Here is a 57,671-nt window from a genome sequence, read left to right on the forward strand (position 1 = left end):
TCAGATTGGTTACGATCCAGACGCTTCTGAGCGCCTCCTCAAGAGGGTCCGACCAAAAGTGACGGTGCCGATGGGAGTCAAGCTGCCCCCGTACTTTGACCCGGCGCATCATCAGGTCATGGGGACGGTGCTTGGTCGATGTGGTGTCGACTTTCTCAGTTTGATCAATTCGGTGGGGAATGGATTGGTGGTGGACCCGGAGCGAGAAACGGTGGTCATTAAGCCGAAAGGCGGATTTGGTGGGGTGGGTGGGCGAATGATTAAACCGGTGGCATTGGCCAATGTCCGAGCCTTCTTTAAGTTCTTTAAGGGGGACATGCCCATCATCGGTACCGGAGGAATTGTTGAGGGAATCGACGCATTCGAACATTTCTTGTGCGGCGCTTCGGCTGTTCAAATCGGTACAGTGTTAGTTGAGGAAGGGTTGGACGTCTTTGGCCGGCTTGAAGCAGAACTGAGCGTGGTCTTGAGAAGGAAAGGATACCAGTCGATTCAGGAATGCCGAGGACGGCTTAACGAACTCTGACGCTACTTACCGGTGAAATTGCGAGGCAACAGCTTCTGCTGGAGGGCTTGACGCAGAAGTTGTGCGACGTTTCGAACATCAAGCCGATGCATCAAATTGAACCGATGCACCTCAACCGTTCGGACACTGATCTTCAGGGACCCGGCAATTTCTCGATTGGTATGGCCGAGAGCGACGAGGCGCAGGATCTCACGTTGCCGAGGGGTAATGTGTGGTGTGGTCTTGGATCGGCGAACGGTCCGTTTCGATCGAGCTGGGGCGACACATTTGTGCTTAGTCATCGGGGCTCCTTCTCCATATTCGTTTGAAGTGTAGCAAATGATGGAAATTCTGTAAACGAAATGACCGATATGCGCAGAGATCCGATCCACTTCATCCCCTACAGGCTGTGCCAAATGCGTCCATTGCCGTAGGATCTGGTGTTCTCCAAGGCAATGCTCACATTTATCAAGGTTGTCGTCCTTATCCTCCTCTCCCATCTCCGACAGTGGCCGTTACGGACGCTGCTCACCATTGTCGGTGTCTCCTTAGGCGTGTCAGCCTCTGTCGCCGTACGAACCGCGAATATTGATGTGCTCCGTTCATTTGAACAGGCTGTGCTCACGGTGGCCGGTCCGACCACGTTGGAAGTCGCCGGGGATGACACGGGACTCGATGAGCAGGTTGTTACCTCTGTACGAATGGTTCCCGGTGTGATATCGGCATCCCCAGTGATTATCCAAACAGCCGTGCGGATGCATGACAATCAACCTGGCGAAGCCATCCAAGTCCTGGGGCTTGACGTGTTGGACGAACTCCAGAGGCGAGGCTTCCAGGTGGATCAGCCAGAGACAGAAGGCCAGCTCATGCGCATGGTCGATCCACAGGCCCTGTTCTTGGGCGCGGCATTGGCGAATGAGTGGCAGCTTATCGCCGGGGATGACATCGATCTCTTAGTCGGAACCGGGCGCCTTCAGTTCCGAGTTGTCGGGATCCTTCACGGGGAGTCAGATCGGAGTTCCTCCTGGGAACGGATGGCCCTCATGGACATTGCGGCCGCACAGATCGCATTTGGTCTGGTGGGAAAAGTTGATCGGCTTGATATTGTTACCGACACAAATCTGTCCATTGAAGACGTGGGAGAGCGGATAAAAATGGTCCTCCCTCCCCATGTGATTGTCGAGCGGCCTGCCAATCGGACCAGTCAAGTTGAACAAATGCTCGGTGCGTTCCGCATGAACTTGACCGTTTTGAGTTGGGTTGGCCTGTTGGTTGGGATGTTCCTGATATACAACACGATGGCATTTGCTGTCGCCCAGCGTAGACGTGAAATCGGTATCTATCGGGCGATCGGGATGAGTCAGTCTCGGATTGCCGTTCTCTTTCTGCTGGAGGCCGCACTCTATGGGTTCATGGGCGGAGTGTTCGGAAGCGCAGCAGGCATCGTGTTGGCTCACGAACTGATCATACTCCTGAGTCGGACCATTTCAGACCTCTATGTTCCGGTCGGAATCGGCGCGAGCAGTCTGCTCCGGACGGAGTTCGTAGGAGGGATTGTGATCGAAGGAATCCTGATTGGATGTGGAGTCTCCATGATCGGGGCCATCGGTCCCAGTTTGGATGCGAGCCGAACCACGCCGGTCAAGGCTCTCGCCCCAGGTGACTATGAGGCCAGCCAACAGCTACGTGTCGGAACTCTCGCCGTTATGGGTGTGGTGTTGCTCATGGGGGCTGGACTCCTGAGTTGGGCTGGGCCTATTGGAGGGGTTCCGCTTTTGGGGTACGCGGCAACATTGTGTCTATTGGCGGGATTGGCCTGTTTGGCTCCGATCTGTGTCTCCGGAGTGCACAGACGGCAATATACGGATCGGGAACCTGTCGTGTCGGGTGTGATGAGAGGGATTGCGGTGGAGCATGCCGCTCGCAATCCAGGACGGAATGGGGTCACCGTCTCTGCCTTCATGGTGGGACTCGCGATCATGATCGGGGTGCTCGTGATGGTGCGGAGTTTTCGCCATACCGTGGAAGTTTGGGTCACGGACACGGTGCTGGCTGATCTTGTCGTTGCTCCCTCGATGTGGTTGCGCGGAACGGAAATAGGAACTGTCGGCCGGAGCTTACCTGCATCGTGGCTGGGCATCTTGGCCTCCGATCCCGATGTTGCCGCAGTCGATAGTTATCGTGATGTGCGTATAGAGGTGAACGGCCAGCGCGTCGCGGTCGTTTCACGCGATCTCCGGTTGCATGCGCAATGGAGCCGGTATCTGGTGCGAAGCGGTGATTCGTCCGAGTCGCTCAATCGTGCCGCTGAGATCGGTGGGCTACTCGTGTCGGAGGTGTTGGCGAACAGATTGGGAGTTGAAGAAGGCTCGATGCTCGAAGTCATCACGCCGAGTGGTGTTCGACGATTTCCAATCGTGGCCGTGTTTTATGACTATTCGACTGACGGTGGGAAACTGCTTATGGACCGGGCCCTGTACCAATCACTTTGGCACGATGACCTCGTCACGGTATTTCCAGTGTATCTGCGGGATGGAACGAATCTCGATGCCGTGAGGGCGCGAATGACCACACGGTTGAGTACCTCCGCCAATGGCAGTCTTCCACCGCTAGTCATCAGTAATATCGAACTACGGAAAGAGATTCTTGAGATCTTTGATCGGACATTCCTATTGACGTATGTCCTGGAGGCCATCGCGGTTGTGATCGCTATGCTCGGGATCGTGAATACGCTGATCACCTCCGTTCTCGAACGGCGCCGGGAGTTTTCGACGTTGCGTGCCATTGGTGGCAGCTCGACACAAATTCATCAGCTGGTGCTATGGGAGGCAGCGTACCTCGGTGCGGTTGGCATTGTCTTGGGACTGATCGGAGGTGGCTTGCTCTCGCTCTTATTGATTAAGGTCATCAATCGACAATCATTTGGCTGGACGATCCAGATGATTATTCCTATCGGATCGCTGATCCAGGCGGTCTCGTTGGCAGGAGTGGCCACGTTTGTGGCGGGGTATTTCCCAGCGAGGTGGGCAGCCCGACAACCGATCGTGGAGGGATTGCGGGAGGAGTAAGGGATGTGGGTTAATCGGCCTTTGCGCCTCGTCCGTACTTGTCCAAAAGGATTTGAAGGTCATCGGGAATTGTCATCGACTTGAACGGGGGAACACGGGAGCCACCGGTATTGCCTACCGGCACCCAAATCTGTGAGAACAGCAGCGATCCAAGGATCCTCGGAATCTGACCACTAATCTCAACGACGTCTCGGCATTTCCATCCAACTTTCAGCATCCACCAGTGGGCTCGCGCATGGGCGATCGGGAAGGATTGCCCAAGGATATGAGCACGCTCAAGGTGCGTAAATGCAGGCCTCAGATGGCCGGCCTCGTACAGCTCAGCGGCTGCGGTCATCTCTCGCTGGTAGGCCTGTCGGAGTTGGGGGTGCATCATGGTCCGGGAAGGAACGGCTCTCTACAGCATGCGTCAGCAGTAAACAACTAGGCGCTTGGGGATCGTACCTATGCGCACTAGTCACGATAAGACAATGAATAGAACACGGGGCAACCGAGGGTTGGGTTGGTGGCGGTGGGCCGGATTGAACGGCCGACCCGCGGCTTATGAGTCCGCTGCTCTGCCAACTGAGCTACACCGCCACGTAAGACTGAGAAAGATTCGATAATAGCCGAACAGGAAGATCTATGTCTACTGATTGTGTAGGGAAACGATTCGCAATGTGTGGACGAAGGCACTCGAAACCCAGTATGGTTCTCTCGTTGATTTTTGAGAGAGTTATATGACGAGCGAACGCAATCAGGCGGTGGTCATCACGGGAGCGTCGACGGGCATCGGAGCGGCCTGTGCGCTGCATCTTGATCGATTGGGTTTCAGCGTGTTTGCCGGCGTGCGAAGGCTAGAGGACGGGCTGGCCCTTCAAAAAATTGGCTCAGATCGCTTGGTGCCGATTGCGCTCGATGTCACAGATCCTTCGACCATCCACAGCGCTCATGCATTAGTGTCAAAAGCTACGGGGAGCAAGGGATTATCTGGCTTGATCAATAACGCTGGGATTGCGGTGGTCGCTCCCTTAGAAGCTGTTCCCATTCCAGACCTCAGACAACAGCTCGAAGTCAACGTCATCGGACAGGTTGCGGTCACGCAAAGGTTTCTTCCGCTCATACGACAGGCTCGGGGGCGAATCATCAATATGGGGTCTATTGCTGGTCTCTCGACGATGCCGCTCATGGGACCATATTCCGCATCGAAATATGCGCTGGAAGCGATCACGGATGCGCTCCGCTTGGAAGTTCAGCAATGGGGTATCCATGTGTCGATCATCGAACCGGGTGCGATTACGACGCCGATCTGGGACAAGACCACGAGTGATGCCAACCGCCGAGAGGCGTCACTCTCTCATGAAATGCGGATACTCTATGATCCGGTGGTCGCTGAAGTGAGACGGGTGGTCAAGGAGGCCGCCCAGAGGGCGATCCCCGCCGAAGTGGTTGCGAAGGTCGTGGAAGAGGCGCTGACCGCACGCTCGCCTAAAACGCGGTATCTGGTTGGTAAGGATGCCAAGTTGCGTGCGCTTATGGCCTACCTGCTCCCCGATCGCGTGTCAGACAAACTGTTGAGCTGGATTCTTCAACTGCCTCGCTGAGGGGAAGACCACGTGGTGGAGCTGGATCACGTACGCGCCGAACGGCACCGCGGCCGTGGTCAGCCGACGAGATCTGGATTCATGCGGGTCAACGGCCTGACAGAGAGGGCCTTGATCTCGTTATAGACGATTTTGCGACCTACCTGGCGGAGACGGCTGAAGACACCTTCAACGATCACCTGATCGCCTTCATGGACCTCCACCTGCCCCAGACTTACGACCTTCAGGGTGCCGGCGGGATCTTGGAGCAAAAACCCATAGGCCGGCTGTCCTTGACGATTCGTGGCTAGCTGCACGTTCATCACTTTCCCGGTGACCATGACATCCAGGTGATCATACTGCTCGGGATGTGCCAAGAGTTCGGCGATTTCGATGAGACCCCCAGCGAATACCGGCGTGGCCGCACCGATGGTAATCGCGATGAGCAGGATGTATGAGAAAAAACAACCGCGAATCGTGGCTACCAACATACGATTGACCTGAGAGAGGGGGGTGACCTTCATCGAAGGCAATTATACCGAATGACTTTAGATTGGCAAGGAAGAATATTTACCACTTGTCAGAGAATCTTCCGCTGACGTCTTCTCCGATAAAGTTATGTAGAATCTGGCGTTGCAAGTCCGTGAGCTCTCCGTGCCCCGCGTCTCGCTCTCGTAAAGCTGGTTCAGATTCTTTAGAAGTCGGTCGTGATCGGGCAAGTAAAAGTTCGTCCAATGCGTCAGGACTGCGATCAACGTCCTTTTGTATGGCGATCAACCGCTGCAGTCCGAACAGCGTCCTGGTGATTTCAGTATGCATCGCATTTGAACTGGCCCCAAAGACGAGCGAGTTCCAAAGCTTCGTCTCGATTGCTTCCGATATGCCGAGGACTGCATACGCCGTGAGTTTTTCGAGTAACGCGGTCTCAGTTCCTTCAAGCCCGTCATACGTCGGAATCGAGCGCTCAATGGGACGCTGGGAAAGTACCTGCATTGTTTCTTTCCAAAGATCCTGAGACGGGACTAGATTCCCGCCCGTGTGAAGGGCTGACCCGGAACGTTTGGCTTGGATGGCCAGGAGGTACTGGGCCAGGAACTTTACCTTGCGGGCGGCAAGCGTGCTGGCTGGAATTCCCCAAATATGACCGATTTCATGATCCTGCAGCGTGGTGAAATCCGACGATTGACGTTCCCGTTCCGCGAGAGTCAGGCGTTTTTTAAACCGCTCAGCAAAACGAAGCTGTGTTTGCATGTCAACCACAAGGCGATGGTTCTGATACTCATCGGGAGTGATCTCATCCTTGTTCCAGGCTTCTTCCAACAGGCGGAGTGTGGTCGATGGAACGGCTGAACGAGCCTGTGTCTTCAACGTATGAAGAGTCTCTGCCGACACTCCCCGGGCGAGCAACAGCGTCTCCGCCCGAACAGCCAAGGCATCGGCCATCTGCACGAGATGTTCAAGCGCAACACATTGCAGCCAGGTCCTCTCCCGGCGAAGTCGAGCTCGTCGGCTGTACTCGTTCCGTCGATCGATCATTGCCGTGATCGAATCCTGTGTCATCGTGGTGACGGGCTTTTTCCCAGAGACACAACGAGGGTCAGGACGATCGGCGACCATGAAGAGAATTTCGTCGTGCGTCACATCCAGGTATTGGAGCAACAGAAGTCGAAGGATAATACGGCCCTGGATCGGCAAGCCGGCAATGGTCTCTTCGATCAGGTCTGCGGTCAGCGTCGGCGAAATCAATGTGGTTGTCATGGTGCGTCAATTACTGCTTCATGTGAGGAGGAGGCAAAACCATATCACGGTTAGGCCGTACCTGTCTGTGGCTGTCGCTCAAGCTGAAGGGCCACGTATTCACGAATATCCTGAATCGTTCCGGTAATAAACATTTCTCGGGGAATTTCTACCCGTACGAGTTGTGATGGGTCGATACCGCGATCCTGTGCGTACGCCTCATCGACATACAGGCTTACAGAGCCGTCCGGAAAACGTCGTGCATACAGAGCAGTCGAATCACTCATGACGATTGAATTGTATCGATATCGTAGTGGCTAGAGGTATCACAGGGCTTGTGAGGCTGTCAAAGAGGTCCCTAGTCGAGATACTCAACGGATGGCTTTCATCCGCCCATCGTGATCTGGAACGAACTGAGATCACCGGATGGCGGAGGAACCTGCTTGATCGATTCTGTACATAAAGGAGAACGGCTTCCGGTCGCGTGACCGGAAGCCGTTCTCTAGTACCGACGTTCCCGTAACCAGAAAGCGGCTAGTGGCAACCTTCACCACCTAATGCATCGGCTTAGCCGCCTAATGTATCGAGAGTTTCCTTGAGGCTCTTGCGAATACAGGTGAAAATCGGCGTATCACGCAGTGTATAGCGTGAACCTTCGGTTTCGCGCAGCGCCATCACCAAGTCCAGAAAATCTTCCGGCTTGTCGCTTTCAAACGCCACCACCCACTCTTGATCGTCGAGTCCGAATGAGTAGGTCGTATTCAACTTCACCGAGGGGAACCGATGGCCTACTTCAATGTGTTCGTCCATCATGCCCTGCCGAGCCGCCTTGGTCAGCAAAAACCACTCGCGTGTCTTCAAGAATGGATACACAAAGATGTACTTGCTCTTCCCTGGGACGACGGTTAACCGTTTGCCTTCTTGGCCTGCATGCGAGTGATGATCCACGTACACGGATCGCTTGGTAATTGCCAGATACGAGTAGGGAGTCGTGAGATACTGCCCAAGGCCGGAGGCTAGGATCTTGGCGCCCATGTCCTGGAAGAGGTCCAGGTCGTAGCTGATTCGCCAGAGCATGAAGTCGCAGTCTCCACGGATCCCGACGGTTGAATAGGGAACGACCAACACTTGGCCATTAAAATCTTCAACGGCTCGTAAAAATTCCTGTTTGCCCTGTGTGCGTACGTCCTCGGGGAGGCGGCGCCACGCCGGGTCCACTTTGTAAAATATAAAGTTCACGTATTGCCGCCGCGGCGCTTGTGCGGCAGGGGGTGTTTCAGGAGTCGACATTCAAAGCTCCTTTAGTAGAAATGGACAATAAACTCTTCTTCTTTTTTTTGTTTCGTTTAGCATTTCCTCTTCTGTCTTGTCAACCTGACGGCGAGGCAGGGACGTGTTCGTTGACAGTGGAATGATGGTTCTGTTAGTCGCAATCGTATGCGATCTATCGGGCATTGGGCTATAGGATGTACCTCGGCGTTCCTGGTCAGCATCGGAGATCCCTCGGCAGCGATCGAGGTATATCCCTCATCCAAGCAGATCCAGGCCGCACTTGATCGGGGAACACACGCGGCAGCGCAGCATCAGCCGCCTGAGCAGTGGTATGCGCGCTTCGGAGGCAAGGAGGAGCTTGATGTCGGCGGGTTCCTGGTCACGAAACTCGGTGGTGTATCCGTGTTGGCAACCCACATGGCGCTACGAGGACTTGAGCCGAGCGCGGCCGACATTGCGCAGGTGGTTGACGTTACGACCATGCTGGTCAGTGCCGTGATCTTCGGGGACAGTTCTGCCTTTGCCATGGAGAGTTACATCGTGCTGGATCAAGGGGGAAGAGTCATTAAGCCTGTCACCGTACGTGTTGATGGACAAGCCACTCGAACGACAGCCTGGCCGGAGTCACCACGATTCACGGCCAAGGTTGTGGCGGCATTCCAGTATGCTGACTTTGATCCGAATGCGCACACGACCATTACGGTGTTTCCCGCGACCGGTGGAGAGATCCGCTTCGCGGTCAATTTTAAGGAAGTTGAATAGGTGCGATAGTTGGACATGCGAAGCTCTGTCGCCATCCACAGCCAGATTGCGGAAACTATTGCGATCGGCTCAGAACTTCTGGTCGGTGGACGGACCGACACCAACTCGCTATTCATTACTGAAGCACTTGGCGCAATAGGGATCGAGGTGAGGTTTAAATCCATTGTCGGAGACGATCAATCGGATATCGCTCAAGTGGTGAAGACGGCCTGTAGGCGTGCTCGAATCGTCATCCTGACCGGAGGGCTGGGACCCACAGTGGACGATTGCACCAGGGAGGCCGTTGCGGCCATCACCGGGTTTCGACTCGCTCGCCGTAAAGAAGCGCTTGAGGGAATGAAGATACGGTTAGCTCAATGGGGGCGGATACCGAATACAAGGCAATTGCGACAGGCCTTGATTCCGTCTGGAGCCACCGTGTTGCCCAACCCGGTTGGCTCAGCACCAGGCTTTGCCTTGGTATGGCGTGGGACACACATCATCGCGTTACCCGGTGTCCCGACTGAGATGCGTGCCATGGTCCAGCAGTCAGTTATTCCATATATGATCGCTCACCTCGAACGTACGCCCAGTCAATGTCGCCAACCACTGACCAGAATTGTGTTTCATACATGGGGCCTGCCGGAATCCGATGTAGACGCCAAGTTAAAAGGACTAATTCCAAAAAGGACTTCCGTTGCATTAGGGCTTCTCGCATCCCCGATCGGCGTGCTCGTGTCGCTGACCACGAGGGGCGAGAGTCGCCTGAAGGAAGGGGCTCTTTTGTCACTGGCCGAAGAGGTTCGTGGTCGACTGGGCGAGCGGGTCTATGCCGAAGGGCACGACACGATGGAGCAGGTAGTCGGCCGACTGTTGCGTCAACAGCGTCGGACGGTCGCTGTCGCCGAGTCGTGCACGGGGGGGCTCATTGGACAGCGATTGACACAGGTGCCCGGATCGTCGGCATACGTCGATCGCGTAGCCGTGTGTTACAGCAACCGGGCAAAAATCGAGATGCTCGGTGTTGCAGAAACGCTGTTGAATGAACATGGTGCGGTCAGCCGAGATGTCGCGGCGGCGATGGCCAAAGGCATGCGCGAACGCGCGGGCGTATCGGTGGCCTTGAGCGTGACAGGTATCGCCGGGCCAGGCGGTGCTACAGAGACCAAACCGATCGGGTTAGTCTATATCGGACTCGACGGTGGTAGTGACGATGTTATGACAAAAGAATGTCGATTCCACGGCGATCGGTCCGTCATTCAACAGCGTGCAGCGCAGGCCGCCCTCGATATACTTCGTCGATGGTTGGTCAGCAAAGGAACAACATGATTCGAACGTTCATTGCCGTCGAGGTAAGCAACGAGGTCAGAGCCGGGATCGTTCAGGTCCAGGAGGATCTCAAACAGCGGCTTGCAGGGCATCTTCCTACAGATATCCGTATGGCATGGGGGCAACCGAATTCGTTTCATCTCACGCTCAGGTTTCTTGGCAATACCGACAAGCAACTCCTCGATCCCATGCGCGAGGCCATGGCGATCGTACGCCGGTCTCACCCGACTATTCAGATCCCGCTCGATCGCCTTCAGGCGTTCCCGAATCTTCAAAAACCGCGGGTGCTCTGGGTGGGGCCGTCCGAACAGTGGGGTAAGGGGGACACGGCGCGCCAGCTGGCGGCCTTACATCAGGCGATCGAAGCCTGTTGCCACTCGTTGGGGTTTGCGCCGGACGACAAACTATTTAATCCTCATCTGACACTCGCGAGGATCAAAGCAGGTGAACGAGAAGTGGGACAGTGGTTGGCTCAAAGCGGGGTCTGTGAACGACCGCTCTCTCTCGGGGAGGTTCGGATTGGGCCGCTCGTGCTGGTGAAAAGCAGCCTGCGTCCGACCGGACCGGTGTATACGAAACTCTGGGAAGTGGAGTAGGCGGGGTGTGGGTAGCTTCGCGTCAGGGTTGGAGGAGTGGGATCAACGCCTCGTGGCCTTGTTTCTGAGCCAGATCCACTGGTCGTTCTCCGGATGACATCCTCGCGTTCTTATCCCCTCTGGCATTCAGCAACAAGGTGATAATGTCTTGATCGCCACGATAGGCGGCCACGTGCAGGAGCGTCACACCGCCAATGGATGGTTGGGCATTGACATCCACTCCATGGTCTAGGAGGATAGCGACGATATCCTTGTGCCCTTGTTGCACGGCGCTGAAGAGGGGCGTGATGCCATCCTGACTCACGGGATTGACAACGGCTCCTTTTCCCAAGAGCAAGAGCACGGTATCTCGATGGCCATGTTTCGCGGCCATGTGGAGCGGTGTCAGCCTGCGGTCGTTCGCGGCTTCCACACTCACACCCTGCGCAAGAAACGTGTCCACTCGAAGGAGATTTCCTTCCGCCGCCGCCATTCTCAGTTTCTCTTCAAGCGCAGTCGCGCAACTGGTTAAGAAAATGAGCGCAAGCGTACAGACTGCAAGGCTCAGACGGGGCCAGACCTGCGTCATTTCAACTCTCCTCGTTCTACGAGCATGGTGGTTGGAGATTACCGATCGAGTGCGTTCCGATGTTTTGTCTCTACCGTTCCATGCCACTGCATCGCAGTAGTTGATCAATAGTCTCAAGACGGCGATCAGGTTGGACTTCGTTGGGACGAATCAATGTCTACATCGCCAATGTCGGATAGTCACTATAGCCATCAGATCCGCCGCCATACAGTCGATCAAAATTTACCTCGTTGAGTAGGCCCTGCTTCGCAAAACGTTCGACGAGGTCCGGGTTGGCGATGTAGGGACGTCCGTAGACGATCGCATCGGCCGCTCCGCTGGCGACTGTGGATTCGCCGCTCTCGCGGGTGTAGCTCCCGTTGGTCATCAGGGTACCTTGGAAATGTCGGCGAGCGGTTGCCAAGATGGCTTGCTCTTCCGGCAGCGCATGATTCTCATGCCGGATTTCGAGAAAGGCGATCTTACGGTGACTCATTTCCTGTGCGACGTACGTCACTAGCGCGTCCGGTTGACTGTCGACCATATCGTTAAACGGGACCAGTGGTGATATCCGTACGGCCACACGCCCGGCGCCCCAGACGTTGATTGCTGCGTCCGTTACCTGTAGGAGAAACCGCGCACGGTTGGGGATAGAACCTCCATAGGAGTCCGTTCGGGCGTTCACACCGTCGCGCAAAAAGTTATCAATCAAGTAGCCGTGTGCACCATGGACCTGGACCCCGTCAAACCCTGACTGTTTGGCATTCTGCGCGGCGAGCCGGAACATCTCCACATACCGTGGGATCTCTGCTGTACGGAGCGCACGCGGGACTTCATACGGCTTGGTGCCTTGTGGAGTATTGGTCGTTTCATGACGGATTGGTTTAGCGCTACTGGAGACGGGCTGCTCGCCATTGTTTAGCAATGAGTGTGCGGCACGGCCAGGATGCCAGATCTGCATAAAGATCCGGCCACCCTTGTCATGCACCGCGTCCGTCACGCGTTTCCAACCGGCCACGTGCGCCGGGCTGTAAATCCCGCCTTCACCCATGAACGCGCAGGCATGGGCATCGACCATTGTGCATTCCGTCATGATGAGTCCACTCGACGCACGCTGGGAATAGTAGTCGACCATCATGTCGTTGGGAATGTGTGTCGAGCCAGCGCGCACGCGGGTCAGCGGGGCCATGACGATGCGGTTTGGTAAGAGGATCTCTCCGGCTTGGAGTGGGGTGAATAATGTGGGCATTGATATTCCTTTGAGTCAAAGGTGAATCGTGGTGAGAGAACGTATACGTGAGAGAATTATTCGAGAAAGCTAACGGTAGGCGAATACGTCCATCTGAATCGACTTAATCGGTTTAGCTTCTCCATGCACCATTCGGCGAACGCGCTCCGTGGTATCTCGGCTGAACACCGCCTCGCCGCAATGGAGACACACCGTTGCGGGGATCTGCTCAACTTGCACCGGCCTGCCATCGATGTCAAAAACCTCGCTGATGCGTTCCTCACAGCTTTCGGTTTTCCCGCACACATGACACCGGAACATCGCTACCTCCGTCTAGTGTAATCATACCACCCTGCAGGGTCTGGCTGATAGATCGTGATGATCTTCAGCAGATCGGAGTCCGCGCGAGAGACCTGAATGTGTATTGGCCGATCTGCTGCAGTGAACCCTAACAAGAGGCTACTGGGTGCGTACTTGTCCTCGGGATAGTCTTCAATAATCGAGGCCTCTGCTCCGGCCTGCCGGATTTCTGCGTCACTGATATTCCGTTCGACCGCACGTTTGAACGCATGATGGCTGAACTCGAATTCACCAGCGGAGAGTTGTCTGCGAACATCGTCCAGTGTTTTCATCGTGCGTGCTGCGACTATAGCGAAAGCCGTTCTTGAGCACAACACGGCGACAGACGGGGGGGCCGTCAAATGAACTGGTCTATGAGTGCTGCCTGCCGTGCGTAGGAAACGATGATATGGCTCGCCGATGCGCTGAAGTGAAAGAGGCAGGCTGACGAATATAGTGGAGGCTGGGGTAGAGGCTGATTCTATGGCCCTTCTCCTTGACAGCGCGATAGACCCAGCGTAAGAATTCGCAGCCCCAGTGTGGGTTCCGATAGTCATAAGGAGGGGTGGTAAAGCCTCGACCCTACCGTCAGCCCAAAAATTACTCGGTCACAAGGACCTCAACACCACCATGACCTACACGCACGTATTGAACAAGGGCGGCCACGGGGTGAAGAGTCCAGTCGATGGCCTATGTCCGGCTTATACAGACTGCATAAGACAATGAGCTATGAGCGGGAGTGGAGCAGAACATTTTTTGTGGCAATGGGTTAGGGCCGTTGACTTGGTGCGTGCCAGCCGGTTTAGGCAGAAGTGGACTAACTGCTGTAAGGAGATTATACAGTCTGACCGAATATTGTTGGGCTGCCTGTCGTCGGATTTGCAGGCATGGAGGTGGTCACGTGCACTCGTTTCTGATTGGTATGGTCTTGGCATCGTTAATAACGAGTCCGTCGGCGTCGGTCTTTGCAGCCGCGGAGTCAGAGAACCAGCAGCAGAGTGAGGCCATCCGGAAATACATGAAGGAAAACTTCGGACACCCGGGCATGGAGACATCTTGGTATTCGAGCATCGTGAGCATCACAGTCCAGGGTCGAACAGTGGCGGTACGTACAAAGATCAACCGACAAGGCCGAGCAAAGAAAGAGGCCGCTATGGGAATCTGTGGGGCAGTCTCAGGTTACGTATTTTCAAACGGGAACCAAGACCTCGGGATCGAGCACATCCAGATTCTGGGTACTGATCGAGGTGTCGTGGTCAGTCGGAGGGGTTTGACTGATCAATGCGAAGTTCGGTGAACGGCCCAACTACCCGTTGCAGCGGACACCCACTGCACATACTGCGCTAGAAGAAGATGGTTGGGGTCGGATTCTGTCTTATGCATCGCGAAACCACCAAAGTATGGCACTCCCACTAAATAGCACCACGGTGATCTTGTATTTTTAGCTCCTCTCGGCCGCAGATATTCCCGTGCCTCGACATCAGGCTAGGTTTCCTTTGCCCACTTGGGTATAATCTCCACTTCACATTCGCTCATTTGGTGAGGAGATTTGTATGTCCGAAAAAGACGACAAGAAGCGCGCGCTCGACTTAGCCTTATCCCAGATCGAGAAGCAATATGGGAAGGGCGCCATCATGAAACTGGGAGCCGAGGAGAAGGTCGATGTGCCGGCGATTTCCACCGGTTCGCTGACGCTCGACATTGCGCTCGGAGTGGGGGGGCTGCCGCGCGGACGGGTGATCGAGATCTTTGGCCCGGAGGCTTCCGGGAAGACGACGATGACGTTGCACTGTATTGCTGAAGTGCAGAAGACTGGGGGAGTAGCCGCGTTTATCGACGCAGAACATGCGCTCGATCTGACCTATGCCAAGAAGCTGGGTGTGCAAGCAGATGATCTCCTTGTGTCCCAGCCGGATACGGGTGAACAGGCCCTGGAAATTGCCGAGACCTTAGTCCGAAGCGGTGCGATAGATTTAATCGTTGTCGATTCCGTGGCGGCGTTGACTCCGCGCGCGGAGATCGAAGGGGAGATGGGTGATTCCCATATGGGACTGCAGGCGAGGTTGATGTCCCAGGCGTTGAGAAAACTGACGGCGGCCATTTCAAAATCGCTCACTACGGTGATCTTCATCAATCAGATACGCATGAAGCTCGGCGTGATGTTCGGCAATCCCGAGACGACCACCGGCGGCAACGCACTGAAGTTTTACTCCTCCGTCCGTCTGGACATCCGACGTATCGAGTCGATCAAAGAAGGGCAGGACGTGATGGGCAGCCGGGTTCGCGTGAAGGTGGTGAAGAACAAAATGGCCCCCCCGTTCCGCCAGGCAGAATTCGACATCATGTTTGCCGAGGGGATTTCCAAGACCGGCGAGTTGGTAGATCTGGGCGTCGACAAGAAGCTCATCGATAAGTCAGGGGCCTGGTATTCCTATAAGGGAGAGCGAATCGGGCAGGGACGTGATGCCGTTCGGGAGTTTTTGAAGGCCAATGCCTCCACCGCACGCGAGATCGAAGCGCGCATTCGAGAAGCTGCCGGTGTGCCGGCTCGTGCTGAGAAGAAATCGGAACCGAAAGAACCGAAAGAAGTAAAGGAAGAGAAGCCTGTCGGACGAAGCGAGGAAAAACGGGCGCACCGATCGCAGTAGGAACGTGAAGGCACGTGCGCGCACAACCTTGTCGAGTCCGGATGATGCCTTCCGACTTGCCATTCGATTTTTAGCACATCGAGATCGGACGACGGTGCAAGTCGAACAGTTTCTCACCTCACGAGGTGTGTCGTCTCTCCGGGCCAAGCAAGCAATTCGCCGCCTATCTGAGCTCCGCTATCTTGATGATGCGGCCTTTGCCCGGCGATATGCTGAGAAGCGGTTGGCGTCTCGGCCAGTGGGTCTGGAACGGTTGAAGGCAGAATTGCAGGCGAAGGGAATTGCCGATCGTCTGGCCGACCAGGTCGTCGCCGATGCCTTCCGAACAGTGAATGAAGATACATTGGCTCATCGCGTCCTAAAAGCGGCACAACGGCGCGGCCGCCGGTTGACACCGACTCAAGCAGGGCGTCTTCTCCATCAACGAGGTTTCGCTGAAGAGACGATCGACCATATAATGATGATGTTCGGAGCGAACGAGGAATCTGTCCATGACGAATAGTGCGAGTGACCTACGGCAGGCGTTTATCCGGTATTTTGAGCAGCAGGGCCACCAGGCCGTTCCCAGCTCTGCGCTCATTCCGCAGGCTGATCCGACCTTGCTGTTCACCAATGCCGGCATGAATCAGTTCAAGCGGGTGTTCCTTGGTGAAGAAACGCGCGCGTACAAGCGAGCCGTGAGCGTGCAAAAGTGTCTGCGGGCCGGCGGCAAGCACAACGATCTTGAAAATGTCGGCTACACGAGACGGCACCACACGTTTTTCGAGATGCTCGGAAACTTCTCGTTCGGCGATTATTTCAAGGAGGAGGCGATCCGATTCGGATGGGAGTTTTTGACCGACACCGTCGGGTTGTCGAAGGACCGACTGTGGGTGACGGTATTCCGAGAGGATGATGAGGCGGGTGAGCTCTGGAAGAAGATCGGAGTACCGGCGTCCCGTATCGTGCGTTGTGACGAGAAAGACAACTTCTGGCAGATGGCGGACACCGGTCCCTGCGGACCGTGCTCCGAAATCCATTTTGATCAAGGGGCGGTGGTCCCGGGAGATGATCGGCCGAACGGGGACGGTGATCGAGTCATCGAAATCTGGAACCTCGTCTTCATGCAGTACAACAGGGATGCCGCCGGCACTCTCCATCCCTTGCCGAAACCGAGTATCGATACGGGGATGGGGCTCGAACGACTGGTGGCAGTCGCACAGGGGGTTTTGAGTAATTATGACAGCGATCTGTTCATACCGCTCTTGACTGCCATCGCGAACCGCGCCGGAATGACGTATGGCGATAACGACCAGTCGGATCGGTCCATGCGAGTCGTGGCCGACCATTTGCGGGCCATCACCTTCCTGATGACCGATGGGGTGTTGCCATCCAATGAAGGACGAGGGTATGTGCTGCGGCGAATCTTGCGCCGTGCTGCGCGTCATGGACGACTGCTCGGGATTGTTGAGCCATTCTTGTACGAGTTGACGGCATCGGTGGGTGAGCAAATGGGTAAGGCCTATTCCGAGGTCACCCGTGCGGCAGGCACGATTGCCGAAGCCACGCGCGGCGAAGAAGAACGGTTCATCGCGACACTGGATCAAGGATTGCCGATTCTCAACGATATGATTGGAAAGACCAGAACGGCCGGAGGCACAATCCTGGCAGGTGGTGACGTCTTCAAGCTCTACGATACGTACGGGTTTCCGATGGATCTCATCACCGAAGCCTGCCGTGAGCAGGGAATGACCGTCGATGAGCCTGGATTTGATGCCGCGATTGAAACACAGCGCACGCGCGCGCGCAAGACCGGCGGGTTTGAGCAAGTTACCGCTCGTCCGGCGGTGGCCGAGCTGGCAACGCGCGTAGGAAGCACGCAATTTCTCGGGTATGATCGGCTGGAGAGTGAGAGCGTGCTGCGTGCCATTCTCAAAGGTGAGCAGTTGGTCAAGGAGGCATCCGAGGGAGACGAAGTGGAGCTCGCGTTGGATGCGACGCCTTTTTATGCCGAAGGCGGTGGGCAAGTTGGAGATCGTGGGACGTTACTGGGCCCGGAAGGGTTGGTGGAGATTACCGATACGACGAGGCCGGCGGCGACGCTGATCTTGCACAAAGGCATTGTTCAGAAGGGGAAGATCCGAGAGGGCGAGTCACTGCGTCTAGCTGTCGATGCCTCAACCAGACAGGATGCGGCACGGAATCACACGGCGACACACTTGGTCCATGCGGCTTTGCGCGATCTGCTCGGTCCACATGTCAAACAATATGGCTCTCAGGTGGGACCCAACCGACTTCGGTTCGACTTCGCCCATTTTCGCCCGCTCTCGTCTCGTGATATCGACGATGTCGAATCGACGGTGAATGAAGAGATCAGGAAAAACAAGGCCGTGTGTGCTGAAGTCATGAGCATCCAAGATGCCGTCGCGAACGGCGCCTTGGCATTCTTTGGCGACAAGTATGGAGAGCAGGTGCGGGTGGTCAGCGTCGAATCATTCAGCAAGGAACTTTGCGGTGGCACCCACGTCGGGCGGACAGGGGACATCGGGCTGTTCCGCATCGTGTCGGAGGGAGGTGTCGCCGCTGGTGTACGCCGGATCGAGGCTCAAACCGGTGGTGGGGCCTATACGCTGATGAAGAAGCTTGAAGCTGACGTCCGTGAACTATCGGACGTGTTGAAGGTGAGCCAATCAGAATTGGCGGCCAAGACTCGCAAATTGATGGGTCAACTCAAGGACAAGGAACGGGAGTTAGAAGAGCTCAAACTCAAGATGGCTGGTGGTTCTGCCGCCGCGTCGACCGCCAAAACCGTTGCCGGGGTTTCCGTACATGTGCAGCGGACGGACGGGCTCGATGTCAATGGCATGCGGGCGCTGGCGGATCAATTGCGGGATAAGCTGAAGAGCGGCGTGATTGCGCTGGGAGCAGCCTTGGGGGATGAGAAGGTTTCATTGTTGGTCGTGGTGACGAAAGACCTGATCGGGAGGCTTAAGGCAGGCGACGTGATCAAAGCAATGGCAGCTGAAGTCGGAGGCAGCGGCGGGGGTCGACCTGAAATGGCCCAGGCTGGAGGCAAGGATCCAGCCAAGCTTGATGCGGCGTTGGAAAAAGTCTTTGGCTTGGTCGAAAAGGCTTTGCAGCGGTAAAATCATGCCTGGTCGCATTCTCGCGCTCGATTACGGCACAAAACGAATCGGCGTCGCACTCAGCGACGAGTTGAAATGGACAGCGCAACCGCTTGAGACCTTCGAACGGCGGGTACTGGATCGAGATATTGCACACATTGCGTCGTTGGTGACGGCTCACGAGGTAGAGCGTGTCGTCTTGGGCTTCCCGCTCCAGCTAGATGGCCGTGAAGGGCCTGCCGTTCAGGCCATGCGTGAGTTTGCTGAGAAACTGGAAGCGGGGATCTCCGTCCCGATCGTCTTGTGGGACGAACGGATGACGACGAAGGCTGCGGAGGATCTTCTGATCGCGGCCGACGTCAGCCGGAAAAAACGCAAGGGTGTGGTCGATCGAGTCGCAGCGGCGATACTCTTACAGAGCTACCTTGCGGCACAGGCGTCTTCGTCAACGGCCGACCAAACGACCGACGTTGTGGACGGGATCGAGCCGCCGTGGGTGACAGAAGGTGCAGGCAACCAATCGTATGACGCTACGCGTACTTCTGACCGGAATCATCGCCGTCGTCGCGCTCGCCGCAACGGTCGGCTATCAGATGATGCGATGGGCTGAAGGGCCCGTCCTATCCGAGTCCGATCACGCCGTCAACAAAATCGTCGTGATCGCGGAAGGGGCGACGTTCCTCCAAGTGGCGGCCTTACTTGAACGTGAGGAGCTGATCCGAAGTCGATCCGCGTTTGTGAGGCTGGGAAAGTCACAAGAAGCGGATCGCAAGATTCAACCGGGGGAATACGAACTCAATGGTGCAATGCCTCCGACCGACATTCTTTCCAAACTGCTCACCGGTCGAGTGCTTCTTCACACGGTCACTCTTCCCGAAGGGTATACCGTGAATCAAATCGCCGATGTTCTGGAAGAACGGCAGATTACGAGCCGAGCAGAGGTGCTGAGGCTGGCTTCAGATAAGGCCTTCATAAAGACGCTTGGAATAGCTGCAGAAAGCGTTGAGGGATACCTGTTTCCCGATACCTATCGCTTTGCCCGGGGCACACCCGCCAAGGATGTCATGAGAACGATGGTAGAACAGCTCGAACGTGTCATGACCCAGGAATGGCAGGCGAGAGCAAAAGATATGAACCTGACGGTCCATCAAGTCCTGACGCTGGCCTCGGTGATTGAAAAAGAAACCGGATCGGGGGATGAACGGCCTCACATTTCCTCCGTGTTCCACAATCGATTAAAGAAACGGATTCCCCTGCAGAGTGATCCAACGGTGATCTACGCTCTGCCGAATTTCGACGGCAACCTTCGCAAAAAAGATCTTTCCCATGCCAGCCCCTATAACACCTATCGATGGGCCGGCTTACCTCCTGGTCCGATTGCGAGTCCTGGGGCTGAGTCGATTCGTGCTGCCCTGTATCCTGCGACGTCAAAATACCTCTACTTTGTATCCAGAAACGATGGCACGCATCACTTTTCTTCCACCCTGATGGAACATAATCGGGCCGTCGAAAAGTACCAGAAGCGTCCATTCAAAAGGGGGCCTCAGTCGCAAACCTCGGTGAGGCCAACGACTCACGATCTGGCCTTTGTCAAAGGAGTATCGTAACGGATGTCTCGATGGAATCTGCCTGACCTGCTTGACCATACTGTGTTGAGGCCGGATGCGACGAAAGATGACGTGCTCCGGTTGTGCCAGGAGGCAAGAGACAACAAGTTCACCGTCGTGTTTGTCCCGCCATGCTATATCGATGAGGCTGTTGAAGCTGTGGCGGATACGGCCATTCACGTCGGCATTCCGATTGGGTTTCCTTTGGGTGGACACACGACGAAGACGAAGGTGGCTGAAGCGGTTGAAGCCGTGGCCCGCGGCGCACGGGTCTTGGACATGGTGCTCAACCTCAGCCGCCTGAAATCAGGAGATCATACCGTGGTCCGATCCGACATTGCTGAGGTCGTCAAGGCGACACCGGGGGTTGAGCACAAAGTCATTCTTGAGACCTGCTATCTGACGCAGGAGGAGAAGCGGACCGCTTGTCATCTGGTGGTGGAAGCCGGAGCGGAGTACGTGAAGACTTCGACAGGTTTCGGTCCAGCGGGTGCCACAGTTGAAGATGTGCGCTTGATGAAGGACATTGTTGCAGGGCGGGTAAAGGTGAAAGCGTCAGGCGGCATCCGTGATTGGAGGACGACCTTGGCAATGCTGGAAGCGGGAGCTGACCGAATCGGCACCAGCGCCAGCCTCAAGATCCTTCATGAATGGCGCGTGGCATAACCCGAGCATGGATCATCTCATGACGCGGTAATCCTCTTCTCTAGGTCCTCTCGGATCTCCTTGTCGGTCCCATACGTCTCTACTCCCATCCACCTCGAATTGGGTAGAGTGTATCTATGATCAATCGAATCATTCTTCTCGTCATCGACGGGTTTGGAATTGGTGCCTTGCCGGATGGCGGTGACTACGGCGATACGGACGCCAACACCCTCGAGCATTTGGCTGAGGCGGTCGATGGATTGACTTTACCCAATTTCGAGATGCTTGGGCTTGGCCATGTCGCGTCGGTCAAAGGCGTGCGCAGGATGGGGCAACCGAGCGGCAACTTCGGACGCCTCGCGTTCGCCTCGCCTGGCAAAGATTCCATTGTGGGGTACTGGGAAATCGCCGGAGTGATCCAGCGCGATATCCCTTCAGTCTGCAACACCGGCGTTCCATCCAAGATCGTCGACCTCGTTGAACAGATCTTAGGACGGAAATCGATCGGAAAGAGCATCGCCTCGATGGGAGTAATGCTCCGTCGATATGGCGCGGAACATATGGCTACCGGGGGGCCGATCCTTTGGACCGATGGGGGAAATACCTGTTGTTTAGCCATGCATGAATCAATCATGGCACCATCGGAATTTCATCAGCGCGGTCGAGATATTCGAAAATCGGCGAAAGATGCAGGCCTTTTTGTCCGTGTCGTCGCTCAGCCGGTCACCGGTGGACAGGACGCACTTCGCCCACAGGTCGGACGAAAAGACTTTGTGGTGGAACCTCTGGGTGTGACGATGTTGGACGTCTTGAGCCGATCTGGACAGCTCACGATGGGCGTGGGAAAAGTCTACGACCTGTTCAGCGGCCGAGGATTCACGAAAGCGTTTCCGGTTGCCTCGGGGATGGCAGCGTTTGATGAGGTAATGGTCATGCTGGGCAAGATGCCGAGGGGCCTTGTCTGCGCCAGCCTGGATCTGCTATCTGAGGATGCTGCCGAAGCGGCCACGGCCGTGCAAGAGTTTGATCGTCGTCTCCCGGAACTATTCGAGAAACTGCGACTTGGTGATATGGTGATCGTAACGGGAGATCATGGGAGGGATTTCTCCTTACCTGGACGGACGTCCACACGAGAGTATGTTCCCGTCTTCGTCATCGGGCCGAAGCTCGCGCAAGGGGTGGACTTGGGAAGCAGACCGACCGCCGCTGATGTAGGGCAGACGATCGTGGAAGCCCTTCGGGCTGAGCGACTCCTGGTCGGTGATAGCTTTCTTGATGCGCTCAGGCCCGGGTAACAAAGAAGGAAAACGAAGAAATCATGTCCGTTGAACAACGTCTCAAAGAGCTAAAGCTTGACTTGCCGGTTCCTCCGAAGCCAGTAGCGAACTACGTTCCTGTGGTCCAAGTCGGCGATCTCCTTTTCCTGTCCGGAGTGCTGCCGTCACGTGATGGACAGCTGATCATGACCGGCAAACTCGGGCAAGGCCTCTCTATCGAGCAAGGGGTGGAAGCGGCGCGAGTGGCGGTCTTGAACGGCTTGAGTATTATTCGGAGCGTCACCGGATCGCTTGATCGGGTGAAACAGATCGTCAAGATGGTCGGCTATGTTGCATCCGGTCAGGGGTTTACCGAGCAACCTCAGATCCTCAATGGGGCCTCGGATTTGCTCATAGCACTCTTCGGGGAGGCAGGGCGACACGCCCGTGTTGCCGTCGGTGCCGCCGAATTACCACGCCTCGCTCCAGTGGAGATCGAGCTGATTGTCCAGATCACGTCTTAGCCTGCCTTGACTCCACAAAAATTCGCTTGTTAAAGTCGAGCAGATCTCGAGTGAGAATTACGCTGAGTCTTTGACGTTTCTCGATAGGATCTTTATGCACCGAATGTCGATCATTGCCCGGTTGCTGACGTACACGTTGTTCATTGTGTGTGGATGGAGCGATTCACTGACTTATGCCAAGCAAGCTGCCATTGCGCTCTCTTCCACTGCCGTCACTCCAGGGGCGACGTTGACGTTGAGTGGGGCAGGGTTTGGGGATTTTCAGTCGACGCAGTTCAATCGAGTGACCGTCAATAAAGTCCCGGCGTTGGTGCAACGATGGGAATCGGAGGCCATTGAAATCAAAGTTCCTTTCAAGGCGACGAGCGGTTTCGTTGAGGTGTTGATCGGGAAGAAGAATCTGCTCGCTGGACATGTGGCGATCGTGACTCCGCACATTGAGAGCATTTCACCGGCCGAAGGTGAACGAGGCGGAACGTTACAGATTGTGGGTCGTCATTTCGGCATGTCTGCGGGAGCCAGAGACCCCAATACGATGTTCGGTGTGAATGATGTCATGGTGGGTGGCGTCAAGGTCCGTCCCCGTCGTTGGAAGGATGATAAAATCGAGCTAGTCATTCCTCCGAATGCCACGAGCGGCGAGGTGGTGGTTCGCCTTGCGTCATCTGATCCCCTGCCGAATGGGTCCTGTTGCTCGCCTGTTGAATACCGTGTCAGTAACCCTGTCCCGCTGAAACTGATTTCCTCTGTGCGTGTGGATCCGCTAAGTGGCCCTGTCGGCACGAAGGTGGTCTTGTTCGGTCAGGGATTCGGCTCGGTCAAAGAATCTGTAGATGACGCGGTCTTGATCGGTGGACGACCGACCACGATCGCCCAGTGGAAGGATGATGTCATCGTGGTGCATGTTCCGCTGGATGCCGAGTCCGGTCCGGTTGTGCTCCGATATCAGGGACGGGAGCGGGTCGTTGGTGAGTTTACGGTCCAAGTGCCGCGGGCTGTTTCTCTGACTCCAGCCAGTGCTCCCATCGGGACGCTGCTCCGCATCAATGGGGCACACTTTGGGTTTTACTCGGAAAGTGGATCCACGCCGTTCAATTTTACGGATTTCAATACAGGTGCAAATCGAGTCGAGATCGGTGGAGTGCCGGCCATCGTGTACCGATGGAACGACGACCGTATCGACGTCTGGGTGCCGTTTAGTGCAAAAAGCGGGAAGGTCGTCATTTACCGAAGCGCCAACAGACCGAACGTAGCCGGACTCTGTTGTGCCGAGCAGGGCACGGTCGCCGTCGAAGCCGGGAACTTTACGGTTGTGACGCCGGTCATTGAATCGTATGACCCGAAGTCGGCCGGATTGGACGCCACCGTCACCATAAAGGGAAGCGGATTTGGGACGTTTCTCAAGACGGCCGAACATGCCGATATTGGATTGAATCAGAAGGCCTATAAACGGCGAACCGATCTCGAAATTAACGAACCTGATGTAACCGACACCGTCGTGTCGAATGTCTCGCGGACGGAAGTGCTCTTTAACGGTTCTGCCGCGTTAATCCAGTCATGGACCGATCGCGAGATTGTGGTCAAAGTGCCGCACCGTAACCTCTATGGAATCGGAAAGAAGGGAGCGTTCTTTGATGACCTTGCGACCGGTCCTCTCGTCGTACGCCGAGGGTCATGGGACCTGCTTCCGGACGGTACCTGCTGCTCGGCGAAGAAATGGCTGACGCGTACAGCTGGACAGTTCACCATCGAAGCCAAGGGACTTCCCGACGATGGGTACTGGACGAATAACCGACCGGACGCGAATACCAATCAATAATGGCACTTCAGTTTCTTTTTGGCCCTCCTCTCATTCATAGCGCGCGTGTGACACTCTGTCTCATCACGCTGTGGTTCCCTCGCATAGCGAGCAGCGCAGACTCTCCTCTCTCCATTCACACACAGGTCAGCACCATAAATGCTACGTTGCTGAACATCCAGTTTCAGTCGGTCCAAAATGGTTGGGCTGTAGGATCCGGCGGGACAATTTTGCGGACTATCGACGGTGGAAAGAAATGGAAGCGGATGACAAGCGGCACGTCCTCCCTCTTAACCTCCGTGTTTTTCGTCGACCCATTGAACGGATGGGTGGTTGGGGCTGCGGGCCTCCTGAAGCACACAACCGATGGGGGAAATTCATGGTCCTCACAATCCTTCGATGCGCAGCAACCGCTGTACGGCGTTTATTTTACTTCTCCAACGGTTGGATGGGTGGTTGGAGGAAGCGGTATCATTTTTCATACGACCGATGGAGGTGACAACTGGGTGGAGCAGGCCAGCGGCACAACGGCTGCGCTCTATGCTGTGCACTTTCGCAGCGACCGGACCGGGACGGTTGTCGGCGCACTGGGGACTGTCCTGTCGACCGACGACGGAGGGATCACGTGGACGCCACAAGAAACACAGCATGCCGTGACCCTGTTTGATGTTGTTTTTACCGATTCCAGAACCGGCTGGGCAGTGGGTAATGCGGGAGCACTCTTTCAGACGATAGACGGCGGAGCTACGTGGGTTGATCATACCTTACCCTGTGGAAAGACGTGTACGAGGCTCACCGATCTATTGAAAGTTCGCTTCACCAGCCCGCGAGAAGGCTGGATCGTCGGGGAGCGGGGCATGTTGTATCGGACGACCGATGCCGGCCTCACCTGGAGTGAGGGGAAATCCATCACACCAAATTCCTTATTTGGGCTCAGTTTCCCTGATGCCACGGCTGGATGGGCGAGCGGCGAGAATGGGACCATTGTCCAGCTGCAACCCACCCGCTAACGCCTGAATTCGTCTGAGCTACATCTAGTTGCGGCTCTTGACTGGGCGACCCTATTTCGACATTCTTCGTTGGGAAAAGTTCATGACCAACGATGTGATGAGTGTTTTGGTGACGGGAAAAGGACACCTTCGAATCATCGTTCATAGACTGTAGAAGCGCTCGTAGATCGTTCTAATCCCTTCCTCTGGGCTGAGCAATCAGGAATGTGCTCGCACCGCCTCCTTCTAAAAATGGCATGAGTCTGTAGTATCAGAGAACCACAAGCGGAGAAGAACTAGAGAACGCACTAGTCCTGATGAGCAGACTGCTTGGGGATCGTGTTGAAATTTATGCATGTAGGTCGCGTACAGAGAGACAGGTTCGGGTCGATGGGAAAACGAGGGAGGTGTACGTATCTATCCGAGCTCCCCGAGGCGTGATTGGAGAATGCTGATAGTAGCTATGGCGGCTGTTTCGGATCTCAAGATGTGTTGACCAAGCGTGATCGTTTCGACTCCTGCCAGCTGCGCGACCTCTTTTTCCTCCTTGCTCCAGCCGCCCTCCGGTCCGATCAAGGCCAGCACGGATGTGTCCGTGCCTTGCGGTAGGCGAATCGTTTGAAGGCTCTTTCCCTCCTCGCGTTCGGCGAGCATGAGGATCGTGGTGCCGGTCCCATGGGTGGCTAAGAGTTCAGAGAGGGATCGTGGCTTGGCAACCTTCGGCACGTGCCATTGTTCCGACTGTTGGGCGGCTTCTAACGCAATGCGTTGCCAACGGGTGACTTGGTGGTCCACGCGATCAGATTTCAGTTGTATGACACTGTGCCGGCTTGTAATCGGTATGATCTGGCTGACGCCGAGTTCGGTGACTTTTTGAATGACCCAGTCCATCTTTTCGCCCTTGAGCAGCGATTCGCCGAGGATCAAACGGGGAGTGCGGCGTGCTGGTTCCTGGATTGTCTCGACAATACGCGCGGTCATGGCTCCTTTCGAAACATCGGTGATCTCGGCCCGGAATCTTGTCCCTTCTCCATTCCCGAACCAAACGGCGTCGCCCTTCGTGACGCGTAGACTGCCTCGGAGGTGAGTCAGCAGATCACCGATAATAGATATGGTTGGCGGTGCGATGCACGCTTGGGGTACGAAAAATATAGGCATGTGGACGATAGGGAACAGAGAGAGGAAGGTTACTCGAAGAAGGTCTTCATCTTGTCGAAGAAGCCGTCGCCGTTGGTTTCCATCGTCATGCCACTTTCCTTGGCATACTCTATCAGCAACTCTTTTTGTCGGGCTGTCAATTTGGTGGGAATTTGGACCTTGATCGTGTAAATCTGGTCGCCGGTTCCGCCTCCCTTCAGGCTGGGAATTCCCAGCCCTTTAATGCGGAGGACCTTGTCATGTTGGGTGCCGGGAGGTACTTTAATGACGGTATTTCCTTTGAGAGTCGGGACTTCGACCTTCCCACCGAGCACAGCCGTCACGAGATTGACCGGAACATCGCAGGAGATATCGAGACCTTTTCGCTGAAAGATCGAATGAGGTTTGACGGTAATGGCCACATAGAGATCGCCGGCGGGTCCATTGTTTTGACCATGCTCGCCTTCGTTCGAAAGACGAAGGCGCATACCGGTTTCGATGCCGGCGGGAATATGCACAGCGATCGTGCGCTCCCTGTAGACTCGTTGGCGGCCCTGGCAAGTGGTACAAGGGTCTGTCACGATACGGCCAGTCCCTTCACATTGTCCACATGGTCGGCTGACGCTGAAGAACCCTTGTTGAAACCGAAGTTGCCCGGCGCCTTTGCAACTGGCGCAGGCTTTGATCGCCGCGGCTGACTTGGCTCCGGTGCCCTTGCAGTCCATGCACACTTCCCAGCGAGGAATCTTCAGTTTGGCTTCTTTCCCATAGACGGCTTCTTCAAATGTGATTTCGAGATTGTATTGGAGGTCGTTTCCACGCTCGGCCCGACTGCCACCGCCGCCACCACGGGTTTGGGTGAAAAAGTCTTCAAAAATGTCGTTAAAGACGTCCCCAAACCCGCCTCGACCAAAGTCGAATCCGTCAAAGCCCCCCGCTCCTTGTTGCGCACCGGCATGACCGAACATGTCATACCGCTTTCGCTTGTCTTGATCGCTCAGTGTTTCGTAGGCTTCGTTGATCTCTTTGAACTTTTCTTCAGAGGTCTTTTTCTGATGGTCACCGGTTTGGAGGTCCGGATGGTGTAGGCGGGCCAGTTTTCGGTAGGCCTTCTTCAGATCGTCGTCAGAAGCATTCCGATCGACACCGAGAATATCATAGTAATCGCGTTTTGACACAGAAGCCATTGAGTCTGTAAAGGTTGGGAAGACCGAGCTCCGACTTATATTGGAACTCGGTCTGTCTAAGTCGCTATTCTAGGCTATTTTTTATCTTTGTCTACTTCTTCAAATTCTGCGTCTACGACTTTTTCGTCGGTTTTCGCCTCATCGGATCCGGCTCCGGCATCAGCCGTTGCACCGGGCTGTGGACCTGCGGATGTGGCGGCCTTCTTATACATCTCTTCGGCCAATTTATGCGAAGCGGTCATGAGTGTCTGTGTTGCGGATTCGATTGCTTCGGCGTCGGTGCCCTCCAAGGCCTTCTTGACCGCGGCCACGGCATCCTGAATTTTTGTCTTTTCATCATCAGAGACTTTATCCCCATATTCGGTGAGATTTTTCTCCGTTTGATAGACTAGATTATCGGCTTGGTTCTTCGCTTCCGCGAGCTTCCGGCGTTTCTTGTCGTCTTCTGTGTGGGACTGCGCATCCCGAACAAGCTTTTCCACCTCATCTTTGCTCAACCCACTGGAAGCCGTAATCTTGATGGATTGCTCTTTCTGCGTCGCCAGATCCTTGGCCGATACGTGTACGATCCCATTGGCATCAATATCGAAGGTGACTTCGATCTGAGGCATACCACGAGGCGCCGGTGGAATGCCGACTAAATCGAACTGTCCGAGCAGTTTGTTGTCATTGGCCATTTCCCGTTCACCCTGGAAGACTCGAATGGTCACGGCCGTTTGGTTATCGGCTGCCGTCGAAAACACCTGACTCTTCTTCGTGGGAACCGTTGTGTTCCGCTCGATCAGTTTTGTGAATACCCCACCCAAGGTTTCGATGCCCAAGGACAATGGTGTGACATCGAGGAGGAGGACATCCTTCACCTCTCCTTTGAGCACTCCGCCTTGGATGCCGGCTCCAATGGCGACGACCTCGTCGGGGTTGACTCCACGATGCGGTTCTTTCCCGAAGAATTCCTTGACGACTTGGATCACCTTCGGCATGCGGGTCATGCCACCGACCAACACAATTTCTTGAATGTCTTTCGCCGTGACGTCCGCATCGGCAAGGGCCTTGCGGCATGGTTCGATGGTTCGCTGGATCAGGTCGTCTACCAGCTGCTCGAGCTTGGCCCGGGTCAGCTTAATGACCATATGTTTGGGGCCGCTGGCGTCGGCGGTGATGAACGGCAGATTGATCTCCGTCTCTTGAGCCGAGGAGAGTTCGATCTTGGCACGCTCAGCCGATTCTTTAAGCCGTTGAAGGGCCATCCGATCTTTCCGTAGATCGATGCCTTGGTCTTTTTTGAATTCATCGACCAGCCAATCCATCACACGCAAATCAAAGTCATCTCCCCCGAGGTACGTATCACCGTTGGTCGACTTCACCTCAAAGACGCCTTCGCCGATCTCCAGGACGGAGATGTCGAACGTGCCGCCGCCCAAGTCGTACACAGCGATCCGCTCATCCTTCTTCTTGTCCAAGCCGTAGGCGAGGGAGGCTGCGGTTGGTTCGTTGATGATCCGGAGCACGTTCAGACCGGCGATCTGTCCGGCGTCTTTTGTCGCTTGACGCTGGCTGTCGTCGAAATAAGCGGGGACCGTGACAACGGCCTCTGTGACCTTCTCGCCGAGATAGTCTTCCGCCGTTTGCCGCATTTTCTGGAGGATCATAGCCGAGATCTCAGGCGGACTATAGCGTTTACCGCGCAACTCAACGTGCGCATCGCCGTTATCAGCTTCAACCACTTTGTAGGGAAGTCGCTTCAGGGCTTCTTGAACTTCACGGGCCTTGAATTTGCGTCCCATCAACCGCTTGACCGAGAAAATCGTGTTTTCGGGGTTGGTGATCGCTTGCCGTTTGGCGATTTGACCGACCAATCGTTCGCTTTTATCAGTAATCGCAACGACGGAAGGAGTGGTTCGGCTCCCTTCGGCATTGGCGATCACGACGGGGTCTCCGCCGCTCATGATCGCCACACAAGAATTGGTAGTCCCAAGATCGATCCCGATGACTTTACCCATTGGTGAACTCCTTCCTTCTCCAGAACGACGACGGCCTACGCTCAGTTCGTCGTTGCATCATGTTCGTTGGCTTGAGCCGGGCCCGACGATACGCTGACCATTGCAGCCCGTAAAATTCTGTCATGCAGGCGGTAGCCTTTTTGAAACTCATCCAAGACCTTATTGGCCGGTACGTCGTCGGAAGGTCCGTACGAAACGGCTTGGTGGGCGCTTGGATCAAAGTCCTGACCGGCGGTGTCGATCGCCTGTACGCCAAACTTCGCAAGAGCGCCGGACAGTTGCTTGAGGGTAAGCTCTACCCCCTGAACGAGCGCAGAATCACCGGCTTCATTGGTTCGAGCCGCCTTGATCGCACGTTCCATGTTATCGACAACGGGTAGAAGCTCTTTGAGAAGCTGTTCATTTCCAAATCGAATCTGATCGCGCTGGTCGCGTTGACTCAGCCGTTTGTAGTTATCAAACTCCGCAGCCAACCGCAGGTATTTGTTGTTGAGCGAGTGATAGTCCTCTGCCTTGACGGTAGGCTCCTCCTCAACAGACACGTGAGACGCGTTTCCCGCCTCAGTTTTTGGAGAAGAGTCTTCTAAGCTATCGATTGTATTGGCGTCTTTATTTTCTTCGTCTTGTGGTTTGTTCATCATAACACCTATACAGCGGGTGAGATATCCATGACCTACGCGAAGTCAACCTGTGAGGGGAAAATAAAATGCTTCAAAGGGTGAAAAATTAGACTAACGGAGGGATGTCCGTACCACGGGCGCGGCGATGGAGAAGTTCGAGCCCCTCCAGGGTCAAAAATGGTTCGATATGTTGGATCGATCTCGCCTCAGGTGCAATCACTGAAGCCAACCCCCCTGTGGCGATGACATAGGAGCCGTGTCCCATTTCCAATTCCATGCGTTGGATGAGGGCATCGACGAGACCCGCATAGCCAAACACAAGTCCCGCCTGAATACTACTAGCCGTATCGATTCCAATGACGGTCTTGGGTCGGCTGAGTTCAACTTTGCTTAATTTTGCAGCTCGGGCAAATAATGCATCTGCCGAAATCGCCAAGCCTGGGGCGATGACGCCTCCCAGATACTCACCGCCTCGGGTCACTGCGCAAAATGTGGTCGCGGTCCCAAAATCAACAATGATGAGATCGCGCCGAAATTTGTGATAGGCCGCCGCAGCGTTCACGATGCGATCGCTCCCGATTTCCCTGGGATTCAAGTATTTGAGTGTCAGCCCGGTGTCCGACTCAGATGAGACGATGATCGGGGTGCGATGAAAGGACCGTTCGATCATCGACTCGAACGTTTCGGTGAGGGCCGGAACGACGCTTGAAATAATCGCTCCCGTGATGCGTTCGGGGAGCTGGCCGTCTCTGGCGATGATGCTGAGACAGAGCACTCCGTACTCATCAGCTGTGGCCTTTGGATCGCTGGCCAGCCGCCAATGGGTGAGAAGACGAGCCCCATCGAAAATTCCAGCAACGATATTGGTGTTCCCGATGTCGACCGCAAGCAGCATAGGTGCATTGTACTCGGGGTAGGGCTGTTTCGCTACTCCCGTAGATGAATCACATCAGCGGCACGAACATCGAGCAATGGCATCTGGTGTGAGGAGGGTCGGACTGGCTTGGTTCGTATCTGCAACGCCCCATCGGCCGAGAGGCCTTCCGCAATCCCGGTGACCTGTTCATGACTCGTGAACTGGACTCGAACCTGACGACCGAGTGTGGCACAACGAGCCATGTAGGCTTGTCGCAAGCGAGGTGATCCGTGAGACTGCAATTCGACCAGACACTGTTCAAGTTCCAGCAGTAATTGGGCGACCAGGCGATTGCGGTCAATCGGTTGCTGTGACGTTTCGGCCAATGATGCCGCAAGTGGAAGCAGGTCCTCCGGAAAATCCTCCCGTGCCACATTCACGTTGAGCCCAATGCCGATGATGATAGCCGGGTCCGTCGGCGTCTGGAACAGACTTTCACAGAGAATCCCGCCGACTTTTCGCTGGAGTAAGAGGAGATCATTGGGCCACTTGAGGGCCAGCGAGACCGAGGTAACCTGTTGAACGGCTTCAATGGTGGCCAGTGCACTGACGAGGGGGGTCCAGGATAGCCACTGCGCAAGGGAGGTCTTGCGTCCCATCCTGCGGATAATCACGGAACAATAGAGGTTCAGCCCAGGTGGTGAGAACCAAGGCCGCCCATGTCGACCGTATCCACCGGACTGGTGTTCGGCAAGGACCACTGTGCCATGAGTCGCTCCGTTCTGCGCGAGCCTGAAGGCTTCCCTATTCGTCGAGGGGAGATCTTGGTACAGGTAGAAGGGGTGACCAAGTGACGTGGTTGCGAGGGTGGTGCGAATCTCATCGATATTGAGAGGAAGAGAGGAAGACATGTGTTAGGAGCGTCGACTGCGCGGGCGCTGAGCACGAGAAAGAATCAGACTGACGGCTACCGCTGGAGCCGAATGGGTGAGTGCTCCGATTGAAATCCGATCGGCGCCGGCTGCAGCCATGGCTCTGACGTTCTTGAGCGTAATCCCGCCTGACACCTCGACCCGTGCTCGGTTCTTGATGATGCCGACGGCACGTTTGACCATGTTCGGCGTCATATTGTCTAACAGGATAATATCTGGTTTTCCTGCCAACGCCTGATGTACCTCGGTGAGCGACTCAACCTCGACAATGATCGGAAGGCGAGTGGGTCGATGTGTGCCCGCTAAACGACAAGCTTTTCAATCGGACGCCGTTCTGTCTTCAGAAGAGCTAGGTGGTTGTCCTTGATGAGAATGCCGTCGCTCAGTGATCGGCGGTGATTGGTCCCTCCGCCGAGTGAGACGGCCCATTTCTGAAGCGCGCGCCAACCAGGGAGGGTTTTTCTGGTATCGAGAATGCTGACAGGATAACCACGCACGGCCCGGCAGAATTGGTCGGTCAATGTGGCGATCCCTGACAGGTGTTGAAGAAAGTTCAACGCAACCCGCTCAGCTCGGAGAATCGCCCGACCATCACCCTCGATGTGTATGAGCGGCTGTCCATTCTTGGCACGGTCCCCGTCGCATTTGAACATCGTTAATCGAAGGGAAGCATCAACGAGCAAAAAGGTCTGAACCGCCGCCGCCATTCCTGCCACGATGACTGGTTGCTGTGCAATGATGGTGGCCTGGGCGGGGACCGAAGACGAAAAGAGGGCGGATGTTGTCGCATCTCCTTGTGCCAAGTCTTCTTCGAGCCCCAGGCGCACGACTCGGCGGATTTCTGCTGACGGAAGCTTCACGATTGATCGAGTCCCAGCATGGCGCGCAACTGCCGTTCACTGCTGATCAACATGCTGGCATCTTGCGCGAGCGAACGAAGGCGGTCTTGATGGTCGGTAATGACCTCAGGTGGAGCTTTGGAGACGAAGTCAGGATTGTTCAGCTTGCCACTGAGGCGCTGTGTTTCTCGCTCGACTTCGGAGATTTGCTTATCCAAACGATCGAGTGCTTTTTGCAGGTCTACCTCACCGGACACCTCGATTCCGACGGAGAGGCCGTCGGTGACCAACGTGAGGAGTTGGTGGGACGGCCACGTTGAATGGGCGATGTTCTTATACGTCCCTCGACTCAGATGAGCGGCATGGGGCATGACCTGGTCGAGGAGATTCTGTTTTGCCGCATCTTCATGAGATAGGTAGCACGTGATAGGTAGGCCAGGCGGATAATTCAGGAGAACACGACCCGTCCGCGCCAAGTTGACGGTTTGCTCAATGAACCTAAACAGCTGCTCGGCTTCGGATGAATCCCAGGATGGTTCTTCCAGAGGATACGATTGGATCACGATACTGTGGCCTTGATGCGGAAACGTCTGCCAGAGCTCTTCTGTGATGAAGGGCATGAATGGATGCAGCAGGCGCATGGTCGTTTCCATGGTTTCAATCAGCGTGGCCCTGGTTGCAGCTCCATCCGGGTGATCAGCAACCTGGAGGACCGGTTTGATGAGCTCCAGATACCAATCACAGAACTCATGCCAGATGAAATGGTAGAGGGTGTTTGAGGCTCGATCGAAGCGATATCCTTCCAATTCCGCCGTCACTCCCTTGATGGTCTGGTTCAGTCGACTGAGAATCCAACGATCTGGAATGGTCCGCTGAGAGACGGGGAGGGGCGACCGAGAGCCGTCGAGGTACATGTGAGCAAATCTCGCCGCATTCCAGATTTTATTGGCGAAGTTCCGATACCCTTCGATCCGTTCTTCCGCCAGCTTCACATCTCGACCAGGTGAGGCCATTGAGGCGAGTGTAAAACGGAGCGCATCGGTCCCAAACTCATTCATGACATGGAGCGGATCGATGACATTCCCCTTCGACTTGCTCATTTTCTTGCCTTCAGCATCACGGACCAGGGCGTGAATATACACATCGCGGAAGGGCACATCGCCCATGAATTTCAAGCCCATCATAATCATCCGGGCGACCCAAAAGAACAGAATGTCGAGTCCGGTCACCAGCACGGAGGTCGGGTAGTAGGTTTTAAGTTCCTGTGTCTGTTCCGGCCACCCTAATGTGGAGAATGGCCAGAGTGCGGATGAAAACCAGGTATCAAGGACATCGGGATCGCGATAGAGTTCGCTCCCGCCACACGAAGGGCATTGCAGGGGAATAGTTTTTGACACGATCGGGGAGGCGCCTTGCAAGATCGTGATTCGATCACCATCGCGGATGATCTGTTTGGCATTGCAAGTCAGGCAGTACCAGGCAGGAATCTGATGCCCCCACCAGATCTGGCGGGAAATACACCAGTCCTTGATGTCTCGCATCCAACCCAAGTAATTATTAGTCCAGCCCTCGGGAATGATTCGAATGCGCCCGTCCTCAACTGCCTTCATTGCAGGCTCTGCGAGTGGCTTGATGTTCACGAACCATTGCGGAGAGAGATAGGGCTCGACCACGGTCTTGCAGCGGTAACATTTTCCCACCGCCATCTTATGGTCTTCGACCTTCACAAGGAGTCCATGTTCTTTGAGGAGCTCTTCCACCTTGGGTCTAGCCTTAGACACGGGGAGTCGCTGGAGTAGATCGATGACGGCTCGCTCCACTTCCGCCTGCCTCATCTTTGTTCCGTCGAGCATGGCGTGATGGTCAAGGATCGCGAGCCGTGGCAGCCCATGCCGCTCGCCCGCTTCGTAGTCATTAAAATCATGGGCTGGAGTGATCTTGACCGCGCCGGTACCGAACTCGCGATCCACGAGCATCCCATCGCCCACGATCGGGATAGTGCGTGTCGTCAATGGGAGAAGAACGCGTTTGCCGATCCAGCGGTTATACCGCGGATCTTCCGGATGTACGGCTATGGCGGTGTCACCCAGCATCGTTTCTGGCCTGGTAGTGGCAACCAACAGATATTGTGACGGGTCTTCCTCAAGTGGGTACCGGATTGTGTAAAGTCTTCCTTTTACGTCTTCGTGCTCGACTTCAATATCCGAGAGCGCAGTCAGACAGCGTGGGCACCAATTGATGAGCCGTTCCCCCCTGTAGATCAATCCATCCTGATAGAGACGAACGAACACTTCTAGAACTGCCTTTGATAGTCCCTCGTCCATCGTGAAGCGGAGACGGTCCCAGTCGCAGGATTCACCCAACTGTTTCTGTTGGCTGACGATCGTATTGCCCGAGGTCGATTTCCACTGCCAAACTCGCTCAATAAACTGCTCGCGCCCGAGTGACTCGCGCGAGGCGCCTTCGGCCATCACGTGTTTCTCAACCACGTTTTGCGTCGCGATACCGGCATGATCTGTTCCCGGCAACCACAGGGTATTTCGACCCTGCATACGCCGCCACCGGATCAGGATGTCTTGTAGTGAATGGTTAAGAGCGTGCCCCACATGGAGAGATCCCGTGACATTGGGTGGGGGAATCACGATGCAGTAGGGTTGGCCTGGACGTTCCGGTGACGACTGAAAGTATCCACGAGCGATCCATTCTTGTGACCATCGCGCTTCGACAGTTTTAGGGTCGTAGGTTTTATCGAGATGAAAAGGCATCATCCTCCGTTGTTTGAAAAAACGGTCGGCATCTTACCATGTCTGTGTCGATCAGAAAATGGCAGGGTCCCAGCTTGTGACCTGAAGTAGCATATGCTATACAAACGCCCGAACGTCGGATCAACCGTCACACTACTGCAGGGAGGACCATGGCACGAGGTCGAGTGAAAGATAGAAAAACGAGGAAGAAACATCGGAAGAATGTGAAACGGGTGAAAGCCCTCGCCAAGGCTCGAAAAGGAAAACGAGGAAAGAAAAGTTAGGCTGCAGAGGGGTGTGATGTTTCTTCGGTCTCGATCAGGCGTTTGAGCTCCGCCTTGATCTGTCGCTCCGCGACATCGGGCACAATCCGCAGCACAGCCTGTTCAACACGGTCATTGGCAGTTGCCCGTATCAGCTCCTCCGCCAGTGTGGGCAATTGTTTTGAAACGGCCTGCTGAACTTCATCTTTGACTAACTGATCAATCGTTCCCATTTGTTCTCTGACGACGACCGGTAAGGAATGCTTGATTCCAGATTCCATCTGTTCCCGTACGAGTCGACTCATGCTCTCTCCGATCAGTGGGTTGGCGAGATCTGCCACTGTCTGCTGGATAAGCGGTTGGCAATGCGTGATCTCTTGCGCGATGAGAGAGGGTAAGGCCTGAGTGATCAACGGTTGAATGATTGAAGTCAGAGACTCTTGCGACAGGATACTCCCGAGTTGCTCCTGCAATTCCTTCGTGACGATCGGCCGGACATGCGTGCCCAGCTTTGCATCAATCATTTGCGGGAGCAGGTCGGCGAGACGCTGCTCACTCCGTTTGGTCATAGACTGCAGGAGCTGATCGAATAGACCCTTCATCGAGTCTTCCGGCCCTGCAGGAGGGGAAGCCGGTGGGATGATCGCTGCGGGACTCTGTTGCGCGTGCATCTCCTCCTGTCCCCCGCTGGGTATGACAGGATCGGTCGTGTCTTCAGAATCACTATCCGTCGAGGTCGATGTCGGAGGCCAGGCACGCCGCTTGAGAGCCTTCCCACTTGAAGCTCCCGCCGGATTATTCTGAAGAGACTTGAGTACCTCCAACAGATCTTCTGGCTGAAAGGGTTTTTTTAAAAAGGCCTGTACGCCGAGTGTGCGCAAATGGTTTTCGTCGGGATGATCAGCCGGATTGATCAGCGAAATGAGGAGCGTTTCGGTCAGGTGGTCGAGCTTGTGGATTTCTTTGCAGAACCCTGAAAACGTCATATTATCGAGATGATAGTCTGCAACGATGAGCGAGGGCACCTTCTGGCGGGCGGCCTCGATAGCGGCTGGCCCATCTTGAAATCCGACGACCTCGAACCCTTCCGGAGAAGAAATCTGTTCCACCATCCGTCTGACGGCGGGGCTGCTATCCACAACAAAGATCGGTGATGGCATGAAATCTCCGTATTATTTTGTTTCCTCGAAGCTAGCAAGGGGGGTATTCTTTGTCAAGAAAACCATCGATAGGTGATTGTAATCATAACGTATTTGTAGACAAAGGCAGGCCGATTCAAGAGGCTATAGTTGGCGAGTATGACGACTTCAATACGAGTTGTATTTTTTGACGCTGCGGACACCCTGTTTCATGTGCAGGGTTCAGTGGCGGACATCTATCTTCAGCATGCCGTTCAATTTGGGTTTCACCACAAACCAGACTCGGTCACAGAGATCGCCCAAGCCTTCCGCCGTGCGTTCCGCGAAGCGCCGCCTCCGGTGTTTGCCGCGTCCGAACCTGCACAGATCAAACAGAGCGAACGCCTCTGGTGGTTCGATATCGTGCACAACGTCTTTTATCGAGTGGGAATGTTCGAACGGTTCGATGATTTCTTCGATCAGGTCTTCGGCGCGTTCGACGATCATCGCGCCTGGCGACTCTTTCCAGAGACGGTCTCCACGTTGGCTCGACTCAAGGCACAGGGGCTCGAGCTTGGCATCATCTCAAATTTTGACTCCCGTTTATTCACCGTGATGCGAGGGTTGGGGATTGCGGACAGCTTTGACACCGTGACCATCTCCAGTCTGGCACACGCGGCGAAACCCGCGCCGCAGATTTTTCGCATCGCCTTAGAAAAACATGTCATTGATCCGGAAGAGGCTTTACACGTCGGGGATAGTCTGCGGGAGGATGTGGAGGGTGCACGAAAAGCAGGGCTGCACACGGCTCTCTTAGATCGGAATGGAACAGTGGAACACCTCGATGTTCCCATCCTGAAAAATCTGGAGGAGGTGATTTCATTGTTGGGTCGGATCGAGTAGTAACGGGACGACGTCTTTGGCACGGCCTTGGAGTGACACGTCGACCAGTGCTGATTGTGGTGTCGGATCCAGATTGATCTCTGCCACGAATGCGCCGGATTCTTTGGCAACTGAGGCGAATCCTGCAGCTGGATACACCAGCCCAGATGTGCCGATGATGAGGCACAGGCTGCACGAGCGAAGTGCGGCATAACTTCTCCGAAGGTCATCATCCGCCAGCGATTCTCCAAACCACACGATATGAGGACGCAAAAGGCCATGACAGTCATGACACGTGGGCAGGATCTGTATGGGGATATCGCGGTTATCAACCACGTGGCGACACACGGTGCAGCGTACCATCCAAATGTTGCCATGAATCTCAGAGAGCTTCCGTGAGCCCGCATCTCGATGTAGTCCGTCCACATTCTGAGTGACCAGCCAGAAGTTCTGGTAGCGTTGCTCTAGTTCAACGACTGCATGATGAGCTGGATTGGGTTGCTTAGTGGCAATCAGTTCTCGTCGCCAGTTGTACCACTCCCAGACGAGCCGGGGATCACGTTCAAATGCTTCGGGTGTTGCGAGATCTTCAGCTCGATGGGTGCGCCACAACCCATTCTTGCCACGGAAGGTCGGTACGCCACTGTCTGCAGAAATACCGGCTCCGGTCAGGACGACGATGTCCTTGGAAGAGGCCAGCCGTTCCTTCAGTCGAGATAGTTCTGATCCTGGCGCCATAGAGGATAGCCGATGCAGGAGTGGCTGCGTCCTGCTGACGGTGCATGCTATAGTACCTCCTCTTTGAGTGCAACGGAACGAGGAAAGTTTATGAAGCAGATCCTGATGGTGGGTGCCGGCTCGGTCGGCGGGTTTTTCGGAGCCCACTTAGCCAAGAATAATCCAAATGTGTCATTGCTTCTCAGGGCCAGAACGTATGATGCCGTGAAACGGAACGGCCTGACTATTCGAAGTGCCGGTGGATCGTTCACGGTCCGACCACGAGTGGCATCGGATCCCCGAGAGTTGCCGAGACCGGATCTCATTATTCTTGGCGTCAAAGCCTACGATCTTGATCAGGTGATGGATCAACTTGAACCGATTCTTACGGACGATACCGTGATTCTGACGCTACAGAACGGCATCGATACTGAGGACCGACTTCTTGCGCGACTGCATCGCGATAGTGTGGTCGGTGGAGTGGCCTACATCTATTCGAAGATTGCGGAGCCGGGCGTCATCGATCACTATAAAAAAGGAGCAGTTGCAATCGGCGAATTAATGGGGATGGAGAGCGACCGGGTGCTCAAGATTCGCGAGATCTTCAGTTCCGCTGATATTCCTTGTCAGGTGTCGAAGGATATTCGCCGGGCCAAATGGGAAAAAATGTGCTGGAACTGCGTCTTTAATCCGATCACGGTACTCATCGACGATCGTGTCTCGAAAGCACTCGATTATTCGGAGATGATGGGTGTGATTCGACAGATCGTTGGAGAGGTGGCGGCGGTGGCTGCGACGCTCAAGGTGCCGTTACCAGCGGATATGGCGGACCGCGTTGTAAAGGCGTCTCAGGAGATTCGCGATATTCATACCTCCATGTATGACGATTGGAAGGCAGGTCGGCCGACGGAAATTAAGTATCTAAACGGCTTCGTTGTCGAGCAGGGGCGGAAGCTAGGCATTCCTACACCAGTGAATGAAGCGCTCACTGTGATGATCAAGACGATCACGGAGAAGGAACGAGTCGGTGCCGGCCGAATTCTGGTCGAAGGCGCAGTCGTGCAACCGGTTTCATTCGATCGTGCAGCAATTGCATGCTTACCGGAAGCACATCAGGTCGATGTATCAACCGTCATGCCCGGCATGCAGGGACGAGGGATTCGCTTGAAAGGCTTGCTTGATGTCCCGGCCTTGGCAATCGAAGCAGACCATATCGCCGTCCATTCTGTGGATGGAACGTATTCCGCCTGTCTCACGCTCCAACAAGCAAAAGAGTATGGCGTGCTGGTCTACGAAGTAGATGGAGCCACGTTGCCGGACACAAAAGGTGGTCCGTTCCGTCTGGTGACACCGGGCCTCGGGGATCATTGCGCCAATGTGAAACAGGTTGCACGAATCGAAGTGACCAGAGGGCCTGGTCGAGATACGAGACAGACGACATGTCCACCAAGCCCGTCGCAGAGCTGAAGGGATACAGGCAACGGATAGCGCTGAGCCAGGAAGAAGATCAGCCTCTCCATCGTGGCATCCCTGGTGATATTGATGGGCGCTGTGTAGTTTGTGGACTCGGCGCAGACCGTTGAGTCCTATGATGAGACCTACCAAGAATTAAACGAAACCGAGCACATGGGTCGCGTATGGGTGTCACGCGTCATCCCAGCTTCTTCCTATGCGATCCATACCGGGCATCCGCCCAATGGAGAACTGTAGCAGTATGATTTAAATATGCGCCGGGTGATGTGAAAGAGGATGAACCCAGTTGCACGGTTTTAGGAGGTGAGAATCCTCAGCATCGCGCCGTACCGATGCTAACCGTCAGGTCATTCGGTCGTCGTTCGGTTCCAACCTACGATGAAGGTCAGATCGGCAGTAACAACTTGTGTAGTGTCTCATACGTTCCTTCATCTTCCGTTCGTGGTGAGCCTATCGAACCATGAACGGAACCAGTTGAAAACACTTGTGCTTCGACGAGCTCAGGGCGAACGGCCAATGTCAACGCACTCATGAATCACTACACTAGGTACCAAAAGTCCAATCTCAGGAGGATACATTGAGTGATCTCTCGTTTCACTACTCTGTCCTGATTAAGCGAATGGTGGTGGGCATTATTTTAGGCACGCTTGCCGGAGTGGTCCAGGTTTGGTTCATGGACCGCGAGCTCATGTACCTCTGGGCGTCGGCTGCTGCCGGTGCATTGTATATGGCAGCCTGGGTACTGTTCACCGACTGGCTTCGACTGGCAGGTGGAAGGATTGTGCTAGGTGCGGTCGCGGGACTGCTGGCTGCCGTTGTCTGGTGGGCGATGGCGATTCATACGGAAGATATGTTCATCCAATCGGCTGTCGCTGGTATGTGTTTCGGTGCTGCCTATGCCTGGTCCGACCAGCGAATGACTTGAACGTGTTCGGCCTTCCTCCTCTACGGTCTCAGTCTCATGCGGGCTTCGAAGCCGTCTGACCGGTTACAATAGGATCATGTCTCCTATGCATGTTGCCAATGGTATATCGGCAGGCTCCCTCCTGGCCGACATCAAGGCAGGTCTTGTTGTCTTCGTTGTGGCATTACCCCTTTGCTTGGGAATTGCCCTGGCGTCTGATGCGCCACTGGTGTCGGGACTCTTAGCTGGAATTGTCGGCGGCATCGTGGTGGGCCTCTTGAGCGGTTCCCATACCAGTGTCAGCGGTCCCGCAGCCGGGTTGTCGGCCGTCATCGCGGCGGAAATCTATTCCCTCGGCTCATTTTCTGCCTTTCTTACAGCAGTTGTTCTCGCTGGTATTGTTCAAATCGGCTTAGGGATGGCCAAAGGCGGATTCATTGCTGCCTTTTTTCCATCGAGTGTGATCAAGGGGTTGTTGGCAGCGATCGGTATTATTTTGATCTTGAAACAGATCCCGCATTTGGTTGGACATGACCCTGATCCTGAAGGCGACATGTCCTTTTTCCAGCCAGACTTTGAAACGACGTTTTCTGAACTCCTCAGCATCTTTGGTGATGTTCACTTGGGCGCTTCCACGATTGGGCTCTTGTCTCTTGTGCTGCTCGTTCTCTGGGGGATGTGGAAGCCCTTGAAAGACTCCGCCCTACCGGCTCCGCTCGTTGTTGTGCTCGTCGGTGTGGGCATGAGCCTATGGTTTGAACAATTGGGAGATCCTTGGCGGATTGGGGTTAGCCATCTTGTCCAGGTACCGATAGCCAACGGAATGGGAGAGTTCACCGGTTTACTGGAATTCCCCGACTACACACAATGGACGAATCCATCTGTCTACATCGCCGGACTCACGATTGCGATTGTCGCCTCTTTGGAAACACTCTTGAATCTGCAAGCAGTAGATCGACTCGATCCCCAACAGCGGACTTCGCCGCCGAGCCAGGAACTCGTGGCGCAAGGCATCGGGAACGTGACTTGTGGATTGATCGGTGGCCTGCCGGTCACTTCAGTGATCATCCGCAGCTCTGTCAATGTCAACAGCGGTGGACAGACAAAACTGGCGACGCTTGTGCACGGCGCCTTGCTTCTGATCAGTGTTCCGCTCATCCCGATGTATCTGAACCTGATTCCGGTGTCTTGTCTCGCAGCGATCTTGTTGATGACCGGTATCAAGTTGGCCAGTCCGGCTCTCGTCAAGCAGATGTGGAACGAGGGGCGGTATCAATTCATCCCGTTCGCGGCTACGGTGGCTGCCATCGTATTGACGGATTTGTTGATCGGTATCGTGATTGGGCTTGCCGTCGCGATCGGATTTATCCTCAACAGCAACATGCGTCGTCCAGTGTATCGCTCCGTCGAACAGCATCTTGGAGGCGATGTGGTGCGTATCCGACTCGCCAACCAGGTCAGCTTCTTAAACCGTGCCACGCTTTCTCAAGTCCTGAACGCTGTGCCTCGCAATGGGCATGTGTTGCTCGATGCAGGGAGTACGGATTACATCGACCCCGACGTGCTTGACCTTATTCGAGACTTGAAGGAACAGACGGGACCAGCTCATGGCGTAACGGTGAGTCTGGTAGGCTTTCGAGCTGAGTACGGTTTCACAGACCAAATTCAATATACCGAGCACTCGACCCGCGAGCTTCAACAGGCCATGACCCCGCAGCGAGTCTTGCAAATTTTGAAAGATGGTCACGAACGGGTCCGCAAAGGGCGTCACCTCACGAGAGACTTCAAGCGACAGGTCCACGCGACAGCGAGAGGACAATATCCCTTAGCGGTAGCACTCAGTTGCATTGATTCTCGCACGCCGGTGGAATTGATGTTTGATCTTGGTTTGGGAGATGTCTTTAGCATTCGTATGGCCGGGAACGTCACAAGTCAAAAGGTGTTGGCCGGGGCAGAATACGGTTGTGCCGTCGCGGGGGCGAAACTCCTCGTCGTAATTGGGCATACGTGCTGTGGTGCTGTTTCCGCTGCAGTGACACTCCTGAATTCGAACCGGACAGTTGCTGAGGAGACTGGTTGTCAGCATCTTGATTCGATTGTCCGCGAGATCCAACCCTCAGCGTGGGAAGTCATTGCCCGGATAAAAGGTGAGGCCACATCCATAGATCCAGTCACCGTCGCGGATGCCGTCGCCAGAGAACATGTGTTGCATGTGGTGAAAGCCATACGCCAACAGAGTTGGACGCTCGACAATTTGGTCCGAGAAGGGCGGATTGCGATTGTCGGGGCAATGTACGATGTCGTCACCGGCGACATTGAATTTCTCGTACAAGATGGATTGAGTGAGACGGCAGTTGGGAACACAGCGAGCTAACTGTGTTCCCGTTCATGGATCACCTGAATCTGCCGCCATCGTTCGGAGCGATACCGCCAGAGTAGGAGCCCCATCCGTGCTGTCCAGTCTGCGATCGTGGCTGCCCAGATGAACAATACAGACTGACCGACCCATAGCCCTGCAACAAGGGCCAGCGGGATTCGGATACCCCACATGCCGATCACCGTCGCACCCATAATGAAACGTGTGTCGCCTGCGCCGCGCAAGGATCCGGCTAAGACCATTGTAATGGCCAAAGGCACTTGCAACAGGGCCACAATTTTCAGAAAGAGGCTTCCAAGGTCAACGACCGCCTCGTCTGTCGTGAAGGCGCGAAGAAGTACTTCAGGGAATACGTAAAAGATGAGGCCCATGCAGGCCATGAGGGCAATCGCGATGCGATTCGCTTCCCAGTTCTCGAGCTTTGCCCTGGCATAGTTTCCTGCTCCGATGCTTTGTCCAACCATCGTCGCAGCGGCGATCGCCAGCCCATATCCTGGTAGAAACGAGAAGGATTCAATCGACAGACCTACTTGGTGAGCGGCATAGGCCACGGTGCCGTAGAGGAGGACAAGCTTGGTGTAGACGAAGACTCCGGCTTGCTGAACGATCCGTTCTCCGGACACCGAGGCCCCCACCTGCCACATCGACCGAATCAGATCGGTACGAACTCGTCGAGATGGTTTCAGGATTGGGCGACAACGCATCAGCAGATACAAGGCGCCTGTCAGTTCGGCAAGGCCGACGGCGATGGCGGCTCCCATGAGACCGAGAGCGGGGAAGCCCCACCGTCCATAGATGAGTGGATAGGCAAGGGCGACATGCAGAAGGTTCACGCCGATCATGGCATACATCGGAGTGCGAGTATCACCGGTACCTTGAAGCACAGAGGAGAGGACTTGTATCAGAACCGTACAAGGGATGACATAAAAGAGAACGGTGGAGTAGGGGAGCGCTAATGCGATGACGTCCGGCTCAGCTCCGAGTTGTTCCATCAGAACGCGATTACCCAGAATCCCCAGTGAGGCCAGCGCAAGCGATATTCCGATGGACAGCCAGAGAACGTGCCGTGCAGCTTCCCCCGCATCCTGCCGTCGGCGAGCACCCCACAGCTGAGCGATGATGACGTTGCTGCCGACCGACAGTCCGGACACCACGGTTGTGGCGATAAAGATGAGTAGCTGGCCCAAGCCGACTGCCGCAATTGATGTGGCTCCCAGCCCACCGACTAAGAAAACTGCTACAATACCTTCCGCCCGCTGAAGAAAGCTGCTGACCGTGATGGGGAATGCTAGTGTCATCACGGACTGCCGGATCTGACTGACTGCGTTCGTCATGGAGGGGCATCCTAGCAGACTTCGCGTGTGTGCCCAGTGAGAAATTAGTGATTGGACAATCGATACTATGATGACGGTCGGTGACCATCAGGACGACATATCTTTCGGCTTGCCCCCCCCTCGCCTTTCGAAATCGAAGTATCTTTCAGGATTGCAATGTCAGAAGCGGCTGTACTTGGAGATTCATCATCCGGCGCTGGCCACGCCGCCCGATGCCTCGACGCGAGCAATTCTGGATATGGGGACCGATGTGGGTGAATGGGCTCGCCGTCGCTTCGACGGCGGTCGACTCGTAGAGGCCGGATATCGCCAAACCGAGGCAGCGTTGACTCAGACCGCATCGCTTATGGTGGACCACACAGTTCCGGCGATTTTTGAAGCGGCGATTCAAGCTGATGGGGTGTTGATTCGTGTCGATATTTTGGAACGTTTCCCTTCTGGACACATAGGTCAGCCATCGACATGGCGACTCATCGAAGTGAAATCCTCCACCAAGGTGAAGGATGTGCATCTTGATGATATCTCCTTGCAACGACATGTGCTTATCCAGGCAGGAATACAAGTGGACGCATGTGCACTCATGCGGATCAATACGAGGTATGTCTATGCCGGAGGAGCCGTTGATCTCGAGCAGCTCTTTGCGATCGATGACGTGTCGTCTCTCGTTGTGGAACGAGAGAGCAAGGTGAGAGAGAAGCTGGCTAGGATGAAATCGATGTTGGCCTGCCCATCCATCCCTGTCGTGGAGCCGGACGACCATTGCTTGGTGCCCTACGAGTGTCCATTCTGGAATCACTGTACCAAGGATAAGCCGGCACGATGGATCTTCCACCTGCCGGGAGCGAAAAAACTTGCCACTGACCTTGTGGCTCAGGGAATTGAGACCATCGACGAGATTCCGCCTCATACACGCCTATCGATCATTCAACGAAAAGTGAAAGACAATATCGAATGGGTCTCTAAAAACCTGGCAGCAGAATTAAGAACAGTGGCATTCCCTGTTCACCATCTTGATTTTGAAACGTTTAATCCGGCCATCCCACGCTATCCCGGAACCCGTCCGTACCAGTCCATCCCAATTCAATGGTCGAATCACATCGAACAGATGGACGAAGGACTCGTCCATCATGAATTTCTTCATGGGGAGATGAGTGATCCGCGACGACCTCTTGCCAAGTCGCTCTTGGAGTCGCTCGGCGAAGAGGGAAGCATCTGTGTCTACTCGCCCTACGAAAAGTCGGTCATCGAGCAGCTAGCCGAAGCCTTACCGGAGTTTCGCACGGAGCTGCGCCGTTTGATCAAGCGGATTTGGGATCTGCATCCGATCATTAAGGATCACTATTACCACCCAGAGTTCGGGGGATCATTTTCGCTCAAGGAGGTGCTGCCGGCCGTGGTCCCTGCATTGCGATACGATGACCTCGAGATCAGGGAGGGAGGACAGGCTGCGGCTGAATACTACCGCATGGTGTTCATCGAAACCGATTGGGTAGAGCGCGCTGCCATTCGTGAGGCGCTGCTGCGCTATTGTGGAAGAGATACCTTGGCGATGGTGGAGTTGAGATGGGTGCTCAAAGCTAAAGCAGAAATTTAATACAGTGGTATTCCCAAAACATGATAAGGACAACCCGTACCTGTAAATTAATTTTACAGTATGTCAAGTAACGTTACTGCGGTGAAAAATAATGCCATTCTTATTTATTGCCGAATAGTTACCAGTGTCAGCTCCAGCATTACCTGTAAAGAATGTTTACATGCTGTTCCTGCATCTCTTGAGGTCCCAAGCCCGTATGCATACAGACGGTGTGTCTACTTTTCTGATAAGTAGCTAATAAATAAAATGCTTCTGACTCATTGAAACAGAAAAGATGCTTGTTTTGAGTGTGTAAAAATTGGCAAGCATGATAGTTGCTTTAGTTACTGGACGTCGACTAGCTCTTGTAAAGTCGTGATGGCTTCAAGAGAAATGCTGGCTAATATCAAATTCCACATAGAGTAGAAAAGAAAGGAGATGAACTGTGATCACAGCATCGAGAACAGCTTCTAGTCTTCTAGCGGTCTTGATCCTAGGAATGGTGCAGGCAACGGAAACACTTGCGCTCTCAATTACCCAGACATCGAACACGGCGACGCTGGGGACGGCACTGGGGGGTACCAACCTAACCATTAACAGTGTGACTATTAACAATGGCGCGGCGAGCCAATTTGGGACCTACACTGGATTTACCAGTGGACCGGTTACCATCGGAGATGGGATTGTTCTTTCGACGGGGCAGGTGGTGCAGACAACACCTGGTTTTAATAATGGAGTGCAGGGTAGCGGTACCACTCCGAGCACAGATACTGGACAATCTGGCACCGCGGCATTTGACAATTATGGGTTTGGGAATATCGAGAATTTTACTGATTCGAACGATGTCGCTTCATTTACCGTAGCTTTCACCTTGAGTGCGCCTAGTCAGGTTGGTTTTGACTTTGTGTTTGGTTCGGTCGAATATCCACAATTTACGAGCGCCTACACCGATGCATTCCTGGCATTTCTTGATGGTTCAGCTCCCGCAAACCAAATAGTATTTGATTCAGCCAATAACCCAGTGCAGGTGGGAATGAGTTTTGCCGGTGCGCTCACCACCGCTGATACCAATACGGCGTTTGCAGACCCGCATGGGCTTCTGAGGCTCCAAACATTTTCGCCGAACGAGCTTTCTGCTGGTTCTCACACTCTCAATTTTCAGATTGGCGATGTAAATGACCATATCCTTGACAGCGCGGTGTTTATTTCGAATTTTCGTGCTGGAACTGGTACCGGCGGGACTAACCCAGTTCCCATCCCAGAACCGATGTCACTTCTCTTGCTTGCGACTGGGTTGACAGGATTGGGTCTTGCTAGGCGACGCATTTCAGGATTTGGAATAACTAAGTAGCGACTCGCAGTCATGAACTGTGACAAGGGCTGTGGTGCACAGGATGCGCTACGGCCCTTTTGACTATTAGAATGAGATCAGAGGACAGGTGACCCTCTCTAACACTTGAGGTGTTCTGTCCCATCGCCAAGACCAATCATAAGAGATCCTGGTACGAGCAAGCTTAGGGTGGCGGAGAGGGTGGGATTCGAACCCACGGTCGAGTTACCCCGACAGCAGTTTTCGAGACTGCCCGATTCGGCCGCTCTCGCACCTCTCCGTTATGGTAGATCGTCGGCTTGGTTATGTATCAAGCTTGTGAGGATCACGTGCTCGATAGGAGTGCGGATCGTACCTTGGTCGCTGTTGTTTTGCAATGCCTTCCTGTGAGTCCACGATCCGATGCCTCGTTCAGAGTTATGGTTGAATTAGGTAGGTGAGGAGGGGAACGACAACTCGGTCAACTCCGCATTTTCTAGTCCTCGTTTTACAAGCGTGGAGATATTTAGCATCCGCTCGATTTTCAGCACGTCGTCGATCCGAGTTTTAGTGCTGGGATGGAGTGGCACAAAGAGTTTGCAACAGTCCTGGTCTGGCTCGATGGAAATGTCGTAGGTGCCGATCTGTTTCGCCTCATCAATGATCTCGCGTTTGTCCATGCCGATGAGCGGCCGGAGAATCGGGAATTCCGCCGCCTCCTCAACGGCGCAGAGGTTCTGAGGAGTTTGTGACGCCACTTGCCCAAGACTATCGCCGGTTATGAGTGCCCAGCAGTGTTCCCTTCTCGCCAATTCTTCAGCAATTCTTACCATCATCCGCCGATACAGCACCACCCGAAATGGGGCGGGGGCCGTCAAGACAATCTCCCGTTGGATTTCTCCAAAGGGAACGACATAGAGTCTGGAGTTATACTGATAGGTGGTGAGGATTCCGGCGAGATCGCAGACTTTTTCTTCGGAAGCTCGGCTGACCAGAGGGCGGCCAGAAAAATGGATGAAGGTCGCTTGGCATCCACGCTTGACCATGCGATAGGCCGCGACGGGTGAGTCGATTCCTCCGGAAAGTAAACACGCAACGTGGCCGCTGACGCCGACCGGCATCCCCCCAGGCCCCTCGATCTTCTCTGCGGAACAGAATGTCTCTTTTGATAAGAGCTCGACGTATACGGTCAAGTCAGGGGTTCTTAAACTGACCTTCTTGCCGGTTTTGCTGCAAATGGCGGCACCAAGTTCTCGCTCGATATCCATTGAGGTCAGCACCAGCCGTTTATCCGCTCGTCTCGCGGTAACTCTGAACGTAGAAAATGAGTGTTGTGTGATCTCCTCTAGAGCCGCAGTTGTGAGAACGTCAAGGTTTGGATTGGAGAGCTCGAGGGGGATCACTTGGCCGAGTGAAAAGTTCGCAATGCCGCAAACACGTCGTAACCGATCGCGAACGATAGCTGGAGAAACTTCTAGAGGCAGCCGAATGCGGATTCGACTGTGGAGGTTCTCAACCTGCCTGATTTTAAGGTCTTGGAGAGCCGTTCGAATGTTGTGGATCAGGCAGCGCTCGAAAGATTCACGATTCCGACCCTTGAGGGCAAGTTCATGATAGTGAACAATGGCACATCTCATGTCGTTTGTAGTGCGTCGTTCAGGAAGTGTGATGCATAGGCAAGTGGCGATGGGTGTCTCATTCTCATCAGTGTGATACGCATCACACGAAATAATTCACGCGCCGAGCGACTCGAGGAATCGTTCGGCATCGATGGCAGCCATACAGCCGGTTCCGGCTGCGGTCACGGCTTGGCGATAATGCGCATCTTGCACGTCGCCTGCGGCAAAGACTCCAGGAATGCTTGTTGCGGTACCTTGAGTTGTGTAGAGGTAGCCGGTGTCATGCATCTTCAGTTGTCCTGTAAAGAGTGCCGTATTGGGACGGTGGCCAATGGCGAGAAAAAGGCCGGCACAGGATAGATCCCAAACCTTCCCGGTGACAGTATTCTTGACTCGAACTCCGGTCACGACATCTTCCCCGAGTACATCTTCAACGACGCTGTTCCAGAGAAACGTAATCTTTTCGTTTTTCATGGCTCGATCTTGCATGATTTTGGACGCACGTAATTTATCGCGCCGATGGATGATCGAGACTTTCGTGGCAAATTTGGTGAGAAACGTGGCTTCTTCCATCGCACTATCTCCGCCACCCACGACGACGAGTTCCTTGTCCTTGAAGAAAAATCCGTCGCATGTCGCACAGCTGGACACGCCGTGGCCCCACAAACGTTTTTCGTTGGGAAGACCGAGTGTAATCGGCGAAGCACCGGTCGCAATGATCAGAGTCTTGGCTTCTAGAGTTGTTTCGTCATCAACAGTGACTTGAAGAGGGCGAGCCTGGAGATCCACAGCGGTGACGTCACCGGTCTGGAAGACTGTGCCGAACCGTTCAGCCTGAGCCCGCATGTCCTTCATGAGTTCCGGTCCCATGATTCCTTGAGGGAAACCTGGATAATTTTCGACCTCAGTGGTCGTCGTCAGTTGGCCACCTGCCTGCCATCCTTCGATAAGCAGTGGAGATAGGTTGGCTCGAGCCGTATATACCGCAGCAGTGAGTCCCGCAGGACCTGAACCGATGATCACAACGTTATGCATATTGCGTGACTCTATCACAGGGTAGGAAGCGGAGGGTAGAACGATGTTGCACAATTCATCGAAATAAGTCAGTCCGGTGGCGGGCTTGACCCTTGCGGCCGTTGGCTCGAGATCTTTCTATTCAAGGCAAGTGTGCGTATCAGAGAGACCTGAAAGACGTATACAACTGGTGAACGGACTGCGCGAGACTGCGAGGGGCCCTCGTGCCGTCAAGCACATAATCTGCCAGGCGACGTTTCTTTACGAGCGGCATCTGGCTCTTGATACGACGTATGGCTTCAGCTCTCGTAAGCCCGTTGCGTTTCTTGAGTCGGGCGATTTGAGTTTCCCGATCAGCTGTGACGACGATGGTCTTATCTACACGCTTGTCAATACCGACCTCGAACAGGAGCGGGACATCGTAGATGACGACGGCCTTCGGATTCTTGCGACGGGCCTCTTGTGTCAGACGTTTCTGCTCGCGCGCGACGCGTGGATGAATGATGCGTTCCAGCGTCCGGCGTTGTGAGGGATGGCGGAATACGAGAGCACCGAGTGCATGACGGTTGATCGTACGGTCAGGGTTAAAGACGGATTTCCCAAAGCGACGAACAATATCGCGCCATGCCGGTGTACCGGGTTGAACCACCGTTCGTGCCAATACATCGGCATCGATGACGATGGCTCCGCACTGTTTGAACATCTTCGCCACGGTGCTTTTACCGGTAGCCACACCGCCGGTGAGTCCGATCACAATCATGACGGTGGAGCTTATCATGTGACCTGCCAATCAGGAAACTGCGGTTGACATCCTCAGTTTCTAGCGAGTATGAGTTTCTTCATGCGGAAGGTATTTCTCATCGCGATCGGCTGCTGGCTCATGGGAACTGAGTTAGGTGTCGCCGAGACCGACCTCAGGGGGTCCACCGCACGAACGATCACCGTCGCAGCAGACGGTTCAGGGGATTTCTCATCGATTCAAGAAGCCGTCGACAGTGCCGGGAAAGGCGATACGGTGCTTATCAAGGCCGGGGCCTACGCTCAAGACCTCACAATTCATAGTAAGGAGAAGATCAGAATCGTCGGTGAGGGAGTGGATAGAGTTGTTCTACAGGGCCGCGGTGAGATGGTTGGTGTAGTGCATATCGGGAAATGGCCCTATGGGGCCACGGACATCGAGATCAGCGGTCTGACGATCAATGAACATGGAGGCCATGCGCTCGGAATCTTCAATGGACACGGCATTACGCTACACCAGCTTTCTGTGAAGGGGATGGTGTTCGGCCAGCAGGTACAGGGTGTACGGATCGAAGACTGCGTGATCGGGGGGAGTGAGACAACGGGCATACATTTTTCTGATTCCCAGGCCGTTTTAATTGGGAATGTCATCCGTGACAACGACCACGGGGTCAACGTGACAGGAAAGTCCTCGGTTCGTCTTGAGCACAATATCATCACCGGGAATCTGTTCGAGGCAGTCGTCATTACTGATCAAGCGACGGCGGTCTTGATGAACAATACTCTCGTGAAGAATGGTGGAGGAGCGTCGTTCCTTGGTATGTCCATCAACGAGGTCTCGGGAAACATTGTCAGCTTGAACAAGGTTGGCCTCCTGATCGCACCCTCGACTCAGACCAAGACCTCGTACAACGCCTTGTTCAATAGTGAAGCCGACTTCATGATGCCCGGCTCGCCGAGTCGTCCTGCCCCTGAACTGAAGGTCGCAACGGATGTCACTGCCGATCCTCGGTTTGTCGATGCAGAGCATAATGACTTCCGCCTCAGGGCCGATACGATACTTCTCAATCGTGGTGGATTTCGCTATCTTGGAGCGCTCCCGCCGGTTCAGCCGTCTGTATCTAAACGCCCATAACCCTTTCAAAAACAACTGGATAGATAATACTAACCCTACTGGGTGGAATGCGTATGGTATGCTTTCTGACCAGCGGGCTGACTTCCGGGTGAGTTCCCTCAAGTCTCAGGGCATTCGCACCGACAAGGAATCAACCAGGAGGTTCCCTGTGGCTAGCTTCCGCAGCAATCTTGAAAAATTGTCGGGTGAGGGAATTCCTTCCCTCATGGATATGGAGTCCGGGAAACTGGTCGGAGCGGTATTGCCCATGTCTGAACAGGCCCAGATCCAGATGCGCAATAGCATCGAAGTGATCGAATACCTGTTGAATCAGGAACGTGTCGTCTGGAGCTGAGCGTTCGAGGCGTCTATCCCTCCTTTTCTGCTTCGAGTGACACACGAAAATCAAGTCTTTCAACCCTTCCCTTACCAGACTGTTCGCGACAAGTCATTCAGGTTCTCCGATGTCTTCCTAAACATTAGACCTCAGTCCGAAGCCTCTATAGACCGATGAAGGAACAGGCAGGGTTCTCGTTCGACTCACCTGAGCTTGATTCCGGCGGCGGGCAGGTTCATGGTGCGCAGGTTCAATATCGACGCATCCCGTTTATTGGGGTCATATGGGAAAAACCCGTCAGACAGCTGGGCATTCGAAAGGCTCTGGAGAGGCCGAGCGACAACGGCTCGACGAGGATGCAGTTCGCCAACAACATTGGAAACGGTGGGGGCCATACCTCAGCGAGCGCGCGTGGGGAACGGTCCGCGAAGACTACAGTCCCCATGGAACAGCATGGGAGTCCTTCCCCCATGACCATGCTCGGTCACGCGCCTACCGTTGGAACGAGGATGGACTCGCCGGCATCTCTGATCGTCATCAATATCTGTGCTTCGCCCTTGCACTGTGGAACGGGCAGGATCCGATTCTGAAGGAACGAGTATTCGGGCTGACAGGTAATGAGGGGAATCACGGTGAGGATGTTAAGGAGTACTATTTCTATCTAGAGTCAACGCCTACCCATTCATATATGAAGTATCTATACAAGTATCCTCAGAGAGAGTTTCCTTATGCAAAACTCGTCGAGGAGAGTCGACGTCGTCAACGAGGAGATCTTGAGTACGAGCTGATTGATACCGGCGTCTTTGAAGAACATCGGTATTTTGACGTGGTTGTGGAGTATGCAAAAGCGACACCGGAAGAGATGCAGATCCGGATACACGTGACCAACCGTGGTCCAGAGCCCGCAGTACTCACAGTGCTTCCCACATTGTGGTTCCGGAACACCTGGTCGTGGGGACTGGATGCACGGCGACCCAGAATGCGTCAAGGCACACCGATCAATGACTGGAGTGTGGTCGAATTGGATCATGAGTACTACGGTGAACGCCGGCTGTGGTGTGAGCGGGCTCCCACAATACTGTTTACCGAAAATGAGACCAACAGTCGAAGGCTTTATGGTGATCAGGAAGGTGCAAGATATGTGAAAGACAGTTTTCATGATTATGTCATCAACGGACGAACTGATGCGGTTAACCCTGGGAAGTTCGGCTCTAAAGCAGCCGCCCATTACGTATTCAAGCTGCCGCCGGGGAAATCCGATGTGGTCCATCTCTGCCTCACCAATGAAACAAGGTCAAGGGATCTCTCTGTCGTGGCATGCGATCGTCTGTTCACCACACGGATTCAGGAGGCCAATGAGTTTTATGAGAGACTGGCGCCAGCCGATCTCTCCGAAGACGCGAAGATGGTCCAGCGGCAGGCATTTGCTGGGTTGCTGTGGAGTAAACAGTTCTATCACTATGATCTCAAGCGCTGGCTGATTGGAGATCCCGGTATGCCGGATCCTCCGTCCGGACGTTTGCACGGACGAAATTCAGACTGGACACACCTATACAATGCCGACGTCATCTCGATGCCTGACAAATGGGAGTACCCTTGGTATGCCGCGTGGGATCTCGCCTTCCACTGCATCCCCTTAGCCCTTGTGGACTCCACCTTTGCCAAAGAACAGCTGATTCTGATGCTGAGGGAGTGGTACATGCACCCGAACGGTCAGATCCCGGCCTATGAATGGGCGTTTGGCGACGTGAATCCTCCTGTTCATGCCTGGGCGGCCTGGCGCGTGTATAAGATCGAAAAGAAACGGAAGGGAGTCGGCGATCGGGTCTTTTTGGAGCGCGTATTTCACAAGCTGCTCTTAAACTTTACCTGGTGGGTCAATCGAAAGGACGCCGAAGGTAAGAACATCTTCCAGGGTGGATTCTTAGGGCTCGACAACATCGGTGTGTTCGATCGAAGCGCACCCTTGCCGACCGGTGGTCATATCGAACAGTCCGATGCGACGAGCTGGATGGGAATGTATTGTCTGAATATGCTGTCGATTGCGCTGGAGTTGGCGCGCGACAATCGGGCATACGAAGATGTCGCCAGCAAGTTCTTCGAGCACTTCGTCTATATCTGCAGAGCGATGAACAACATCGGAGGAGAGAAGATCGAATTGTGGAATAGGGAAGACGGGTTTTTCTATGACGTCCTCCACTTGCCGGATGGGCGAACCTTCCCCCTCAAAGTTCGTTCTCTTGTTGGACTCATCCCCCTATTTGCCGTTGAAACGCTAGATTCAGAGTTGATCGATAGTCTGCCGCGGTTCAAGCATCGGATGCAGTGGTTCATCGAAAAGCGGCCAGATTTTAGTGCTCACGTCGAGACGCAGTCGCGTGACGGCGAAGTGCGAAGGTTTTTGTCTCTGGTCAATCCGACGCGACTCAAGTCAGTGCTCCGCTACATGTTGGATGAGGAGGAGTTTCTGTCTCCCTATGGCATCCGCGCCCTGTCTCGCTATCACAGAGACCATCCGTATGTGCTGTCACTCATGGGGCATGAGTACCGAGTGGACTATGAACCAGCCGAATCGCGGACAGGGTTGTTCGGTGGAAACTCGAATTGGCGTGGTCCGATCTGGTTTCCGGTCAATTATCTGTTGATCGAATCGCTCCAGAAGTTCCACTACTTTCTTGGAGATGCTTACAAGGTCGAGTACCCGGTTCGCAGCGGGCAATATGTGTCATTGAACGAGGTGGCCGCTGAGCTCTCGCGCCGACTGACGCATCTCTTCCTACGTGACGCAACCGGTCGACGTCCTGTCTTTGGCGGTGCCGAGACGTTTCAGAATGATCCGTTCTGGCGGGATGCGATTCCATTCTACGAATACTTTCATGGAGACAACGGGGCCGGGCTCGGGGCCAGCCATCAGACAGGATGGACCGGGCTTGTGGCCAAGCTCATCCAACAATCCGGTGAATAAGATACCATCCAGATTTCATGCCGTCTCACGCATGCGAATGCGTGTTCGAGTCAACGCGAGAGTCTGAGGAAGGCCTCGCTCCATGAACATGGACGGCTGATTCTGGTCACCCACAAAAGCAGTGAGCTGATGAGGATAGGACCTCAAGATTGTCAGAATCTGCACCGTGGGCTTAGTCTCGAATGGTTGGAGACAAACGGACTTGGGGGACTGTCCTCAGGGACTGTAGCGGGCGCCAACACGCGTCGGTATCACGCCCTGTTGTTGACGGCGCCACAGACCGAGAGCAATCGGTATGTGCTGGTCAATCACGTCGAGGAATGGCTCCAGATCGGTGGTGAGGCATACGCCCTCTCCACGAACGTGTACCCGGGAGCCGTTCATCCAGAGGGATATCGTCACTGCCGTTCCTTTTCATCTACACCCTGGCCGACCTGGTTGTTTCGGTATCAGCGCACAATCTGTCGGCGTGAAATTATCCCTATCTATGGCCGAGACTTCGTCATCCTACAATGGACTCTCATGGAATCACCGCATCAGACTGCCACCCTCAGGGTGCGGCCGATGTTAACGGGTCGTGACTATCACGCGCTCCATCACGAAAATGGACAACTCTCCGCCTCCTTCCTCATCCCCTCAGCTGGACAGGTTGTTTGGCAACCGTATGCCAGTCTTCCGCCTGTGTACAGCTTCCACAAGGGGATCTATCGCCATTCCCCTGACTGGTATCGGCATGTCCAGTTTCCCCTGGAACAGGAGCGAGGGCTTGAGTATGAGGAAGATTGGTGGTCACCAGGGGAGTTCTTTTTTCAGTTGTCAGTCGGGGAAGAACACACGCTAGCTCTCACTAGCGATACGATGGATAGCCCCGACGTCACGGCACTCATCTGCAGTGAACGCGCGCGGCGTATACAGCTGCAACAAACTGCACCAGCCACTGATCCATTGGTGGAGACATGTCGGCACGCGTCCGAAATCTTTTTGGCCCAGCGAGAGACGAGGCAGACGGTGATCGCCGGCTATCCCTGGTTTACCGATTGGGGGCGAGATACCTTCATATCACTCCCCGGGCTGTGCCTTGTCACCGGGCGGTTTGAAACCGCCTGGCGTATCATTGAATCATTTTCGAGTCGTGTATCAGAGGGGATGATCCCCAACCGCTTTCCTGACAGCGGGAGCGACCCGGAATACAACACCATCGATGCCTCGCTGTGGTTCATTCATGCCGTCGATCGATACCTCGCCTATAGTAACGACCTACCACGCGTCCAAGCTGTAGCCTGGCCAACGATCAAACAGATTCTCGATGGATATCGGGGGGGTACGCGATACGACATCCATATGGACATCGATGGACTGATTACAGGTGGAACATCAGGCACTCAGCTTACTTGGATGGATGCGAAAGTCGTCGACTGGGTGGTCACGCCACGCCATGGAAAGCCGGTCGAGGTGCAAGCGTTGTGGCTGAGGGCGTTGGACATCGGACTACGACTGGCGACACAGTTCCAGGAACCTACTTACGCCAAGAGATGCCGCCAAGATAGGGCACGAGCTCTCGAATCCTTCCGTACAAGATTCTGGTATGAGAACGGCCAGTATTTGTACGATACGATCGATGGCCCGGCCGGGAGTGACACCTCGATACGTCCGAATCAGTTGTATGCGATCTCCCTCTGTAATGACCTTGTGACGAGGGATCAGGCGATACGAGTTCTCCAGATTGTGACGGAGCATCTCCTCACGCCCGTAGGGTTACGAACCTTGTCTCCGCATGATGCTACATATTGCCCACGATACGAAGGTAGCCCGATGGAACGAGATCGTGCGTACCATCAAGGAACTGTCTGGCCGTTTCTTTTCGGTCCTTTCATAAGCTCCTGGATGAAGACGTTCGGATCAACTCCTGAAAACCAAAAGGTGGCCCGGTCGTTTCTCAAAGGATTGGAGGAGCATCTACACGAAGCTTGCATCGGACAGATCTCTGAAATTTTTGACGGAGACGCTCCTCACCATCCTCGAGGCTGTCCCGCCCAAGCCTGGTCTATCGCCGAACCCCTACGTGCGATGGTTGAGGATCTTGGGGCGTCGATTCCAAGATTCGATACTGAGTCGAGACAGACC

Annotated in this window: 52 protein-coding genes and 2 tRNA genes (2 of these 54 cut by a window edge); 27 read left to right on the forward strand and 27 right to left on the reverse strand. The window is 54.7% G+C overall.

All coding sequences use genetic code 11. The features are described 5' to 3' along the window. Positions 1-526, forward strand: partial view of a dihydroorotate oxidase gene (locus IPM58_03490; GenBank protein MBK9306153.1) — the 3' portion only. It extends 401 nt beyond the left edge of the window; the window shows 526 of its 927 coding nt (coding positions 402-927); its start codon lies beyond the left edge, outside the window; the stop codon is at positions 524-526. 2 nt (positions 527-528) lie between these two features. Here IPM58_03490 and IPM58_03495 read toward each other — a convergent pair whose 3' ends face one another. Then, positions 529-1,005 (reverse strand): response regulator transcription factor, encoded by a 477-nt coding sequence (locus IPM58_03495; GenBank protein ID MBK9306154.1) that lies wholly within the window; start codon positions 1,003-1,005, stop codon positions 529-531. On the opposite strand from IPM58_03495, the gene IPM58_03500 reads away from it, so the two are divergent. Beyond that, a complete protein-coding gene (locus tag IPM58_03500) occupies positions 961-3,573 on the forward strand; it encodes an FtsX-like permease family protein (protein MBK9306155.1) in 2,613 nt (870 codons plus the stop codon). The two genes, IPM58_03495 and IPM58_03500, sit on opposite strands and share 45 nt — an antisense overlap. A 10-nt stretch (positions 3,574-3,583) precedes the next feature. On the opposite strand, the gene IPM58_03505 is transcribed toward IPM58_03500, so the two are convergent. Together IPM58_03505 and IPM58_03510 are read right to left on the reverse strand one after the other, a co-directional pair. Next, on the reverse strand, positions 3,584-3,946 hold the full coding sequence (locus IPM58_03505) for a DUF3703 domain-containing protein (protein MBK9306156.1): 363 nt from the start codon (positions 3,944-3,946) through the stop codon (positions 3,584-3,586). 130 nt (positions 3,947-4,076) lie between these two features. Continuing rightward, positions 4,077-4,152: transfer RNA gene (locus IPM58_03510), tRNA-Met, on the reverse strand. Between the two features lie 140 nt (positions 4,153-4,292). Between IPM58_03510 and IPM58_03515 the strand changes: the two genes are divergently transcribed. Beyond that, positions 4,293-5,156 carry an SDR family oxidoreductase gene (locus IPM58_03515; protein MBK9306157.1) on the forward strand — a complete coding sequence of 288 codons (864 nt, stop codon included), beginning with the start codon at positions 4,293-4,295 and terminating at the stop codon, positions 5,154-5,156. A 59-nt stretch (positions 5,157-5,215) separates the two neighbouring features. Here IPM58_03515 and IPM58_03520 read toward each other — a convergent pair whose 3' ends face one another. From IPM58_03520 to IPM58_03535, 4 genes are all read right to left on the reverse strand, one after another. Then, on the reverse strand, positions 5,216-5,659 hold the full coding sequence (locus tag IPM58_03520) for a hypothetical protein (GenBank protein MBK9306158.1): 444 nt from the start codon (positions 5,657-5,659) through the stop codon (positions 5,216-5,218). 46 nt (positions 5,660-5,705) lie between these two features. After that, positions 5,706-6,893, reverse strand: a complete 1,188-nt coding sequence (locus IPM58_03525; GenBank protein MBK9306159.1) for a hypothetical protein — start codon at positions 6,891-6,893, stop codon at positions 5,706-5,708. Between the two features lie 50 nt (positions 6,894-6,943). Then, positions 6,944-7,159 (reverse strand): hypothetical protein, encoded by a 216-nt coding sequence (locus IPM58_03530; GenBank protein MBK9306160.1) that lies wholly within the window; start codon positions 7,157-7,159, stop codon positions 6,944-6,946. A gap of 280 nt (positions 7,160-7,439) precedes the next feature. Next, positions 7,440-8,162 (reverse strand): chlorite dismutase family protein, encoded by a 723-nt coding sequence (locus IPM58_03535; protein MBK9306161.1) that lies wholly within the window; start codon positions 8,160-8,162, stop codon positions 7,440-7,442. 147 nt (positions 8,163-8,309) lie between these two features. Between IPM58_03535 and IPM58_03540 the strand changes: the two genes are divergently transcribed. The 3 genes from IPM58_03540 to thpR are packed head-to-tail and all read left to right on the forward strand — an operon-like array spanning position 8,310 to position 10,810. After that, positions 8,310-8,906 (forward strand): hypothetical protein, encoded by a 597-nt coding sequence (locus tag IPM58_03540; protein MBK9306162.1) that lies wholly within the window; start codon positions 8,310-8,312, stop codon positions 8,904-8,906. A gap of 15 nt (positions 8,907-8,921) precedes the next feature. Then, on the forward strand, positions 8,922-10,214 hold the full coding sequence (locus IPM58_03545) for a competence/damage-inducible protein A (protein ID MBK9306163.1): 1,293 nt from the start codon (positions 8,922-8,924) through the stop codon (positions 10,212-10,214). Beyond that, complete coding sequence (gene thpR, locus IPM58_03550; GenBank protein MBK9306164.1) at positions 10,211-10,810, forward strand: RNA 2',3'-cyclic phosphodiesterase; 600 nt, start codon at positions 10,211-10,213, stop codon at positions 10,808-10,810. Before IPM58_03545 ends, thpR begins: the two co-directional genes overlap by 4 nt. 22 nt (positions 10,811-10,832) lie before the next feature. Here the strand turns inward: thpR and IPM58_03555 are convergent, their stop codons facing one another. The 4 genes from IPM58_03555 to IPM58_03570 form a co-directional block, all read right to left on the reverse strand. Then, positions 10,833-11,378, reverse strand: a complete 546-nt coding sequence (locus IPM58_03555) for an ankyrin repeat domain-containing protein (GenBank protein ID MBK9306165.1) — start codon at positions 11,376-11,378, stop codon at positions 10,833-10,835. 157 nt (positions 11,379-11,535) lie between these two features. Continuing rightward, on the reverse strand, positions 11,536-12,606 hold the full coding sequence (locus IPM58_03560) for an alkene reductase (GenBank protein MBK9306166.1): 1,071 nt from the start codon (positions 12,604-12,606) through the stop codon (positions 11,536-11,538). Positions 12,607-12,675: 69 nt separating this feature from the next. Continuing rightward, positions 12,676-12,906 (reverse strand): YgiT-type zinc finger protein, encoded by a 231-nt coding sequence (locus tag IPM58_03565; GenBank protein MBK9306167.1) that lies wholly within the window; start codon positions 12,904-12,906, stop codon positions 12,676-12,678. Positions 12,907-12,908: 2 nt separating this feature from the next. Beyond that, complete coding sequence (locus IPM58_03570) at positions 12,909-13,217, reverse strand: DUF4258 domain-containing protein (protein MBK9306168.1); 309 nt, start codon at positions 13,215-13,217, stop codon at positions 12,909-12,911. Positions 13,218-13,825: 608 nt separating this feature from the next. Here IPM58_03570 and IPM58_03575 point away from each other — a divergent pair. The 11 genes from IPM58_03575 to IPM58_03625 all read left to right on the forward strand — a co-directional run bounded on the left by IPM58_03575 (position 13,826) and on the right by IPM58_03625 (position 25,516). Continuing rightward, positions 13,826-14,221, forward strand: a complete 396-nt coding sequence (locus tag IPM58_03575) for a hypothetical protein (GenBank protein ID MBK9306169.1) — start codon at positions 13,826-13,828, stop codon at positions 14,219-14,221. A 256-nt stretch (positions 14,222-14,477) separates the two neighbouring features. Further along, positions 14,478-15,572 (forward strand): recombinase RecA, encoded by a 1,095-nt coding sequence (gene recA / locus IPM58_03580; GenBank protein MBK9306170.1) that lies wholly within the window; start codon positions 14,478-14,480, stop codon positions 15,570-15,572. 4 nt (positions 15,573-15,576) lie between these two features. Beyond that, complete coding sequence (locus IPM58_03585; protein ID MBK9306171.1) at positions 15,577-16,074, forward strand: regulatory protein RecX; 498 nt, start codon at positions 15,577-15,579, stop codon at positions 16,072-16,074. Next, complete coding sequence (gene alaS / locus IPM58_03590) at positions 16,064-18,697, forward strand: alanine--tRNA ligase (GenBank protein MBK9306172.1); 2,634 nt, start codon at positions 16,064-16,066, stop codon at positions 18,695-18,697. The genes IPM58_03585 and alaS overlap by 11 nt, the downstream gene beginning before the upstream one ends. Before the next feature lie 4 nt (positions 18,698-18,701). Next, on the forward strand, positions 18,702-19,286 hold the full coding sequence (gene ruvX / locus IPM58_03595) for a Holliday junction resolvase RuvX (GenBank protein MBK9306173.1): 585 nt from the start codon (positions 18,702-18,704) through the stop codon (positions 19,284-19,286). Further along, positions 19,201-20,283, forward strand: coding sequence for an endolytic transglycosylase MltG (gene mltG / locus IPM58_03600; protein MBK9306174.1), 1,083 nt, complete (start codon positions 19,201-19,203; stop codon positions 20,281-20,283). The genes ruvX and mltG overlap by 86 nt, the downstream gene beginning before the upstream one ends. A gap of 3 nt (positions 20,284-20,286) precedes the next feature. Then, complete coding sequence (gene deoC / locus IPM58_03605) at positions 20,287-20,949, forward strand: deoxyribose-phosphate aldolase (protein MBK9306175.1); 663 nt, start codon at positions 20,287-20,289, stop codon at positions 20,947-20,949. Positions 20,950-21,065: 116 nt separating this feature from the next. Then, the gene (locus IPM58_03610) at positions 21,066-22,223 is read left to right on the forward strand and encodes a phosphopentomutase (protein MBK9306176.1); all 1,158 of its coding nucleotides are present in this window, start codon (positions 21,066-21,068) and stop codon (positions 22,221-22,223) included. Positions 22,224-22,246: 23 nt separating this feature from the next. Next, entirely contained in the window at positions 22,247-22,708 is a 462-nt protein-coding gene (locus IPM58_03615; GenBank protein MBK9306177.1) for a RidA family protein, read from the forward strand. A 103-nt stretch (positions 22,709-22,811) separates the two neighbouring features. After that, the gene (locus IPM58_03620) at positions 22,812-24,527 is read left to right on the forward strand and encodes an IPT/TIG domain-containing protein (GenBank protein MBK9306178.1); all 1,716 of its coding nucleotides are present in this window, start codon (positions 22,812-22,814) and stop codon (positions 24,525-24,527) included. Beyond that, positions 24,527-25,516 (forward strand): hypothetical protein, encoded by a 990-nt coding sequence (locus tag IPM58_03625; GenBank protein MBK9306179.1) that lies wholly within the window; start codon positions 24,527-24,529, stop codon positions 25,514-25,516. Before IPM58_03620 ends, IPM58_03625 begins: the two co-directional genes overlap by 1 nt. A gap of 396 nt (positions 25,517-25,912) precedes the next feature. Here IPM58_03625 and IPM58_03630 read toward each other — a convergent pair whose 3' ends face one another. From IPM58_03630 to IPM58_03675, 10 genes are all read right to left on the reverse strand, one after another. Further along, entirely contained in the window at positions 25,913-26,653 is a 741-nt protein-coding gene (locus tag IPM58_03630; GenBank protein ID MBK9306180.1) for a 16S rRNA (uracil(1498)-N(3))-methyltransferase, read from the reverse strand. A gap of 29 nt (positions 26,654-26,682) precedes the next feature. Continuing rightward, entirely contained in the window at positions 26,683-27,819 is a 1,137-nt protein-coding gene (gene dnaJ / locus IPM58_03635) for a molecular chaperone DnaJ (GenBank protein MBK9306181.1), read from the reverse strand. 74 nt (positions 27,820-27,893) lie between these two features. Beyond that, positions 27,894-29,819, reverse strand: coding sequence for a molecular chaperone DnaK (gene dnaK / locus IPM58_03640; protein ID MBK9306182.1), 1,926 nt, complete (start codon positions 29,817-29,819; stop codon positions 27,894-27,896). A 41-nt stretch (positions 29,820-29,860) separates the two neighbouring features. Then, entirely contained in the window at positions 29,861-30,460 is a 600-nt protein-coding gene (gene grpE, locus IPM58_03645; GenBank protein MBK9306183.1) for a nucleotide exchange factor GrpE, read from the reverse strand. An 85-nt stretch (positions 30,461-30,545) separates the two neighbouring features. Then, positions 30,546-31,334 (reverse strand): type III pantothenate kinase, encoded by a 789-nt coding sequence (locus IPM58_03650; protein ID MBK9306184.1) that lies wholly within the window; start codon positions 31,332-31,334, stop codon positions 30,546-30,548. A gap of 32 nt (positions 31,335-31,366) precedes the next feature. Beyond that, entirely contained in the window at positions 31,367-32,206 is an 840-nt protein-coding gene (locus tag IPM58_03655; protein ID MBK9306185.1) for a biotin--[acetyl-CoA-carboxylase] ligase, read from the reverse strand. Positions 32,207-32,209: 3 nt separating this feature from the next. Continuing rightward, positions 32,210-32,500, reverse strand: a complete 291-nt coding sequence (locus tag IPM58_03660; GenBank protein ID MBK9306186.1) for a hypothetical protein — start codon at positions 32,498-32,500, stop codon at positions 32,210-32,212. Positions 32,501-32,529: 29 nt separating this feature from the next. Continuing rightward, positions 32,530-33,087, reverse strand: a complete 558-nt coding sequence (locus IPM58_03665; GenBank protein MBK9306187.1) for a hypothetical protein — start codon at positions 33,085-33,087, stop codon at positions 32,530-32,532. Further along, entirely contained in the window at positions 33,084-35,834 is a 2,751-nt protein-coding gene (locus IPM58_03670) for a valine--tRNA ligase (GenBank protein ID MBK9306188.1), read from the reverse strand. The genes IPM58_03665 and IPM58_03670 overlap by 4 nt, the downstream gene beginning before the upstream one ends. 256 nt (positions 35,835-36,090) lie before the next feature. Beyond that, a complete protein-coding gene (locus tag IPM58_03675) occupies positions 36,091-37,233 on the reverse strand; it encodes a response regulator (GenBank protein ID MBK9306189.1) in 1,143 nt (380 codons plus the stop codon). Positions 37,234-37,371: 138 nt separating this feature from the next. Between IPM58_03675 and IPM58_03680 the strand changes: the two genes are divergently transcribed. Then, positions 37,372-38,094 carry an HAD-IA family hydrolase gene (locus IPM58_03680; protein MBK9306190.1) on the forward strand — a complete coding sequence of 241 codons (723 nt, stop codon included), beginning with the start codon at positions 37,372-37,374 and terminating at the stop codon, positions 38,092-38,094. Here the strand turns inward: IPM58_03680 and IPM58_03685 are convergent. Continuing rightward, on the reverse strand, positions 38,071-38,811 hold the full coding sequence (locus tag IPM58_03685; GenBank protein ID MBK9306191.1) for an NAD-dependent deacylase: 741 nt from the start codon (positions 38,809-38,811) through the stop codon (positions 38,071-38,073). The genes IPM58_03680 and IPM58_03685 overlap by 24 nt on opposite strands. A gap of 90 nt (positions 38,812-38,901) precedes the next feature. Between IPM58_03685 and IPM58_03690 the strand changes: the two genes are divergently transcribed. From IPM58_03690 to IPM58_03700, 3 genes are all read left to right on the forward strand, one after another. Beyond that, on the forward strand, positions 38,902-40,257 hold the full coding sequence (locus IPM58_03690) for a 2-dehydropantoate 2-reductase (protein ID MBK9306192.1): 1,356 nt from the start codon (positions 38,902-38,904) through the stop codon (positions 40,255-40,257). A gap of 583 nt (positions 40,258-40,840) precedes the next feature. Next, positions 40,841-41,188 carry a hypothetical protein gene (locus tag IPM58_03695; protein MBK9306193.1) on the forward strand — a complete coding sequence of 116 codons (348 nt, stop codon included), beginning with the start codon at positions 40,841-40,843 and terminating at the stop codon, positions 41,186-41,188. An 85-nt stretch (positions 41,189-41,273) separates the two neighbouring features. Next, the gene (locus IPM58_03700; protein MBK9306194.1) at positions 41,274-43,541 is read left to right on the forward strand and encodes a bifunctional SulP family inorganic anion transporter/carbonic anhydrase; all 2,268 of its coding nucleotides are present in this window, start codon (positions 41,274-41,276) and stop codon (positions 43,539-43,541) included. Here IPM58_03700 and IPM58_03705 read toward each other — a convergent pair. Then, entirely contained in the window at positions 43,538-44,878 is a 1,341-nt protein-coding gene (locus IPM58_03705; GenBank protein ID MBK9306195.1) for an MATE family efflux transporter, read from the reverse strand. The two genes, IPM58_03700 and IPM58_03705, sit on opposite strands and share 4 nt — an antisense overlap. A 67-nt stretch (positions 44,879-44,945) precedes the next feature. On the opposite strand from IPM58_03705, the gene IPM58_03710 reads away from it, so the two are divergent. Together IPM58_03710 and IPM58_03715 are read left to right on the forward strand one after the other, a co-directional pair. Next, the gene (locus IPM58_03710; GenBank protein ID MBK9306196.1) at positions 44,946-46,472 is read left to right on the forward strand and encodes a DUF2779 domain-containing protein; all 1,527 of its coding nucleotides are present in this window, start codon (positions 44,946-44,948) and stop codon (positions 46,470-46,472) included. A 424-nt stretch (positions 46,473-46,896) separates the two neighbouring features. Next, positions 46,897-47,802: a choice-of-anchor L domain-containing protein gene (locus IPM58_03715; GenBank protein MBK9306197.1), complete on the forward strand. Its 906-nt coding sequence runs from the start codon at positions 46,897-46,899 to the stop codon at positions 47,800-47,802. Positions 47,803-47,971: 169 nt separating this feature from the next. On the opposite strand, the gene IPM58_03720 is transcribed toward IPM58_03715, so the two are convergent. The 4 genes from IPM58_03720 to IPM58_03735 all read right to left on the reverse strand — a co-directional run bounded on the left by IPM58_03720 (position 47,972) and on the right by IPM58_03735 (position 51,153). Beyond that, positions 47,972-48,061 (reverse strand) — tRNA-Ser (locus tag IPM58_03720). Between the two features lie 148 nt (positions 48,062-48,209). Next, positions 48,210-49,397: a tRNA 4-thiouridine(8) synthase ThiI gene (thiI, locus tag IPM58_03725; protein ID MBK9306198.1), complete on the reverse strand. Its 1,188-nt coding sequence runs from the start codon at positions 49,395-49,397 to the stop codon at positions 48,210-48,212. A gap of 96 nt (positions 49,398-49,493) precedes the next feature. Then, positions 49,494-50,414: a thioredoxin-disulfide reductase gene (gene trxB, locus IPM58_03730; GenBank protein ID MBK9306199.1), complete on the reverse strand. Its 921-nt coding sequence runs from the start codon at positions 50,412-50,414 to the stop codon at positions 49,494-49,496. Positions 50,415-50,553: 139 nt separating this feature from the next. After that, the gene (locus IPM58_03735) at positions 50,554-51,153 is read right to left on the reverse strand and encodes a dephospho-CoA kinase (GenBank protein ID MBK9306200.1); all 600 of its coding nucleotides are present in this window, start codon (positions 51,151-51,153) and stop codon (positions 50,554-50,556) included. Between the two features lie 81 nt (positions 51,154-51,234). On the opposite strand from IPM58_03735, the gene IPM58_03740 reads away from it, so the two are divergent. The 4 genes from IPM58_03740 to IPM58_03755 form a co-directional block, all read left to right on the forward strand. Next, entirely contained in the window at positions 51,235-52,266 is a 1,032-nt protein-coding gene (locus IPM58_03740) for a right-handed parallel beta-helix repeat-containing protein (GenBank protein MBK9306201.1), read from the forward strand. Between the two features lie 148 nt (positions 52,267-52,414). Then, positions 52,415-52,600: a hypothetical protein gene (locus IPM58_03745; GenBank protein MBK9306202.1), complete on the forward strand. Its 186-nt coding sequence runs from the start codon at positions 52,415-52,417 to the stop codon at positions 52,598-52,600. Positions 52,601-52,865: 265 nt separating this feature from the next. Next, complete coding sequence (locus tag IPM58_03750; GenBank protein MBK9306203.1) at positions 52,866-55,547, forward strand: glucosidase; 2,682 nt, start codon at positions 52,866-52,868, stop codon at positions 55,545-55,547. A 129-nt stretch (positions 55,548-55,676) separates the two neighbouring features. After that, positions 55,677-57,671, forward strand: the 5' portion of a protein-coding gene (locus IPM58_03755; protein MBK9306204.1) for a glycogen debranching enzyme family protein. The gene runs 3 nt beyond the window's last position; 1,995 of the gene's 1,998 nt are visible here — the first part of the coding sequence; it begins with the start codon at positions 55,677-55,679; its stop codon lies beyond the right edge, outside the window.

The organism is Nitrospira sp. (assembly GCA_016715825.1).
Taxonomy (GTDB): Bacteria; Nitrospirota; Nitrospiria; order Nitrospirales; family Nitrospiraceae; genus Nitrospira_D.

What these genes read in the sequence shown, in the direction of transcription:
- trxB (MBK9306199.1), bottom strand. Translation starts at nt 50,414, where the DNA reads ATGCATAACGTTGTGATCATCGGTTCAGGTCCTGCGGGACTCACTGCT.
- IPM58_03650 (MBK9306184.1), bottom strand. Translation starts at nt 31,334, where the DNA reads ATGCTGCTTGCGGTCGACATCGGGAACACCAATATCGTTGCTGGAATT.
- dnaK (MBK9306182.1), bottom strand. Translation starts at nt 29,819, where the DNA reads ATGGGTAAAGTCATCGGGATCGATCTTGGGACTACCAATTCTTGTGTG.
- IPM58_03700 (MBK9306194.1), top strand. Translation starts at nt 41,274, where the DNA reads ATGCATGTTGCCAATGGTATATCGGCAGGCTCCCTCCTGGCCGACATC.
- recA (MBK9306170.1), top strand. Translation starts at nt 14,478, where the DNA reads ATGTCCGAAAAAGACGACAAGAAGCGCGCGCTCGACTTAGCCTTATCC.
- IPM58_03615 (MBK9306177.1), top strand. Translation starts at nt 22,247, where the DNA reads ATGTCCGTTGAACAACGTCTCAAAGAGCTAAAGCTTGACTTGCCGGTT.
- IPM58_03620 (MBK9306178.1), top strand. Translation starts at nt 22,812, where the DNA reads ATGTCGATCATTGCCCGGTTGCTGACGTACACGTTGTTCATTGTGTGT.
- IPM58_03655 (MBK9306185.1), bottom strand. Translation starts at nt 32,206, where the DNA reads ATGTCTTCCTCTCTTCCTCTCAATATCGATGAGATTCGCACCACCCTC.
- IPM58_03525 (MBK9306159.1), bottom strand. Translation starts at nt 6,893, where the DNA reads ATGACAACCACATTGATTTCGCCGACGCTGACCGCAGACCTGATCGAA.
- IPM58_03560 (MBK9306166.1), bottom strand. Translation starts at nt 12,606, where the DNA reads ATGCCCACATTATTCACCCCACTCCAAGCCGGAGAGATCCTCTTACCA.
- IPM58_03500 (MBK9306155.1), top strand. Translation starts at nt 961, where the DNA reads ATGCTCACATTTATCAAGGTTGTCGTCCTTATCCTCCTCTCCCATCTC.
- IPM58_03740 (MBK9306201.1), top strand. Translation starts at nt 51,235, where the DNA reads ATGCGGAAGGTATTTCTCATCGCGATCGGCTGCTGGCTCATGGGAACT.
- IPM58_03750 (MBK9306203.1), top strand. Translation starts at nt 52,866, where the DNA reads ATGGGAAAAACCCGTCAGACAGCTGGGCATTCGAAAGGCTCTGGAGAG.
- thpR (MBK9306164.1), top strand. Translation starts at nt 10,211, where the DNA reads ATGATTCGAACGTTCATTGCCGTCGAGGTAAGCAACGAGGTCAGAGCC.
- IPM58_03570 (MBK9306168.1), bottom strand. Translation starts at nt 13,217, where the DNA reads ATGAAAACACTGGACGATGTTCGCAGACAACTCTCCGCTGGTGAATTC.
- alaS (MBK9306172.1), top strand. Translation starts at nt 16,064, where the DNA reads ATGACGAATAGTGCGAGTGACCTACGGCAGGCGTTTATCCGGTATTTT.
- thiI (MBK9306198.1), bottom strand. Translation starts at nt 49,397, where the DNA reads ATGAGATGTGCCATTGTTCACTATCATGAACTTGCCCTCAAGGGTCGG.
- IPM58_03515 (MBK9306157.1), top strand. Translation starts at nt 4,293, where the DNA reads ATGACGAGCGAACGCAATCAGGCGGTGGTCATCACGGGAGCGTCGACG.
- IPM58_03610 (MBK9306176.1), top strand. Translation starts at nt 21,066, where the DNA reads ATGATCAATCGAATCATTCTTCTCGTCATCGACGGGTTTGGAATTGGT.
- IPM58_03545 (MBK9306163.1), top strand. Translation starts at nt 8,922, where the DNA reads ATGCGAAGCTCTGTCGCCATCCACAGCCAGATTGCGGAAACTATTGCG.
- IPM58_03535 (MBK9306161.1), bottom strand. Translation starts at nt 8,162, where the DNA reads ATGTCGACTCCTGAAACACCCCCTGCCGCACAAGCGCCGCGGCGGCAA.
- IPM58_03495 (MBK9306154.1), bottom strand. Translation starts at nt 1,005, where the DNA reads ATGGGAGAGGAGGATAAGGACGACAACCTTGATAAATGTGAGCATTGC.
- IPM58_03670 (MBK9306188.1), bottom strand. Translation starts at nt 35,834, where the DNA reads ATGATGCCTTTTCATCTCGATAAAACCTACGACCCTAAAACTGTCGAA.
- grpE (MBK9306183.1), bottom strand. Translation starts at nt 30,460, where the DNA reads ATGATGAACAAACCACAAGACGAAGAAAATAAAGACGCCAATACAATC.
- IPM58_03520 (MBK9306158.1), bottom strand. Translation starts at nt 5,659, where the DNA reads ATGAAGGTCACCCCCCTCTCTCAGGTCAATCGTATGTTGGTAGCCACG.
- mltG (MBK9306174.1), top strand. Translation starts at nt 19,201, where the DNA reads ATGACGCTACGCGTACTTCTGACCGGAATCATCGCCGTCGTCGCGCTC.
- ruvX (MBK9306173.1), top strand. Translation starts at nt 18,702, where the DNA reads ATGCCTGGTCGCATTCTCGCGCTCGATTACGGCACAAAACGAATCGGC.
- IPM58_03555 (MBK9306165.1), bottom strand. Translation starts at nt 11,378, where the DNA reads ATGACGCAGGTCTGGCCCCGTCTGAGCCTTGCAGTCTGTACGCTTGCG.
- IPM58_03565 (MBK9306167.1), bottom strand. Translation starts at nt 12,906, where the DNA reads ATGTTCCGGTGTCATGTGTGCGGGAAAACCGAAAGCTGTGAGGAACGC.
- IPM58_03705 (MBK9306195.1), bottom strand. Translation starts at nt 44,878, where the DNA reads ATGACGAACGCAGTCAGTCAGATCCGGCAGTCCGTGATGACACTAGCA.
- IPM58_03530 (MBK9306160.1), bottom strand. Translation starts at nt 7,159, where the DNA reads ATGAGTGATTCGACTGCTCTGTATGCACGACGTTTTCCGGACGGCTCT.
- IPM58_03540 (MBK9306162.1), top strand. Translation starts at nt 8,310, where the DNA reads ATGCGATCTATCGGGCATTGGGCTATAGGATGTACCTCGGCGTTCCTG.
- IPM58_03710 (MBK9306196.1), top strand. Translation starts at nt 44,946, where the DNA reads ATGATGACGGTCGGTGACCATCAGGACGACATATCTTTCGGCTTGCCC.
- IPM58_03685 (MBK9306191.1), bottom strand. Translation starts at nt 38,811, where the DNA reads ATGGCGCCAGGATCAGAACTATCTCGACTGAAGGAACGGCTGGCCTCT.
- IPM58_03675 (MBK9306189.1), bottom strand. Translation starts at nt 37,233, where the DNA reads ATGCCATCACCGATCTTTGTTGTGGATAGCAGCCCCGCCGTCAGACGG.
- deoC (MBK9306175.1), top strand. Translation starts at nt 20,287, where the DNA reads ATGTCTCGATGGAATCTGCCTGACCTGCTTGACCATACTGTGTTGAGG.
- IPM58_03735 (MBK9306200.1), bottom strand. Translation starts at nt 51,153, where the DNA reads ATGATTGTGATCGGACTCACCGGCGGTGTGGCTACCGGTAAAAGCACC.
- IPM58_03680 (MBK9306190.1), top strand. Translation starts at nt 37,372, where the DNA reads ATGACGACTTCAATACGAGTTGTATTTTTTGACGCTGCGGACACCCTG.
- IPM58_03630 (MBK9306180.1), bottom strand. Translation starts at nt 26,653, where the DNA reads ATGCCTATATTTTTCGTACCCCAAGCGTGCATCGCACCGCCAACCATA.
- dnaJ (MBK9306181.1), bottom strand. Translation starts at nt 27,819, where the DNA reads ATGGCTTCTGTGTCAAAACGCGATTACTATGATATTCTCGGTGTCGAT.
- IPM58_03690 (MBK9306192.1), top strand. Translation starts at nt 38,902, where the DNA reads ATGAAGCAGATCCTGATGGTGGGTGCCGGCTCGGTCGGCGGGTTTTTC.
- IPM58_03625 (MBK9306179.1), top strand. Translation starts at nt 24,527, where the DNA reads ATGGCACTTCAGTTTCTTTTTGGCCCTCCTCTCATTCATAGCGCGCGT.
- IPM58_03505 (MBK9306156.1), bottom strand. Translation starts at nt 3,946, where the DNA reads ATGCACCCCCAACTCCGACAGGCCTACCAGCGAGAGATGACCGCAGCC.